We start from the raw sequence: 42,498 nt of genomic DNA on the forward strand, positions 1-42,498 counted from the left end.
CTGGGTCGGGCTCGCCCACGAGTACACGGGCGTCCAGGTGAGCAGCCCGGAGACCGAGCCCGCGTACAGGCTGGGCGCCGCCACGAAGACCGTGCTCGCGACGGCGGCCAGCGCTCCCCGCCGCGAGCCGGTCAGGCGCCGGCCGACCATCGCCAGGAGGACGACGAACGCGGCCAGCATGGGCAGCACGGCGAGCCGGAAGAGGAGGATGACCGGCTCGATGCCGGTGATCCACCCGGACGCCGCGAGATGCGCGTAGACGAACCAGTGGTATACGAGGGGCTCGCCGGCCACGAAGGGCACCGTGGGCGGCACGTGGTGCTTCAGCTCACCGACCAAGGCCAGATGGAAGGGCATGTCGACCGACGACGACAGCATCGCCGGCCAGGTGAGGGGCTGGATCCGGTAGAAGCCGGCGGCGACCAGCGCGATCAGGCAGATCACGGTCAGCGCGATGCCCCACGACCACCACACGGGCACCCGGCCGGCGCGGCCCGTGCCCTTCCAGAACACGCGCAACCGGGGGACGGCGATGAACAGCGCGTACGTGCCGAGCGGCCAGGCGACGACGAGCAGAGGCATGCCGAGCGCGCGGACCGGTAGGTAGGTCAGCACCTCCAGCGCGTAGCCGAGCGTCATGCCGAGCGCGAGCTGTTCGGGTAGCGCGTGCGCGCGCCGGTACAGGACCCGGATCCACAGCAGGCCGGGGAGCGCGAGGCCCAGCGCCACGTAGAGGCCGAACACGGTCAGGTCTCGGACCGAGACGCCATGGAACCTCAGCACGACCCCGGCGCAGGCGAGCACGGCCAGCGCCGGCAGCCAGCGGGAGGCGCGCGCCGCGAGCCGGGGCGGAGCGCCCGCCTGCCGGGGCGGCGCCTCCCCTGCGCCGGGCTCCGGCGCGGGCGCCAACGGGATCGGGGAACGCGGAAAGGGTGGGGCATCGGCCATGCGCGCAAGCTTGGCGACGCTTCCCCGGCCCGCGTGGCACGAATGCCCTAGCGGTGCGATGTCCTTACGACTGCTTTGCCGCGCTTTCAGCCTGCCCAGCGGGCTTTCCCGCAAAGGCGGGCACACTTGCGCAATTTCAATATTTCCCTCGACACGCCCATCCCATATCTAGCGATGCCATTGGCCGCGCTGCACGATCACCACCCGAATTCGTCCGTACTCTGCGTCCAAGGTGTAAACACATCGCCTTTGCTCCGTTATTACCCAGCAAACGTGCTCATGGGGGTTCCGCATGCCCGACGGCAAGGAGAAGATCGGCCCGAGACGGCGCTCGGTTCGCATGGCGCTGACCCTCGTCGGGGGAGTCGCCCTCCTGGCTGCCGTGCTCTGGACCGCTTGGGCCCTGACGCCCCTGCCCGGCGGCTCGCAGGCGATCGACCCCCTGATGTCTCCCGTCTCCGTGGAGTCGAGCACGACGGTGCGCAGCGCCGGCTCCGCCATTCAGCTCAATCAGGTGCCGGACCATGTCGTCAAGGCGGTCCTCGCCGCCGAGGGCGGTGCGCGCGCCTCGGAGCCTGGCGTGACCGTGGAAGGGCTGGCCCGGGGGCTGTGGTTCGCGCTCACCGGGCAGGCCAGCCGCGACTCCGCGATCACCCAGCGGATGGTGCGAAACCACCACCCGCAGGAGAGCTCCTTCTTCCACCGGCTCGGCGACCTCATGGTCGGCGTCAAGGTGGAGCTGTCGCGATCGCGTGAGTGGGTGCTGGAGAGATATCTCAACGTGCTCGACCTGGGCCGGGGGCCCGAGGGGATCCAGGCGGGGGCGCGGGCGTTCTTCGGCAAGGACGTCCAGGAGCTCACCGTGTCCGAGGGCGCCTACCTGGCCGCGGCGATCCGGCACCCGGACGAAGACGGTGGTCCCGCGCCCGAACGGGTCGCGGACCTGCCCGACCGCTGGCGTGAGGTGATCGACAGCCTGCACCGGGCGGGCACCCTCACGACGGCCCAGGCCGCGGTGCAGCGTTTCCCGGAGATCAGCGGCGAGCGGGCGCCCTCCGGCGACGGCGCGTCACGCCTGCCCTCTCGCCTCATGACCTCACCCGCGCGCTCCGGTCGCGAGACCCCGTCGGACGGCACCGGTCCCAGGGTCATCGCCGCCACCGGCGGCAGGACCGCGCGCGAGGCGGTCGCCTCGGCGCTGCCGGCGACGGCCCCGGGCCACGCGGGCGCCCGCCGGGCGCGGCAGGCGTGCCCGGCCGATTCGATCATCTGCCTGGAGAACGAGCTACCGGGGAGCCCGCCCAGCGAGTGGGACGTGGGCGGGTCCGGCAGCAGCACCATCCAGGGCTATCCCACCCAGATCAGCGTCAACCACGGGGAGACCATCGAGTTCAAGGTGAACACCCCGGCGACGGACTACCGCCTGGACATCTACCGCATCGGCTACTACGGCGGCATGGGGGCCAGGCACATCGCCACGGTCCAGCCGTCGGCCGCCCTGCCGCAGACGCAGCCGGCCTGTGTGAGCGACACCTCGACCGGGCTGGTCGACTGCGGCAACTGGGCGGTGTCCGCTTCCTGGGCGGTGCCCGCCACCGCCGTCACGGGCGTCTACATCGGCAAGCTGGTGCGCGAGGACGGCACCACCGGCGCCAGCCAGCTCATCTTCGTCGTCCGCGACGACGCCCGCTCGTCGAACCTGCTGTTCAAGACCTCCGACACGACGTGGCAGGCGTACAACCAGTACGGCGGAAACAGCCTGTACTTCGGCAGTCCCGCGAACCGCGCCTACAAGGTCAGCTACAACCGCCCGATCACCACCCGCGGCATCACCAACGGGTCGGCGAACTACTTCTTCAACGCCGAATACCCCATGATCCGCTGGCTGGAGGCCAACGCCTACGACGTGGGCTACATCTCCAGCATCGACGCCTCGGTCCGGCCCGCCGACCTGCTCGACCACGAGGTGCTGCTGTCCGTCGGCCACGACGAATACTGGTCCAACGAGATGCTGGACAACTTCACCACGGCCCGCGACGACGGCGTGGACATCGCCTTCTTCTCAGGCAACGAGGTCTTCTGGAAGATCCGCTGGGAGAACAGCATCGACGGGACGAGCACCCCCTTCCGCACGATGACCTGTTACAAGGAGACGCTCGCCAACGCCAAGATAGATCCCAGCCCGCAGTGGACGGGCACCTGGATGGACCCGCGTTTCTCGCCGCCGTCCGACGGCGGCAGACCCGAGAACCAACTGACCGGCACCCTGTTCATCATCAACGGCCTGGTCAACGACGCGATACAGGTGCCGGCCGAGTTCGCGGCCATGCGGCTGTGGCGCAACACCTCGATCGCGAACCTGCAGCCCGGCCAGGTCGCCACCCTCCCCGCCGGGACGCTCGGCTTCGAGTGGGACAACACGCCGGACAACGGCTTCGCTCCCCCGGGCCAGGCGCGCTTCTCGCGGACGACCTTGACCTACACCAACAAGTACCGGCTCGACTACGGCAGCACCTACGGCGCCGGCACCGCGACGCACAACCTCACCCTCTACCAGCAGGCCAGTGGCGGGATGGTGTTCGGCGCGGGAACCATTCAGTGGACGTGGGGGCTGGACGCCAACCATGACCGGGCCGGCAGCCCCGCCGACGTCCGCATGCAGCAGGCGACCGTCAATCTCTTCGCGGACATGGGTGCGCAGCCGGCGACGCTCCAGCCGGGCCTGGTCCCGGCGACTCAGTCCACCGACACGGCGCCACCCACCTCGGCGGTCACCACACCGGGGAACAACACCTCCGTACTGACCGACGCGCCCATCACCATCTCCGGCACGGCGTCCGACACCGGGGGCGGCGTCGTCGCGGGCGTCGAGGTCTCGGTCGACGGCGGCGCCACCTGGAACCAGGCCACCGGCCTCACCACCTGGCAGTACATCTGGCAGCCAGGAACCGTCGGCGAGACGACGATCCTGTCCCGGGCGGTGGACGACATCGGCAACCTCCAGACCGCCCTGACTCCGATCACCGTCACGGTCGTCGCGACCTGCCCGTGCACCCTGTGGCCCTCGACCACCGTGCCCTCGGTCGTCTCGCAGCCCGACAGCAGGTCCGTGGAGGTGGGCGTGAAGTTCCAGGCGTCCCAGGAAGGCGCCATCTCGGGCATCAGGTTCTACAAGGGCTCTCTCAACACGGGGACGCACATCGGCAACCTGTGGAGCAGCACGGGACAGCTCCTGGCACAGGCGACCTTCACCAACGAGACGGCGACCGGCTGGCAACAGGTGAAGTTCGCCACGCCCGTGCAGGTGACACCCGGCACGACGTACGTCGCCTCCTACTTCGCGCCCAACGGCGGATTCGCGTTCAACACCGACTACTTCACGTCGGCCTACGTGAAAGGCCCGCTCACCGCTCCCGCGAGCGGCGGCGCCTCGGCAGGCAACGGCGTCTACCGGTACGGCTCCAGCAGCGGATTCCCCACGAGCACGTACCGGTCCTCCAACTACTGGGTCGACGTGGTGTTCGCTCCGACGAGCATCTGGCCGAGCACCGCGGTGCCCGCGGTGGAGTCCGGCACGGACGCCAGGCCCGTCGTGCTCGGCGTGCGGTTCCGGTCGTATGTGCCGGGAACCATCACGGGCATCCGTTTCTACAAGGGCGCGCAGAACACGGGCACTCACGTCGGAAGCCTCTGGACGAACTCCGGGCAGTTGCTCAGGAGCGCGACCTTCACCAACGAGACGGCGTCCGGGTGGCAGCAGGTGCTGTTCAGCACACCGATCCACATCGACGCCAACACCACCTATATCGCCTCCTACCAGACGACAACCGGGCATTTCTCATATAACCAGAATTACTTCACGTCGGATTACGTCAACGCCCCGCTCGTGGCTCTGGCGAGCGGCGTGCAGGGCAACGGCGTGTATAGGTACAGCGTCGACAACAAATGGCCGACCCAGACCTATCGGAGCAGCAACTACTGGGTCGACGTGGTGTTCAACGCCGACTGAAGGGGTGACCGGCGCCGCCGGTCACCCCTTCGCGTGAATGCGCTCTCCCGGCCGGTGGTAATACCGCGCCAAGGAGAGCGCAATGGGCCGAGCCCGTCGAGGCGGCCATCCCCGGCCATGTGATGCGATGACCGGCAGGAGCCATGGTCAAAAGCCGTGGAAAGACTCGGAGGATCAATGTCGGAGTCAGTGTCGGTGGTCATCCCGTGTTACCGATCAGCGCGGACTCTTCCGATGCTGGTGCCCAGACTCGTCTCCGTCCTTCGTGATCTGTCCGTCCGGTACGAGGTGATCCTCGTCGTCGACGGAGGTCCGGAAGACACCTGGTCGGCCGCCGCCGACCTGGCCCGCCAGGTGGAGGGCGTCCGGGCGATCCATCTGTCCCGCAACTACGGCCAGCACAACGCGCTGGTCGCCGGCATCAGGGAAGCGCAGTTCCAGGTCGTCGTCACGATGGACGACGACCTGCAGCATCTCCCCGAGCAGATCCCCCACCTGCTGGCCACGCTGGAGCGCGATCACCTCGACCTGGTCTACGGCGTGCCGCACGTGGAGGAGCACGGATTCCTGAGAAGCCTCGCGTCCCGCTCCGTGAAAGCCGGCATGTCCGCCGCCCTGGACATCCGCTCCGCCCGCAAGATCAGCGCCTTCCGCGCCTTCCGGACCCACCTTCGTGACGGCTTCGAAGGACTGTCCGGTCCACACGCCTCCATCGACGTGGCCCTGTCCTGGGCCACCACGAAGGTCGGCTCGTCGCAGGTGCACATGAGCCACCGCGAGCACGGACGATCCAACTACTCGCTGCGGCTGCTGATCCGGCACACGGCGAACATGGTGCTGGGATACAGCTCGGCCCCCCTCCGTCTGGCCAGTTACCTGGGATTCCTCGTCGGCACGCTCGGCCTGCTGCTGGGTGGGGCCGTCCTGTGGCGCTTCGCCTCAGGAGGCACGACGGTGGCCGGGTTCACCATGATCGCCTCGATGGTCGCGCTGTTCTCCGCCGCGCAGTTGATTTCCATCGGAGTTCTCGGTGAATACATCGGCCGCATTCACGGCAGTGGAATGGGACGCCCGACGTACGTCGTGCGGGAGCGGGCCGGATCGTCCGTGCCCTTCGAGGTGCCCCGGCAGAGCAGCGGAGCGGGCGCTCCCGCGCACAACAATCCCTAGCACCGATCTTCAGCAGATCTTCACCAATGGGCCAATCTATCGCCCGCGAATCGGCCCGGACGCGCGCCACCGCCGCCTGCCACGACAACGGGGTCTAGAACGGAAAAGAGAAATACGAGATCGGCCACGCCGAATCTCGTCGGTTCGACAAAGAATTCGTCGAATGGAGTGAGTGTGCGTTTCCTGCCCGCTCGGGAAAACATCACGGCCGGAGTGATCGGCCTGGGATACGTCGGATCCTGTATAGCCGCGATTCTCGCCGACAACGGCATCCAGGTGATCGGAGTGGATACCGACGCCTCGCTCGTCGAGGAGCTGAGCCGCGGCCATTGCCGGTTCAGCGAAACGGGGTTGCCCGAACTCGTGTCCCGCCTCGCGGGCACACCGAGGCTGCGGACCACGACGGACTACGAGGCGGTGGCGTCCGCCGACGTCGTCATCGTCACGGTCGGCACGCCCATCCGCGACAAGGGCGTGCTGATGGACCTCCAGCTGCGAAGCGCCTGCGAGGACCTGAGCCGGCGCATCCGCCCCGGCCAGCTGCTGGTCTTCAAGAGCACGGTCCCAGCGGGGATGACCCGCGAGTTCGTCGTTCCCCTGCTCGAGAGCTCGGGACTGACGTGCGGCACCGACTTCGGCCTCGCGTTCTGCCCGGAGCGGCTGTCCGAGGGCAACGCGTTGAACGAGCTCCGCAGCTTCCCCATCGTCGTGGGCGGATGGTGCGACGACAGCACCGAGGCCGCGGCGGCGTTCTGGCAGCGGGGCCTCGGCGTCGAAGTGATCCGTTGCGCTTCGCTCGAAACGGCGGAGATGGTCAAGCTCGCCGACAACTGGTGGATCGATCACAACATCGCGATGGCCAACGAGCTCGCCAAGGTGTGCGGCGCGCTCGACGTCGACGTGCTCGACGTGATCTCGGCGGCGAACTCGATCAAGAAGGGCAGCGGGAGCGTCAACATCCTGCTGCCGAGCGTCGGCGTCGGCGGCTCCTGCCTGACGAAGGACCCGTGGATGGTGTGGCGCTCGGCCAGTGACCACGGCGTCGACCTCGTCACCATCCCGGCCGCCCGGGAGGTGAACGACGGCATGCCCCTCTACACCTTCCGCCTCATCGAGGACGAGCTGGCCAAGCTCGGCCGGACCCCGGCCGGGGCGAAGGTCGCGGTGCTGGGGCTGGCCTTCAAGAACAACACCGGAGACCTGCGGGCGACGCCCACCCAGCCCGTCGTCGCGGCACTCCGCGAAGCGGGAGCGCAGGTCACCCTCTTCGATCCGCTGGTGGACGACGACGAGGCCGAGAAGACCTTCGGGCTGCGGCCGGCCGCCTCGCTCGAAGAGGCGGTACGGGACGCCGACTGCCTGGCGGTTCTCGCCTGGCACAGGCAGTTCGAAGCCCTGGACTTCGCGGAGCTCCGCCAGTGGGCCGGCGCGTCGTGCGCGGTGATCGACGGGCGTGCCTACTACTCCCGCGAGACGATCGCGCGGCTGCGACAGCTGGGCTTCGCCTATCGCGGGATCGGACGGTAGACGCCATGGCTCGTGTCGTCGTCACAGGTGGTGGCGGGTTCGTGGGGAGCCATCTCGTCGAGCGGCTCGCGGCGGAGGGCAACGAGGTGACGGTCTTCGACCATGCCGAACCGCCCCCCGGTCAGCTCGCCGGCGCCGTCGCGCCCCGGTATGTCACAGGGGACATCCGGGACAGGTCCCAGCTCGCCGAGGCCATCACACCGGGCGTGGAGGTCGTGTACCACCTCGCCGCCGTCGTGGGTGTCGACCGGTACCTTGACCAGCCGCTGGATGTCATCGACATCAACCTGTCGGGGACGAGGAACGCGCTCGAGCTCGCGGAGCGGGCCGGGGCGAAGGTCGTCGTCGCCAGCACGAGCGAGGTCTTCGGCAAGAACCCCGCGGTTCCCTGGTCGGAGAACGACGATCGGGTGCTGGGCAGCACGGCCACCGACAGGTGGAGCTACTCCTCCAGCAAGGCGCTGGCCGAGCATCTCACGTTCGGCTTCATCCGGCAGCGCGGCCTGAAGGCGACGATCGTGCGCTACTTCAACGTTTACGGCCCGCGCCAACGGCCCGCGTTCGTCATCAGCCGGACGATCCACCGGGCGCTCCGCGGTCTCGCCCCTGTCGTCTATGACGACGGCGGCCAGACCCGGTGCTTCACGTTCGTCGACGACGCCATTACCGCCACCGTGATGGCCGGGTCGAGCGAGAAGGCCGATGGCGAATGCTTCAACATCGGCAGCTCGGACGAGACGACGGTCCGGGAGGCGGTGCGACTCGCCGGCGAACTCGCGGGAGGGGAACCGACGACCGTTCCCGTCGACATGCGCGAGCGCCTCGGCGAGCGTTACCAGGATCTCCATCGGCGGATTCCCGACGCCACGAAGGCCTACGAGGTGCTCGGCTGGCGCAGCTCGACCGGCCTCCGCGAAGGGCTCGCGCGGACGATCGCGTGGGCTCGGGCGAATCCCCGGTGGCTGGAGCAGGAGGACAGCGGGCAGGTCTAGTCGTGGCCGCTCGACGCTGACGCCGCCCACGCTCGATTCCCGAGCGTGGGCGGCGTGAACGGTCAGCGGCCGGTCAGCGGCCGTCGGGAGCAGGTGCGGGGACGAGCTCGACGAACATCTGCGAGGGCCGTCCGCCGAGCCGCACCCGGACGAGATCGAAGCCGGCGAAGGCGGCGGCGAGCAGCGGGAAGAGCGGGTGCTGGGTCATCGGACGCTCCGCGGAGACCTTCACCCATCCGCGGCGGGCCAGCTGCGCCAGGATGCTCGTGCTCCAGAACGGCGCGCCCTGTGTGTAGGCGAACCGGTGCACGGCGAATCCACACCGGGCCGCGAGACTCGTGAAGTTCCGCCGATCGAACAGGACCCAGTGCCGCGGGCAGTGGTATCCGCCCCAGTCGCGGTGCCGGAAGAGGCGGGCGTCCAGGCTGTCCATGTTGGGGGTCTTGATCAGGATCACGCCCTGCGGCGTGAGGTGGCGGCGGAGCGTCCTGAGCACCTCCCCCGGATCGCTGACGTGCTCGATCAGGTTGATGAGCAGGATGAGGTCGAAGCGTCGCTCGGTGGTGAAGTCCTCGACACGGCCGCAGAAGAAGTGATGCCCCCTCGCCACAGCCCGAGCCTGAGCGGCCGCGTCCAGATCGACCACCTGGGTGTACGTGACCCGCGGATCGATGCCCCGGATCACGTCGAGCTGCCAGCCGTCCCCGCCGCCCACATCGAGGACCCGCAGGTCGTCACCGGACAGCCTCGACAGGATCCGCCGAAGCCGCACGGCGTCGAGACGATCCTTGATCCGGTGAACGAACGACTGCTCGTCGGACGCGTAGGCGTAGTAGTTGGCCGGATAGATCTGCGCGAGCCGGTCGACCGGCATGGGGTCGAGGAACACGGCGCCGCACCGTGCGCACCGGTAGTAGTCGAACTCCTGGTCAGAGGTGTGATATTCGACGTCGCGGGCCCGCGCCCAGCGAACCGCTCCGGATGCCTGGCACCCCGGGCACCGCGTGGCCGTGCCGGCGCCCTCTTCGCCGGGCGCCCGTCGCTCGACGGTGTGCTCGTTCATATTCTCTCCAGTTGCCGCCAGGCACGGTAGTAGGAGGTCTGCCGCGCCCGCAGTATCGGCGCGATCTCGGTGTGCATGAGGAAACGCTCCACGTCTTTCAGCCGGGTGAACGACACGCTGGGATCCCAGTGGTGCAGCAGATGGCGGTTGAATCCCGCCGCTCCGAACAGGGCCGCGAAAACGCCGGCGCCGAACAGCCGGTTCACCGGCCCGTGTGGGACGCGGCTGTAGTCGGCGAGGTCGTCGGCGAACTCGCTGCGGTGCTCGAGCACCTGCCGGACGGTGTTGAGCAGCGGCAGGAAGACGAGTTGTCCCAGCGTCCAGGCGATGGCGAGCACAACGGCTCCGCACCAGAGCGAGCAGGCGACGATCGACGCGTTCACCGCGATGGAAAGGAGAAAGACCACGTCCAGAGAGCCGCCGCCCACGGCCTCGTCACTCGTGCGCGACTTACTTTTCACCAGCTCCCGATACCCCTTCAGGGCACGAATCAGGCGGATGCCCGTGACTCCTTCGACCAGGAAGCGCAGATTGAGCGGAAGGAAGTAGCTGCGCTCCGGGTCACGCGTCGTTCCCAGGTACCGATGGTGGTCGAAATGCACCTTTCGATACGCCTTTACATTCATGCCGACCAAGACGCCGACGCAGGCGTTCGTCACCGCATCACTCGCACGGCGGCTGGGCGCCAGATTGTAATGGGCCCCTTCGTGCAGGTAGGTCGTCAGATAGTGCAGGCAGAAGCCGATCATCGCTCCCCCGGCGACGGCGAGGGCGCTCAGGCCCGGCCATCCGGCGGTGATGACCTGCCCGAGAAAGGCGGTCAGCGCCGCCGAAAGGAAGAGGGCCGCATGCCCCCCGAACAGCGTTGTCCACACAACACCCCAGCGAGGCGTGAGAGAGCGCCGGAAATCGACGTATCGCCTTCCCGAGGGGTCGGCCAGCGTGGAATGACGTACCGTGCCGATATCCAGAGCCGCGGCATCCACCTGCACGGCAGTCCCCCTTACACCAAAGCCTTTTCCGGCACTCTAACCACAGGTGCGGGGATTTCGGGGGCTGCCGTGCGGGCGTTCGGGCTAATCGATGTCAAACAATACGTCAACCCAATAGTTCGTGGCTTGGTAGCTGCTTGTCGGGAACGTGTTCGTCGCGCTGTAGGTGTAGACCCCGTTGCCTCCTTCGTCGCCGTTTTCGAGCGCGGTGAGCGGGAAATTGACCTGCGGCCCGGCGAAGTCCTGCAGCGTGTACGAGAAACGCCCTGATGTCGTGTGATACGACGCGATATAGGTAGTGCCGGCGTTGATCGGGAAAGGCGACGAGAAGTAGGCCTGCTGCCACCCGGAGGCCGTCTCACCGGAGAAGGTCACACTGGCGAGCTGCGCCCCGCCACTGGTCCACAGGCTCCCGACGTGGGTCCCGGTGTTCTGGGCGGCCTTGTAGAACCGGATGCCCCTGACGACCCCGTCCCTGGAAGCCCTGAACTTGACCCCCACCACCAGCGGGCTGGCACCGCTGGGGGCCGTGGCGGCCGGCGTCGCCGTGTCCTCCCACACGGTGTCCGACGGTACGAACATCGGCGAGACCCAGTAGTTGGTGGCACGGAAGGTGGTCGTCGGGAACGTGTTCGTGGCGCTGTAGGTGTATACGCCGTTCCCTCCTTGCACGCCGTTCGCGAGAGCGCGGAGGGGCTGGTTGGCGTACTGGGTGTTGAAGTACTGCAGGTCGTACGAGAAATGCCCCGATACCGTGTGATACGAAGCGATATAGGTGGTGCCGGCATTGATCGAGACAGGCGTCGAGAAGTTCGCCTGCTGCCATCCGGAGGCCGTCTCACCGGAGAAGGTCACGGTCGCGAGCTGAGTGCCGCCGGTGGTCCACAGACTGCCGACATGGGTCCCGGTGTTCTGCGAGCCTTTGTAGAAACGGATGCCCGTGACGAACCCCGTCGTGTCGGCCCTGAACTTGACCCCCAGCACGACCGGGTCGGTGGCGGTGTGATTGACGACGGCCGGCGTGACCGAATTGGGCCACAGGCTGTTGGTCACCACCTGGACGATCGCGGGCGACGTGCTGGGAGCGAAATGGATGACCTCCTCACCGTTGAAGGTGTCTCCGCCCAGATAGACGGCCCTGATCTGGTGGTTTCCGCCGCCCAGGGTGGAGACGTCGAGCGTGGCGACGCCGTTCTGGTCCAGGAGGTCCTCGCCGAGGAGGGTCGTCCCGTCCTTGAAGGCGACATCACCCTGGGGCACGACCTCGCCGGAGACGGGGCTCACCGTGGCGGTCAGGGTGACCGTCTGCCCGCCCTGGGAAGGGTTGGGGGAGGTGGTCAGCGTCGTCTCCGTCGGCGGGTCGTCCGGCACGTTGATGCGGGTGTGCGGTCCGGTGGTGGTGCCCTGGAGGATCACGTTGTTGCTGAGCGCGATGAGGCGACCCTTGACGGCGGCGCCGGAATTGACCGTGACCGAGTTGTCCGCCAGCACGTTTCCCTGGAACGTGGCGCTCGTTCCGACCGTGGCCGAACCGCTGAGCTGCCAGAAGACGTTGTCCGCCTGAGCGCCCTCCGTCAGGGTGATGGTGCTGACGGTCGCGGTGGTGAGGGTTGACGCCTGGAAGACGAAGATCGCGTCCGGATCGCTCTGCGCGTCGAGCGTGAGCACGCCGTTGATCTGGAAGGCGGTGCCCGACGACGGCCGGTAGACGCCCGGCGTCAGGGTCGTCCCGCCGAGTTGCGGGGCCACGCCGGTGGCGGGTCCCCGTCCCTCGGCGTCGTCGTAGGCGGCGACCGCGTCGGCCTTGGCCGACGCCGCGGCGGCGTCGCCCGCGTGTATGGCGCCGCTCACCGTGCCCGGCGGGAAGCCGACGACCGAGTTACCCGGGCTGACGCCCAGTTGCCCGGTGACCGCGGTGTTGTTCGTATTGGTGACCGCGGAGCCCGCCAGAACCCCGAAGGGCGCGGCCTCCCCGAGCGTGATGGGGGGCACCGCGTCGGCTCTGCCGGGCGTCACCACGACCGCGCCCATCGCGAGCATGCTCGCGATGACCGTCACCAGTGCGGGACGGCGGGCGCTTCGCCGGCGGGAACGACCAGGACGCGGGAGGCGAAGGCGGATGACCGGCGTCGAGCGGAACCGCCCGGTCGGGACGAGCGCGTGACGCGACTGAGCCAAGGTCGCGGATTCAGGCTCCTGAGGGTGCTTCACACCACAGTCGTACTGCACAGATATGCTCTCCGTAACTGAGTGAACGCGTTACGTCATACTCACTGTCGGCATCGGTGGGCGATGTGCCCGCACGATGAGCGAGACGCCCCGCAGCGACTTCACCGGCAGATATCTCTCGGCCGTGATCACGGCCGAGAGTCCCGCGTTGACCAGGCGCGAGGTCTCCATCACGTCGGAACCCGACGTGTGCCTCCTGCGGAGGGCGACAACCGGCCTGAGCAGCACGTTCCAGCTCCAGAGCCGGTCGAGGACCAGGCCCTGTCCCGTCAGCAGGCCGCGCAGGGTCTCGCGGGTGTACCTGCGGACATGCCCCGACGCCACGTCGTGCGCCGACCAGAGCGCCATATCGCACGGCACCGTGATCAACGCCGTTCCCCCCGGCCGGAGCACCCGCACGATCTCGCCGGCGGCCCGGTCGTCCTCTTCGATGTGCTCCAGCACGTCGAAGGCGAGAACGAGATCGAACCACCCGTCGGGCAGCGGCAGGTCCCGCGCGTCGGCGTGGATGGCCCGCAGGCCGCGCCCCTGGGCGAGCTCCACCGCGGTCTCGGAGTAGTCCGCGACCAGCGCGTCCCATCCGTGCCGGACGAGCACCCGGGTGTTGCCGCCCCCCGCCGCGCCGATGTCGAGCGCCCTGCCGGGCGCGCCGCTGCGACGCAGCTCGCGTAGCTCGCGGGCGAGGATCGCGCGCCGCTCGCGGTACCACCAGTGACGGTCCTCCAACTCGACCGTGCGGCGAATCTCCGTGGCCTCCATGGTCCCCCTCCTTGGTCAGGCGACGTCACCTGTCGTGCCGTTCACGCCTTCACCTGAACCCTGCTGTGATCGCCGACCATGAGCTGATGGGTGTTGGGCACTCCATCGGCGCGGGTGACCTCGACGTTCCGGCCGATCAGGGAGTACGTGAGCCGGGAGACCCCCCTGATGGTGGAGTTCCGCAGCACGATGGCGTACTCCACCTCGGAGTCCTGCAGCACGCAGCTCTCGCCGATCGAGGTGTAGGGGCCGATGTAGGAGTCGCTGATCCTGGTGTCGGCCCCGATCACCGCGGGCCCTCGGATCACCGAGTTCGCCACCGAGGCGCCGGGGTCGATGACGACGTTTCCGGTGATCTCGGAGAGCCCGTCCACGATCCCCCGGATGCCCGGGGTGATGGTCTCCAGGACGATCCGGTTGCACTCCAGCATGTCCTGGAGCCGTCCGGTGTCCTTCCAGTAGCCGCTGACGAAGTGGGAGTGGACGCTGTAGCCGTGATCGATGAGCCACTTGATCGCGTCGGTGATCTCCAGCTCACCTCGCGCGGACGGCATGATCGCCCGCACCGCCTCGTGGATGGCCGGAGAGAAGGTGTAGACCCCGACGATGGCGAGGTCGCTGCGCGGATGCTCCGGCTTCTCCTCCAGCCGGAGGATCTCGCCGTCCGGTCCGAGCTCGGCGACCCCGTAGAACTGCGGCTCGGCGACCTTGGTGAGCAGGATCTGGGCGTCGTGGTCGGCCCGGCGGAAGGCGTCCACCAGGTCGGCGATGCCTCCGACCAGGAAGTTGTCGCCGAGGTACATCACGAAGGGGTCGCCGGCCAGGAAGTCGCGGGCGATCAGAACACAGTGCGCCAGGCCGAGCGGCGCCTCCTGCCGGATGTAGGTCACCTCGAGGCCGAACCGGGATCCGTCGCCGACGGCGTCACGGACCTCGGCCCCGGTGTCCCCGACGATGATGCCCACGCTGGTGATGCCCGCGTCGCGGAGGGCCTCCAGCCCGTAGTACAGGACCGGCTTGTTCGCGACGGGCACCAGTTGTTTCGCCGAGGTGTGGGTCAGCGGGCGAAGCCTCGTCCCCTTTCCACCCGCCAGAACGAGCGCCTTCATCGCTTTGTGAATCCTTTCGCGAAGCGCGCATGGCCGTGGCGACCACCCGTCCGCACGAAACTATGCGCGGCCGCCGGTCAACGGCTTTTCACCGCTCCGCCTCTTTGTTGAAGATTGTGCGGCGGGTTGCCGGGTCCAGACGATCCGCGACGACGAAACGTCCACATCCGGTGCGCCCCGTAGCTGACCGACAGTGTCATGACGATGATGAGCGCCTGGGCCAGGAGAATGGGAATCCCGGCGAGTTCCACGAGAATCGGCAGCCCGACGATGGAGGCCGTCAGGACGCTGAGTCCGACCACGTAGAAGCGCAGGTAGCCGACCAGCCAGGAGTCGCCGGCGCCGGGGAAGACGATCAGCCGGTACCACGGGTAGACGATCACCACGGTGATGAGATGGGCGGCCAGGACCACGCAGAGATAAGGCACCCGCTCGTCGAGAAAAAGGAGCCCCGAGGCCATGATGCAGTAGTAAATGACGGCCGTCATGCCGCCGCCCATCAGGTATTTCACGCGGTGCCTGAAGCGTGAATTCGCGACGCGGGTTTCCCGGCGTTCCAATCCGACCATGCCGAGAATTGTAATCGGCGGCCGGAAAAACAACGGGATATCAGGGCTCGTCCGCGCGCAGGAGTCGCGTCCTTACCAGATGAGCGGTGAGGAGCGCCTGTACCGGCACGAACCCGTGCCTCGCCCAGGCCCGCTGCACCCGCGTGTTGTGTCCCTGGGTCGAAATGACGACCTCCCGCGCCCCGCGGGCCACGACGTGCTCCTCGACCGCCTTGAGCAGGTGGGCGTACAGGCCGCGGCCCTGCGCATCGGAGACCATGCCGGCGAGCAGGATCTCCGTCCTCGGGCCGTCGTCCGCCAGCGTGGCGATCCCGAGGACCCGGGACTCGTCGCTCAGGGCCAGGCAGCTCCCCTCGGCGGCGGACCGCAGCGCCCAGTCCTGGTAGCCCTCCAGCGCCGCGGCGGCGTCGAAGAGCGGGTTGGCCAGGTAGTGGTTTCCGTATGCGGCGAAGATGTCGGCCACCAGCGCCTCGACCGCGGCCGGGCTGTTCAGCGGGGCCACGCGGAGCTCCGGCGACGGCCGCGGCGGGCGGCCCTCCCCCGCGCGCAGGCGCCAGTACATCAGGCAGTCGGCGAACAGGGCCGTCCTGCCGAGCCCGGTCAGCTCGGCGAACCATCCGACCTGTTCGGCGGGATACCGCAGCACGATGACATCCGCCGTGGAAGCCAGGACGGCCTCGCGCACCTCCCGCAACGGGGCGTCCGACCCGGCCGCGACGGTCAGACGCTCCACCGAGCACCCGAACCGGGCCGACTCGAGCGGAGACTCCTGGGCTCGTACGGCCCGCGCCTCGATCACGTCGTGCCAGGCCATCAGCTCACCTCGTAACTCAGGACCGCGTCGATGACATGCGCCACGTCGTCCTCGCCGAGGTCGGCGAAGAGCGGCAGCCGCACCAGCCGGTCGGCGACCTGCTCCGTGACCGGGCAGCCGCCGGGCGCCTGCCGCCCGTACCTCAGCCCGGCGGGCGCGGAGTGCAGCGGCTGGTAGTGGAAGACCGCCTGCACGCCGCGCGCCGCGAGGTGGCCGATGAACGCCTGGCGGTTCGCGAGATCGGGGAGCAGCAGGTGGTACAGGTGGGCCGGGTGGTCGCAGCCGTCCGGGATCACCGGCTGGGAGATCCGGTTGCCCGCGGCCCAGTCGGCCAGGCCCTCGTGGTACGCCTGCCACACCGCGCGGCGCCGGAGCTGGGTCGCGCCGAAGGACTCCAGCTGCGAGGTCAGCTGCGCGGCCAGAAGGTCGGACGGCAGGTAGCTGGAGCCGATGTCGACCCACCGATACTTGTCCACCTGGCCGCGGAAGTACCTGCCGCGGTCGGTGCCCTTCTCCCGGATGATCTCGGCTCGCTCCGCGAGCCCGGGGTCGTCGAGGTCGTTGAGGAGCAGCGCGCCGCCTTCCCCGCACTGGACGTTCTTGGTCTCGTGGAAGCTCTGCGCGGCCATGACCCCGAACGACCCGAGGGGCCGGCCCCGGTAGGCGCCCCCCAGGCCGTGCGCGTTGTCCTCGATGAGCGCGAGGCCGTACCTCTCGGCCAGCTCGCCGATGGCCTCCATCTCGCAGCCGACGCCGGCGTAGTGGACGACCACGACGGCTCGGGTGCGGTCGGTGATGGCGGCCTCGATGAGGCGCTCGTCGAGGTTCAGCGTGTCCGGCCGGCAGTCGACGAACACCGGGACGGCCCCGCGCAGGGCGTAGGCGTTGGCCGTCGACATGAACGTGAACGACGGCGTGATCACCTCGTCGCCCGGCCGCAGGTCGAGCAGGATCGCCGACATTTCCAGCGCGTGCGTGCAGGACGTCGTCAGCAGCACCTGGCGCGACCCGGTCAGCTCGCTCAGCAGCTCCGCCGCCCGGCGGGTGAACGGCCCGTCGCCGGAGGTTCGTCCGTGGCGGACGACCTCGGCGATGTAGTCCAGTTCGTTCTCCGAGACGTGCGGCCGGTTGAAGGGAACGGTTCTCAGTCCGGTTGTGCTCACCGCCGCAGTGAACACCGGCGGAGCCCGCCGGCCCGCGCTGCGCTCACCGCGCGTGGGCGAGCCGTTGCGCAAGCCTTACCCGCAACCGACCGCCGTCAGGCCGGCGGCGGGGGGATGAAGGCGAACGGGGCACAGTAGGCTACCCCCCAAGCCGGTCCCGCGGGTGGCACCTCGTCGGTCAGCTGGCAGGTGGTCTGTTTGAGGAGGCCGTCCGAGGTCGCCACGGTGACCAGCAGGGCGTCGAGCGGCACGGCCTCGGTCAGCGAGACCCCGATCACCCCGTGGGGATAGTACTTCACCTCCTCCAGGCTGTGCCATCCTCCCGCCGCGTGGGTGCGAGGGTCCCGGATCCACGTCGTGCCGCCGGCCGCGTACGCGGTGAAATTGGTGTCGCGTGGATCGAAGGTGAGCGAGACGAGCGTCGTGTCGACGCTCGGGGCGGCGCCGTTGCCGCCGGGAGGGCCGGGAGGACCGGGAGGACCGGGAGGTCCGGGCAGCCCCCAGGGCCCGGGCGGGCCGATCGGCCCGCGCGCCCCTTCCTCGCCGGTCTCGCCCTGCTCACCTTGCTTCCCCTGCTCGCCCTGCTCCCCCGGCGGGCCTTCGAACCCGCGCGGGCCCGCCGGGCCCTGCTCGCCCTGCTCGCCCTGCGGCCCTTCGGGCCCGCGCGGTCCCTGATGGCCGCGCGGCCCCTGGGGACCCCGCCTCCCCCGTCCGCACCCGGCGAATCGGCAGCCGCAGCGCTTCCTGTGGCAGTCCGTGTGCGCGTGCGTGGCGGCGGGACGGCTGTCTCTGATCATCTGCTCGCCGCCGGCCGTGCCTGCCGAGGCCGGATCCAGTCCGGACAGCCCCCAGGCGGCACTGGCCACGGACAGCGCGAGCGCCGGTGTCCTCATCCCACGAAACATCCCACGAAACACTGCGTTCCCCCTGTGTTGGTCGCGACCTATCGGCGGTTGAGCACCTGATGTTCCACTGCGGGGGATTCGCTGGGCTCGAAGTAGACCCATGCCTCGTTGACGGCGCTGCCCTCGTCCAGGAACACGGCGGTGATCGAGTGCACCCCTCGGGTGAGCTCGGCGGTCGTGAACCTGGCGACGGCCGAAGCATCCAGCAGGGCCGACCCGAGCACGGTGGAGCCGTCCTTGAACAGCACCTCACCACCGGGGCGAACCCCGTCGTAGCTGCCCTGCACGACGGCGGTGAAGGTGACCGGTTCGTGGAGGCGTGACGGGTTCGGCGACGAGGTGACGGTGGTGCTGGTGGGAGGACGGAACGGCACCGAGATGTGGGTGGTGGGCTCGGTCTCGGTGCCGGTGAGGCTGATGGAGGTGTTGAGCGACATCAAGCGCCCGTACATGGCCACGCCCTCGTCCACCGTGATCCCGTTCCAGGCCAGGATGTTGCCGCGGAAGGTCGAGAGCGCCCCCAGGCTCACGGTGTTGCCGACCACCCAGAAGATGTTGTCCTCCTGGGCTCCGTTCACGACGTCGATGTTGCTGACCTGCCCCGTGTTCAGGGCGGTGTCGGCCTGGAAGATGAAGACGGCGTCCGGGTCCCCCTCGCCGTCCAGGGTGAGCGTGCCGTCGATCTGGAAGAAGCCCCGCGGGCTCTCGTAGACGCCGGGCGGGACGGTCAGGCCGCCGAGCTGTGGGGAGATGGTCCCGTTGGCGGGCCGCCCGGTGGCGTCGTGGTAGGCGGCCACCGCGTGCTGCATGGCCTCCGCCGCGTCCGCGTTGCCCGTGTTGATCTCTCCCAGTACTTTACCCGGCGGAAAGCCGGTCACGATGGTGCCGGGGCTCACGTCGACGTCACCGGCGATCCTGGTCAGATCCGTGCTGTTGACCCCGAGCTTGGCCATGAGCGCGCAGTCCTCCGCCTGACCGAGCTCCACCCCCTCCTGCCTGGCGGTCGCGCTCCGTGTGGAGGCGGTGAGCGTGCCCATCGCCAGCACGCCGGTCAACGCGACGGACAGCCAGGAACGAGGCGAAAGATCGACCATGCCCGCAAGTGTGGCGACCGGATCACTCCCGACAGGCGGGGACATCCCGCGTCGGCCATGTCATTGCCAGTCCTTGCCTGGCGCGCGACCTTCACCGGTCATCCCCGGCGAGCGGCTCCCGGCGACACGCCGGACCCCCAATCGAATCGGCGATGTGAGAAGACATGACTTCTACAGTCAGGTGATATCTCATCTCGAAGTGACAGGGGTCCAGACATGGGAGAGAAACTGGTTGTCGTCGGCCAGGGTTATGTCGGCCTGCCGCTGGCGATGCGGGCCGTCGAGGCGGGGTTCGACGTCGTGGGGATCGACGTGGACCAGTGGCGCGTCAAGCGGCTGAACGCCTGCGAGTCGTACATCGAGGACATCACCGACGACCAGCTGGCCACCGCTCTGCGGAGCGGACGCTACCTGGCCGGCACCGACTACGCCGACGCCGCCGAATTCGACGTGTGCGTGATCACGGTGCCGACGCCGCTGTCGGAAGGTGTCCCCGACCTGCGTCATATCGCCTCGGCCGGCCGATCGATCGCGCCTCTGCTGCGGCCGGGCGCCACCGTGATCCTGGAGTCCACCACCTATCCGGGCACCACGGAGGAGTATCTGCTGCCGCTGCTGGAGGAAGGCTCCGGGCTGCGGGCGCCGGAGGACTTCCATCTGGGCTACAGCCCAGAGCGCATCGACCCGGGCAACTCCCAGTGGCGGCTAGTGAACACCCCGAAGGTCGTGTCCGGGATCGACGAGCCGTCCCTGGCCAAGGTCGGGGCGTTCTACGGGCGGATCGTGCGGCAGGTCGTCCCCGTCTCCTCGCTCCAGGTGGCCGAGCTGTGCAAGCTGCTCGAGAACACGTTCAGGCACGTCAACATCGCGCTGGTCAACGAGCTGTCCATCTTCGCGGAGCAGCTCGGCATCGACGTCTGGGAGGCCATCGACGCGGCCTCCACCAAGCCGTTCGGCTATATGCGCTTCACGCCGGGGCCCGGCGTCGGCGGCCACTGCCTGCCGATCGACCCGTCCTACCTGTCGTGGAAGGTGAAGCGGAGCCTCGGGCACAACTTCCGGTTCGTGGAGCTGGCCAACGACATCAACAACCACATGCCGGATCACGTCGTGCACCGGCTGGCCCTCGCGCTGAACCAGCGTCACAAGCCGGTCAAGGGCAGCCGGGTGGTCGTGCTCGGGCTGGCGTACAAGAAGAACGCGGGCGACTGCCGCGAGTCGCCCGCGATCGAGGTGGCCAGGGGGCTGCACAAGCTGGGCGCCGAGGTGCGGGCCGCCGACCCGCACGTGGAGCACTTCCTGCTCCCTCCCGGCGTCGAGATCATCGAGGTCTCGCACCGGGAGCTCGCGGAGGCGGACGCGGTGGTGATCCTCACCGATCACGACTGCTTCGACTACGAGCTGGTCGAACGGGTGAGCCCGTTCGTCTTCGACACCCGCAACCGCTGCAAGGGGCCCAACGTGGAGTTGCTCTGACTCTAGGGAATCGCTGAGACCGGCACACCTCGCATCTCGACCAGCGGGCTCGGAGACTCTCCGGGCACGGCGCCGGCGAGCCACGCGGCGGGTGTGCCGGCGGCGGTGACCATGCAGATCACCAGCGCGAGGGCGCGCAGCCGGCTCTGGCGGGCGGCGGGCAGCACCAGGACGGCCAGCAGGACCACGCCCAGCAGGGCCAGGTACGGCAGGTAGAGGAGCCCGGCGTCCTCGCCCCGCCCCAGCGGCACGGCGACGTCGCAGAGCACCCGGACGAGGTACGCGGCCAGCGCCCCGAACCCGGCCGCGAGCATCGCCGCCCTGATCGGCAGCCGCGCCCTCCGCACGACGACGGCGAGCCCGTAGACCGCGACCATCGCCAGGTAGGGGTACGGCGCCTGGAGGAAGTGCGGATCGCCGAGCGGGAACGCCAGCACGAGGCCGGTCGCGCTCATGCCGAGCATGAACACCACCGCCGGTCGCATCAGCAGCTGCGGCCGGCTCACCAGTCCGAGCGCGCCGCACCAGGTGATCGCCCCGCAGAGCACGATCAGCGACGCGACGCCGAGCAGGGCGGCCGTCGACGCCTGCGCCGCCACCCCGGGGCTGGTCAGCCGTCCCAGTGCCTCCCGTGCGATCGCCCACGGGTCGGTCACCGGCGAGATCGAGCCGGCCGGCGCGGCGGCCAGGCACACCGCTGTCAGCCCGAGGGCGGCGAGCGCCCGCCGGGGCGGGCTGAACCATCTGATCGTCTCGGCCACCACGACCGCCAGGAGCCCGCCGGCCAGCACGGGCAGGTAGGTGGCCTTCGCGCCCATGACGACCACGAGCATGACGGCAAGGAACACCCACCAGCCCCGGGTCTGCCGCCGTTCGCCGAGCAGGTCGAGGACCACGAGGACGATCGGGACGAAGAGCAGCGCCCCGAAGGTCCGGGCCGGGCTCGACCACGACTGCACGGGCTCCCAGGCGAGCACCCCGGTGGCGACGTTCCGGTACAGGCCGGGCGCCGCGACGAAGACGATAGCGGCCAGGGCGCCCAGCGCTCCCGCCCACGTGCCGGTGACGCGGCGGGCGGCCGTCCCGAGCAGGACGACGAGCGCGGCCAGCATGGGCAGCATGGCCAGGCGGGAGTGCAGGACCGACGGCTCGATTCCGGTGAGCGCGGCCGTCGCGAGGTGCGCCTGGACGGACCATTCACGGTCGTCGAGCACGCCGATCGGGGCCTGCGGGGAGCCGAAGAGGTCGGCGGCGGTCCACACGAACAGGCAGATCACCCCGAGCGCGAGGCCCCACGACCATCGGAGCGGCGCCCGGTTCGGGCGGGGCGCGCCCTTCCAGTGCCGGTGGAACCTCGGGACCGCCAGGAAGATCGCGTACGTGCCGAGCGGCCAGACGGCGACGAGCAGGGGCACCCCGGCCGCGCGGCCCAGCAGGTGGGTGAGCACTTCCAGCGCGTAGCCGAACGTCAGCCCGAGCGCGACCTCCTCCGGCAGCGAGCGGGGACGCCTGTACAGCACCCGGACCCACAGCAGGCCCGGCAGCGCGAGGCCCAGGGTGACGTACACGCTGAACAGGACGAGGTCCGTGACGGAGACGCCGTAGAACCCGAGCACCACTCCGGCGCAGGCGGCCACGGCCGTCGCGGGCAGCCACGTGGAGAACCGCTGCGATGCCGGCCGCCGGTCGGCGGGTGGTGATCCGTCCGCGCCGCTCGCCGGCGCGGATGCGGCGGAGGGCAGCGGCGAACGCGGAAAAGGAGGAGCTTCTGACATGAGCGCAAGCCTGACGAGGCAGGCGCTCCGGACCGGCGCGGACGCCCGGGCACGGCAATGTCCTTGCCGGTCCTTGGCAGGGTTTTCAGGCCGGGCGCGTCACGTCAGGGCGGCCGAAAGGGCGGCGAGGCCGTGGTCGAGATCGGCCTCGGTGATGTTGAGCGCCGGGCGCAGCCGGATGGAGCGGGGCCCGCAGGGGAGCACGAGCACGCCCCGCTCCTCGCGGAGGCGGGTGATGAAGGTGTCCCTGCTGCCGGTGCCGGGCAGGTCGAAGGCGCACATCAGGCCGCGGCCGCGCACGTTGGACATGCTGTCGGGGTGCTCGGCCTGCAACTTGGCGAGGCGTTCGACCAGCAGGGCGCCGAGCGTGGCCGCGCGCGGGATCAGGCGGTCGCGCTCGATGATCTCGAGCAGCCCGCGTGAGCGGACCATGTCGACCAGGTTGCCGCCCCAGGTGGAGTTGATCCGGCCGCTGACCTGGAAGACGTTGTCGGGCACCAGGTCCACCCGGCGGCCCGCCATGATCCCGCCGACCTGCACCTTCTTGGCGAACGCCACGATGTCGGGAGCCAGGCCGAGCTGCTGGTAGGCCCACGGGGTGCCGGTGGTGCCGCCACCGGTCTGCACCTCGTCCAGCACGAACAGGGCGTCGTACTCGTGGCACAGCTGCTGCATGGCCTGCAGGAACTGGGAACGCAGGTGGTTGTCGCCGCCCTCCCCCTGGATGGGCTCGGCGATGAAGCAGGCGATGTCGTGCGGGTGGCGCTCGAAGGCGGCGCGGGCCTGCTCCAGCGCGTGCGCCTCCGCCGCCTCCACGTCTCCCAGGTGTACGGCCGGCACGTCGATGCGCGGCCAGTCGAAGGCGGGGAAGCGGTCGGTCTTGCCCGGTTCGGTGTTGGTCAGGCTCAGGGTGTAGCCGCTGCGGCCGTGGAAGGCCCTGGTCAGGTGCATGACCCGGGTGCCGAGGTCGCGCGATCTGCCGGCGGCCTCGTTGCGGCGGCTCTTCCAGTCGAAGGCGGTCTTGAGGGCGTTCTCCACCGCCAGCGCGCCGCCCTCGACGAAGAACAGATGGGGCAGCTCGGGGTCGCCGAGCACGCGGGCGAACGTCTCGACGAAGTCGGCGAGGTGCTCGGTGTACATGTCGGGGTTGGCGGGTTTGTTGCGGGCGATCCGGCCGAGCAGTTCGGCGAACTCCGGGTCGAAGGGCGGGTTCACGCCGAGCGGGGCGGAGGCGAAGAACGTGTAGAAGTCGAGATATCGGCGGCCGTCACGGGCGTCGACGAGCCAGGAGCCCTGGCTGCGCTCGAGATCGAGCACGAGGTGGTAACCGTCGACGAGCAGGTGGCGGGCGAGGCGGTCGTGTACGTCCATGTCTCCTCCACGGTGAGCCAGACATGGCATACGTTCCCCAGTTCAACCGGCATTTATCCGAAAAATTTCCGGAATCTACGCCCGAGGGGCAAGTTTCTTCACTCGGAACGCCAGGATCGCCATCGCGATGCCGTACAGGATCGCGAACACGCCGACCAGCCAGACGAGCGCGAGCAGGCCCGCACCCGGCCAGATCAGCAGGATGATGCCGAAGATCACGGACAGGGCGCCGCCCACGATCAGCATCCACTCGTTGTCGATCGTCTCGCGCAGCTGGACGCCCGCCACGATCTCCGCCACGCCGGTGAAGATGGCCCAGAAGGCCACGACGTAGAGCAGGGCCAGCGAGGTGATCCCCGGCCAGACGAAGGCCACGATGCCGGCCAGGATCCCGAGGACGCCGGAAATGATCAACCAGGCCCGCGACTTCGCGTCGTGCCGGAACCCGGCGAACAACGAGAAGACGCCGTTCACGATCGCGTACGCGCCGAAGAAGATCACCAGGACCAGCAGCGTGATGCCGGGCCAGACGAGGGCGAGGATGCCGAAGATGAGGGCAGCTATGCCACGGATGAGGACCAGCCACCAGGTACGCGCGATTTGCTCCATGTTGGGTCTGTCTCCAATTAACTACCGAATGCAGACCACCATGGGTTCAAGCGTCGGTGATCCGCACACCAACCGTGCCCGTGCTGCCCCGGCGGAGCCTGCTCCCGAGCATCGTGATCCGGCCCAGCAGGCCGTATTTGCGCCTGAAAAGAGCGCGCACCCGCTCGGTTCGCTCGGCGTCGAGCACCTCGGCCCGGCCCGGCTCCGCCTCTCCCTTGAGTCTCCCCCTGTAGTCACAGGGCGCCACCGTCACGGCGGGATTGTTACGGATTCGCTTGACTTTGCCGGAGTCTGCGGCGGTCCAGATGACCAGGGCATCGCCATCCTGGGCCACCCAGACCGGCGTCGCGACGGGGGTGCCGTCCTTGCGGTAGGTCGTGACCGAAACGTACTGCTCCGAACCAAGATTCACATATGCGAGTAGACCACGATCGACACCGCGATGTACTGCACCAGGTAGGCCGCCACGGTGAACGCGTGGAACACCTCGTGGAAACCGAACCACCGAGGCGACGGATCGGGGCGGCGCAGGCCGTACACGATCGCGCCGGCGCTGTAGAAGACACCGCCGACGGCCACCAGCACGACGGCGGCCACGCCCGCCCCTTCCAGCAGCTGCGGCAGCACGAAGATCGCGGTCCAGCCGAGCGCGAGATAGAGGACCGTGTAGAGCCAGCGCGGCGCGCCCATCCAGCACACCCGGAACAACACCCCGGCCAGCGCGCCGCCCCAGGTGACGGCCAGCACGGCCACCCGGGCCGCGCCCGAGAGCGCGAGCAACGCGAACGGCGTGTAGGTGCCCGCGATGATCAGGTAGATGTTGGCGTGGTCGAAGCGGCGCAGCACCTCGGCCAGGCGCGGGCCCAGCGTGCCGCGATGGTAGGTGGCGGAGACGCCGAAGAGCAGGCCCGAGCTGATCGCGTAGACGGCGGCCGCGATGCGAGCCTGCAGGGTGGGGCCGAGCGCCACCAGCGCGAACCCGGCGACCAGCGTCACGGGCAGCGCTCCGGTGTGCAACCAGCCTCGCAATCGGGGCTTTGCGGTGATGGTCGTCATATAACCTACGGTACCGTAGGTTAGAGCCCGTTGAGGAAACGGGCGGTGATCGGCAGGGCGGCCGTCCTGCCGCTTCCGCCGTGCCGCACGAAGACGCAGAAGGCCAGGTCATCGCGGTAACCGATGAACCATCCATGGTCGGCGCCATCCTGGGTCTCGGCGGTGCCGGTCTTGCCGGAGACGCCCGGGGGCAGGCCCGCCCCGCTCGCCGTCCCGTGATCGACGACCGCGGCCATCATGTCGCGCAGCGCCGCGACGACCCCCTCGTCGAGCCAGACCGGCTTGTGCGCGGGCCCCTCGATGCGCTCGGCCTGCGCCGCCGGGAGCAGCCGGGGCGAGCGCCAGGTGCCGCTCTGGACGGCGGCGGCGATCGTCGCCATGCAGAGCGGGGTGGCGACCACCGTGCCCTGCCCGATCGCGTCGGCGCCGTGCCAGTCGTCGTCCGCCGGGTCCTCCATCGTGCCGCAGTCACCGCCCGCGCCCGTCGGCAGGTTGCGGCGAAACCCCCACCGCTCGGCCGTACTGCGCAGGTCCTCGGCGCCCAGCCGCGTCACGGCCTGCTGCACGAATGTGGTGTTGCAGGAGTGGGCGAAGGCGTCGGCGAAGGTGACGGCGCCGTGGTCCTGCAGGCCCGCGTTCTGGAAGGACCGGTGGAAGGGGATCGTGTACGTGCCCGGGCAGGCGAGCTCGGCGGCCGGGTCGAGGCCGCTCTCCAGCAGCGCCGCCGCGGTGATCACCTTGAACGTGGACCCGGGCGGGAAGAAGTCGTGGAAGGCGCTGAAGCCGTCCCGGAGGCGGTCGGCCACCGCGAGCACCTCACCCGAGCTGGGACGCAGCGCGATGATCGCGGCGTCCTCAACCCCGTCCAGCGCCCGCGCGGCCGCCGCCTGCACCGAGCGTGACAGCGTGGTGCGCTCGGCCTCCGCCTTCGGCTCGGCGGTCATCAGCCGCCGGGCGGGCTGCCCCGGCACCGTGGACACCAGTGCCCAGCCCTGGTTCACCTGCCCGAACTCGGGCCTGAGCCGGTCGAGGTAGGACTCGGCATAGCTGTCGTTGGGGATCTTGTCGCCCTCGCTGGTGACCAGCTCGACCGAGGGCCCGTCGAACTCCGTCAGGCCCAGCGTCCCGCCGTCCTTGAGCAGCGGGTGCAGCGTCTCGGGCGACCAGATCACCTTCCAGGCCCGGTCCCGGACGGCCAGCCGCAACGTCCCGGCGAACGGCCACGGCCCGAACTCGCGTAACTCACGGGTGCCGGTGAAGGGCACCTCGGCCGACTCCTCCCCCGTGCTCTTCACCGCGCCCGGCCGGAGCTCGACCTTCTCGACGTGCAGCTCCTCGGTGAACGACAGGTGGCGGCTGACGAAGTCGCCCGGCGGCTGGTCGACGAGACGGGCCATCGCCCGCACGTCGCCGTCTCCCCACGCCTGGAAGTAGGCCGCCGAGGTCTGCTGGGCGCTGCCCCGTACCCGGTTGGCCGCCGCCACCGCGAAGCCGTACGCGCCCAATACCGCCAGCACCGCGATAACGAGCACAATCAGCCTTCGGTGTCGCATACGGTTCTCCAAGGGAGGAGACAGCGTGGCACGAGGACAGCGCGAGCCGATGCCCGGCCTGTACCCGGTGACGTTCGGCGAGATCGAACTACTCCGGGACCTGGACCGGCAGGACGGCTGGGTGCTCTCCAAGGATGGCGTACCTCAGTCGTATGTTGACCTACAAGACCCCACATATCTGGAATTCGAGTACGTACGTCTCATGGCGGACGTCATCGACCTGCTTCCGGACGGCCCGCTCGCCTGTGTGCACGTGGGCGGCGGCGCCTGCACGATCCCCCGCTACGTGGCGGCCACCCGGCCCGGCTCCCGGCACATCGTCATCGAGCCCGACGGCCTCCTGGTCAACCTGGTCCGCGAGCAGCTCGACCTGCGCTCGGTGCCGCGCCTGAAGGTCATGGTCCAGGACGGCCGCGAAGGCGCCGCCCACGTCTGGGACTCCTCGGCCGACCTGGTGGTGCTCGACGCGTTCGCCGGGGCCACCATGCCGGTCGAGCTGGCCACGGCCGAGTACATGAGCGACCTGGCCCGCGTACTGCGCCCCTCCGGGCTGCTGCTGATCAACCTGGCCGACGGCAAGGGCCTGGCCTTCGCCAGGCGGCTCGCGGCCACCGTGCGGGGCGCCTACCGCCACGTCACACTGCTGGCCGAGCCGGGAGTCCTGCGCGGCCGCCGGTTCGGCAACCTCATCGTCGTGGCGTCGCGCGCCGAACTGCCGGTCGATCTCCTCACCCGCCGCGCGGCCGGCGGCCTCACCCAGGCCAGATGCCTGTACGGCGAGACGCTGACCCGCTTCGTGGCGGGCGCCTCCCCGATCAGGGACGGCGACCCGGTGCTCGCTCCGGTGCCTCCGCCCGCCGTGTTCGGCTGATCCCCGCTCGGAGATCGCTGTACAGGCGGGAGCCGTCCTGGAATAGTTGAAAACTAAACCGGGTTGAGTCGAGCAGATTCCGCAGGAAGGAGCCCGGCATGCCCGCCGTCACCGTAGACAACCCCCTCAACCTCCCCCGCCTCCCCGACCCCGTGGCCGGACCGCCGGAGCGCGAGGTGCTGGCCGTGGAGACCGCGCCCAGCGGGTTCGAGGGCGAAGGCTTCCCCGTACGCAGGGCGCTGGCCTCGATCAAGCCGTCCTACCTCGACCCCTTCGTGATGATGGACCAGATGGGCGAGATCGACTACGCGGCGGGCGAGCCCAAGGGCACCCCGTGGCATCCGCACCGCGGCTTCGAGACCGTCACCTACATGATCGACGGCGTGATCGAGCACCTCGACTCCAACGGCGGCGGCGGCACGATCACCAACGGCGACACGCAGTGGATGACCGCCGGGAGCGGGATCCTCCACCGCGAGGCGCCGCCGGAGTGGCTCGTCCAGCAGGGCGGGCTCTTCCACGGCATCCAGCTCTGGGTCAACCTGCCGGGCGCCAAGAAGATGATCGCGCCGAAGTACCAGGACATCGGCAGCTCCAGCGTCGTGCTCCTGAGCAGCCACGACGGCGGCGCGCTGGTGCGGCTCATCGCCGGCGACCTGGCGGGCCACGTCGGGCCCGGCAGCACCCAGACGCCCATCACGCTGCTGCACGCCACGATCAGCCCCGGCGCCCGCCTCACGATGCCGTGGCGCAAGGACTTCAACGCGCTCGCCTACGCGCTGTCCGGCCGCGGCACGGCCGGCGCCGAGCGGCGGCCGTTCGCGAGCGGGCAACTGGCCGTCTTCGACGGCTTCGGCGACCGCCCCGGCCTGACCACCTCGGGCGAGACCATCACGATCTCCGCCACGGACACGCTCGAGGTGATCGTCCTGGGCGGCGAGCCGATCGGCGAGCCGGTGGCCCACTACGGGCCGTTCGTCATGAACACCCGCGCCGAGTTGGTGCAGGCCTTCGAGGACTTCCAGGCCGGGCGCCTCGGCACCATCCCGGCCGGACACGCCTGACCACGTCAGGGACAAGCAGGACCCTCCTGGATCAGGCGGGTCAGGTCAGGTCAGGCAGGACCTTCCCAGGGCAGGCGGGCCAAGTCAGGACCTTCCCGGGGCAGGCGGGTCAGGTCAGGGTCAGGCAGGCGACACGGTCACCGGCGGTGCCGGCCTCGGCGCCGGTGGACGTGGTGGGCCGGGCGTGGATCACCAGGGAACCGGGATCACTGCCGTCGAGCGACCAGGGGTTGCGGGCCGTGGCGCGGCCCGCGCCCGACTCGTCGGTCTTGAAGTCGAGCCACACCTCGCTCGTGGCGTTGGCCTTGCCCTGCTCGTGCTGGAAGTGGGGGCCCGAGTCGTCGGGCTTGGGACCGCACTTCTTGGTGTGGAGGTGGGTGCCGTAGCGCCGGTTGGGGAGGAAGCCCTCGACCACGAGGGAGGTCAGCGTCTTGCCGCCGGCGGACTCGACGGTGACGCTGGCCTGGGCGCCGTCGGGGACGAGCGCCCGATCGTAGACGATGGCCCCGGTGTCGCTCGTGGAGAAGGTGCCGTTGGACGAGAGCATCGTCGTGCTGCTGGAGGTGCTGTCGGTGGTGTGGCCGGTCGTCTCCCCCGGGCGGTCGGGCGAGGCGCCGGGCGCGTGGCCGTACATGTCGGCGGACGAGGCGGCGGGCGTCGGGCTTTGGGCCGCCGCGTCAGCGGGGGCGTCGTGCGCCTGAGTGGTGGCGGTCTGGGCACAGCCCGCCACGAGCAGGACGAGCATGAGTGCGGGCAGGCGCATGGAAACCCCCAGAGCAGTGGCTGAGCACGAGCCTTTCCGGCCTGCTGGCTCGCGAGGCCCATCACTCTAGCGAGTAACCGAGCCGCTACGCACCGTGTTTCGCCGCGATGTCGTCGATCAGCGCGGCCAGGGTGAAGTCGGCGTCGGTGAGAGCGCCCTTGTCGTGGGTGGTGAGGGCGAGGTGCAGCTTGCGCCACCGGATGTCGATGTCGGGATGGTGGTTGAGCTCCTCGGCCCTGACCGCGATCTCGTCGACGATCCGGATGGCCGTGGGAAAGTCGGGCGCGGTGACGGTGCGGCGGATCTCGTCGCCTTCGCGCCGCCACGCGGGCAGTTCGCTGAGCTTCTTCTCGACGTCCATGGGCTCACGTTACTTCAGCGCACCGAAGCCACTTCACCGCACCGGAGCCAAGTCCGGACCGGAGCCGAGCCCCGACCGGAGCCGAGTCCGCACAAGAGCTGAGTCCGGACCACTTCCGACACCAGAAGAGATGACCTGGACGACGTGCGCCGGCGGGCCCGCCATGCCCATGGCCGCTCACACGCGTCAGGGGATCGCGATCGAGACGCGGCCTTTGCCGTGAGCCCTTGCCCAGAATCATGTTCTGGCGAGAAGGTGGTCACATGATCGAGGAGTACGCGGACCGCGTCTGGAGCGGCGAAGCAGACGACAGCATCGTGGACATGGGCCTGTTCGGCAAGGGCGTCCAGACGATCACCGACGGCCTGGGCTGGTGGGCCGGGTTCGGCAACGTGATCGCCTTCGACTCGGGTGGCGAGCTGGCCCTGTTCGACACGAGCGCTCCGTTCATGTCGGAGCGGCTGCACACCGACGTGCGCGCGTGGAGCCGGGCGCCGCTGACGGCCGCGTTCTACTCACACGGTCACATCGACCACGTCTTCGGCACGGCGCCCTTCGAGGAGTCGGGCCCGCGAGCCACCGTTTACGCACATGAGGCGGTGAACGCCCGATTCCAGCGATATTTGCTGACAAATGGCTATAACGCGGTGATCAACCGGCGGCAGTTCCAGAACGACGACCTCCAGTGGCCCACCGTCTACCGGCATCCCGACGTGACCTACCGCGACGCGCTGACCGTGCGGCACGGCGACGTCACCTTCGACCTCTTCCACGCCAAGGGCGAGACCGACGACGCCACGGTCGGCTACGTCCCCGAGCACCGGCTGCTGCTGCCCGGCGACCTGTTCATCTGGGTCACGCCCAACTGCGGCAACCCCCAGAAGGTGCAGCGCTACCCCCGCGAGTGGGTGCAGGCCCTGCAGCGGATGGCCGCCCTGGACGCCGAGATCATGCTGCCCAGCCACGGCGCGCCCGTCTTCGGCCGCGACCGCGTCCGCCAGGCCCTGCTGGAGACGGCCGAGTGGCTCGACTCGCTGATCTCCCAGACGCTCGACCTGCTCAACCAGGGCGCCCGCCTGGACGAGATCGTCCACACCGTGAAACCGGTGTCCCATCTCGCGGACCGCCCCTACCTCAGGGCCCGCTACGACGAGCCGGAGTTCATCGTGCGCAACCTGTGGCGGCTGTACGGCGGCTGGTACGACGGCAACCCCGCCAACCTCAAGCCCGCCCCCGACGCGACTCTGGCCACGGCCGTGGCGAAGCTGGCGGGCGGCCCCGTCAGGCTGGCGGACGCCGCGCTGAAGGCCCTGTCCGACGGCGACGAACGGCTGGCGGGCCACCTCGCGGAGATGGCCGCGCTCGCCGCCCCCGACGACCCGGGCGTCCACCGGGTCCGGGCGCAGGTCTTCGGGGCGCGGGCGGCGGCCGAGCTGTCCCTGATGGCCAAGGGCGTCTTCACCTGGGCCGCCAAGGAGTCCGCCGGCCGCGCGACCCCCTGACACCGGCGTCGGCGGCGGGCGCCTTCAGCCGAAGTGGGCTCGTGTCTCGGCGAACGCCTGGTCCGTGCCCTCCAGAGCGCGTGCGACGTCCTCCTCCGTGTGGGCGGCCGACATGAACCAGTTGTGCCACGGGTGGATGTAGACCCCGTGACGCAGGCAGGCGTCGCTCCAGTAGAGCGCCGTCGACAGGTCCGCGTCGCCGTCGAAGCTCAGCCAAGGAATCGTCACCGGCCCGGTCTGGCTCACCGTGAAGCCGTGCGCCTTGGCCTGCGTGTACAGCCCTTCGCGCAGCTGGGTCCCGGCCCGTTCCATGGTGGCGATGCCGCCGGTGTCGCGGAGCGTCTCGATCGTCGCCTTGGCCGCCGCCATGGCCACCGCCGAGAACCAGAACGACCCGGTCGAGTAGAGCGACCGCGCCGCGCCGCGCAACGCGTCGGTCCCGGTCACGGCGGCGATCGGGTAGCCGTTGGCCATGGCCTTGGACCAGGCCGTCAGGTCCGGCCGCACCCCATAGGGCTCCCACGAGCCCCGCAGGTCGATCCGGAACCCCGCCCGCACGTCGTCGATCACCAGCGCGGCCCCGATCCGGTCGGCCAGCGCCCGCGCGCCTCTCGCGAAGGCGGGCTCCACCAGCTCCTGGTCCTCGAACGAGTCGTGCTTGAACGGCGTCACGATGATCGCCGCCACGTCCCCCTCCACGGTCGCCGCCGCGGCCTCCAGCGACTCCAGCGAGTTGTAGGCGAACTCCACCAGGTCGGCCCGCTCGTTCGGCGTGGTGCCGGCGAGCGACGGCGTGCACCACGGGTCGGCCCCGTGGTAAGCCCCGTGCGCCATCAGCACCTTCGTCCGCCCGGTGGCGGCCCTGGCCACCATCAGCGCCTGGGTGGTGGCGTCGGTGCCGTTCTTGGAGAACATCGCCCAGTCCGCGCTGGGGACGGTGTCGACCAGCAGCTCGGCCAGCTCCACCATGACCGGGCCCGGCCCGTTGAGGCAGTCGCCGAGCGCGAGCTGGCGGGCGGCGGCCTCCTCGACGCGCGGATGCCGGTGCCCGAGCACGACCGGGCCCCAGCTGCACATGAAGTCGATGTACTCCCGGCCATCCACGTCCCACTGGCGGCAGCCCTCGCCTCGCTCGAAGAACTGGGGGTATCCGGGGGCGAAGATGGCGGCGTTGAGATGCCCGTACATCCCGCCGGGCACCACCTTCGCCGCCCTCCGCCGCAGCTCGGCGTCTGTCATCGCATCTCCTTAAAACTGGGGACCCCGCCCTTCAAGGCGGGGAGAATGCCATCACATCGAACACGTGCACGAACAGGAGACCTCGCCCGTGAACCCCCCTCGTCGACCAGGGGAAGGAGGTCAACGCGCAGCTCTCTCGTGTCGGTACGGCCCGGTCTCGCCGTACGGTCTCGCCGGAAACGGCGGCCCGCGCGGCCGGTGGAGGTCATGCCAGGAGGGCCAGGGTGGAGCCGAGGTCGGTGAGGCCCGCGTCGGAGCCGAGGCCGGTCGCCACCCGGGCGGCGGCGGCGGTGCCCCAGCGGGCCGCGCCGGCCACGTCCTGCCCGTGCAGCAGGCCCGTGACGAACCCGGCGCAGTAGGCGTCACCGCAGCCGGTCGTGTCGACGACCTCGGTCTTCAGGGCGGGCACCTGCTCGGTCCCGGCCTCGGTGACGACCAGGCTGCCCGCGCCGCCCAGGGTGACCAGCACTCCGCGCGGCCCTTCGGCCAGCAGCGCCCGCGCAGCGGCGACCACCTCCCGAGGCACGCCACCCACCCCAGCGTCAGCCGCCGCAGGGCCGGCCGCGCCACCCGCCGCGCGGTCGGCCGCCGCGGGGTCAGTCGCGCCACCCGCCGCGCGGTCGGCCGCGCCGCCTGCCCCAGAGCCGGCCGCGCCGTCTGCCGCGGAGTTCGCCACGGAACCCGTCGCGGCGCCGGCCATGAGCAGGGCCTGCGACTCGTTGGGGAGCACGTAGTCCACGTGGGGTAGGAAGGCGCGGGCCATGCCCAGCAGGTCGGGCATCTCCGACAGCAGGTCCATCGTCACGATGGTCCCGGCCGCCCGGATGGAGTCCAGCAGGTCGAAGAACGCCGGGTCGCCCAGCCCGAACGTCACGTCCATGCCGCCGAGATGCACCGCGCGAGCGCCGCGCAGGACCTCGGGGTCCAGGTCGGCGAGCGTCACGCCGAGGTTGGCGCCCGGCACGTGGAAGCTGGGACGGCCGCCGTCCGGCCTGATCGGCAGGATGGACGCCGCCGTCTGCTCGCCGGGGCGGCGCACCAGGCGGGAGACGTCGACGCCCCGCTTGGCCATCACCGCGAGCAGGAAGTCGCCGAGCTCGTCGTCGCCGATCGCGCCCATGGTGACGACGTCGTTGCCCAGCTTGACCAGGTCGACCGCCGTGCCGGCCGCCGAGCCGGCGGCGGTCAGGCGGATCTGGTCGACCAGCACGGTGTCCTGGCCCCGGGGGATCTGCTCGACGGGCCTGGCGAGGATGTCGACGATGTGGACGCCGACGGTGGCAACGGTCATGGACTAAATAGACAGACGTCCGAATAAAAAGTCAATATGCTGGGAGCGGCCGAGGAGAAGGGGGCACCACGATGCCGAAGATCGTTGACCACGACGAGCGCAGGCGCGAGGTGCTCTCGGCGGCCCGCCGGGTGATCGTCAGAGACGGCATCGACGCCGCCACCACCCGCGCGATCGCCAAGGAGGCGGGCTACTCCAACGGGGTGCTCGCCCACTACTTCGCCGACAAGGACGAGATCCTGCTGTCCGCGCTGCGCCAGTCTCACCAGCGCATCCGCGACCGGCTCACTCGCAAGGTCGAGGGCGCGAGCGGCCTGGCGGCGCTGCGCGAGCTGCTGCTCGACAACCTCCCCCTCGACGCCGAGCGCACCCAGGAGACCCGGCTCGAAGTGAGCTTCTGGAGCCGCAGCCTGGCCTCGGAGCGCCTCGCCGAGGTGCAGCGCGCCGAGGCCGCCGAGCTCCGCGCGGCCATCCGGGCGCTGCTCGCCGAGGCCCGCGCGGCCGGCGAGCTGGCCACGGGCGACAACCTCGACGACCTGACCGAGCACCTGCTCGCCCTGGTCGACGGTCTCAGCCTGCACCTGCTGCTCTATCCCGACCGGCTGACCCGGGTCGACATCGAGCGCCTGCTCCTCGCCGCCCTCGACCGCCTCGCCGCCTGAAAGACACCCCCAGGGCCCGAGCTTCGGCACCCGATCCCCCGACTGGTCGGAGGGTCGGCTCGAAGGCGCCCAGGGCCGCCAGGGCAAGGAGATTGCTGCATTTCGGACGGCCGACTACATTGCCGCTCATGAGCCTCCGCGAGCAGTTGTGCGAGTACGGCAGGCGCGCCGTCGAGCTGGGCCTGGTCATCGGCACGTCGGGCAACCTGAGCGTCCGCCAGGAGGATCTGGTCGCCGTGACCCCGTCGGGGGTGGCGCTCGACCGGCTGACCCCCGAGCTGTGCCCGATCGTCGACATGGCGGGCAACCTGGTCGAGGGCGAGCTCCAGCCGTCGTCGGAGACCCCGATGCACCTGGCCGTCTACGAGTCCGGCGACGCGCGGGCCGTCGTCCACACGCACTCGGTGTTCGGCACGGTCGTGGCCACCACGATGACCGAGCTGCCGCCGATCCACTACAACGCGCTGCTGCTGGGCGGCACGGTGCGGGTCGCCGACTACGCCACGTACGGCACGCCGGAGCTGGCGGCCAACGTCCGGGCGGCGCTGGAGGGCAGACAGGCGGTGCTGATGGCCAACCACGGCGGGATGACCATCGGCGCCACGCTGGAGCAGGCGTTCGAGGCCACCCGGCTGCTCGAGTGGCTGTGCGAGGTGTACGTGCGCGGGCTCGGCGTGGGCACGCCGAAGGTCCTGACGCCCGAGCAGCTGGACGCCGTGGTGGAGCGCGCGTTCAACCCGCCGGTGTTCCCCCGCCGGGCGCGCTGACGACCTGCTCGGCGAGGCCGAGCGGGAGCCCGCCCGCCCCGGCGATCCGATCGTGGAACGACTTCGGCGACCCTTGGTACGACTGCCTGATGCGGTCGATCTCGATGGCGCCCGTGAGATAGGACGGCGCCTGCGTGGGCCAGGCGCAGTAGCGGCTGACCTCGCCCCGGGCGGTGCCGGGCGTGAGCGACGCCTTGGTGGCCATGAACGTCTCGGCCTCCTCGATCGACATGTCCTCGCAGTGCAGCGCGGTGTCCACGACGATCCGGGCGGCGCGGAAGATGCGGCAGTCGAGGTGGGCCAGCTCGGTGGCGGGCGTGTCGAAGTAGCCCTGCTCGTGCAGCAGCTTCTCGACGTAGAGGGCCCAGCCCTCGGTGAAGTACGGCGTGCGGAAGACCTTGCGGACGGTCCGCGGGTTGGCGGCCAGGTGCGATAAGTGCCAGTGGTGCCCGGGGTAGGCCTCGTGCACCGCGATCGACGGCATCTGGGCCCGGGAGTTCGTCCGCAGGCGCTGCCGCACCTCCTCCTCGGTGAAGTCGTCGGGCGTGTAGGGCACGAAGAAGACGCCGGTGCGCGAGCTGGTCAGCGGCGGCGGCGCCAGGTAGTGGGCGACGGCCAGCACCGGCCGGGTGTATTCGGCCGACGGCAGCACCAGGCACTCCTCCCCCTCGGGGAAGGTGACCAGGTCACGGGAGCGGACGAACTCACGTGCCCGCAGCGTCTCGGCCTCGTACTCGGCGCGCATCGCCGCGAGGGTCGGGGGATGGTCGTCCATGAGCGACTCCATCGCGGCCCGCCAGTTCTCGGTGCCGTCGACCTTCCGGGCGACCCCGCGCATCTGCTCGTCCAGCGAGGCCCAGGCGGCTCTGCCCTTCTCGTGCAGCTCCGCCGCGCCGTAGCCGAGCAGCTCGCGCTCGCGCAGCAGGGTGGAGTAGAGCCGCTCCCCCATCCGCCAGGTGCCGCCGCACGTGAAACCGTCGAGGAAGGTGACGAGCCCGTCGAAGGCCTGGGCGGCGGGCTCGGCGGCCTCGGCCAGCTTGGTGCTCAGCGTGGTGTCGCGCACCATCGACGGGACGGTCCGGGTGAGGAAGCTCCGCCCGGTGCGCGCCTGCGCGAGGCCGCGTTGGACGAGCAGCGGCGCCGCGAGGTCGGGGTCCAGGTTGGCGCGGCAGGCGGCCAGCACCCCGGGCACCTCGGCCAGCCGCGAGACGGCGGCGGCGACCAGCTCGGGCTCGGGCTTGAGCCGCTGCTGGAACGGGGTGAACATCGAGGTGAAGATCGCCGAGAGGTAGACGGCCGGGTCGCGGCGCCAGTCCGGCCAGGAGGCGAGCGCCACCGAGCCCCTCAGCTGCGACAGGACGAGATCCCGGTCGATCGCGTCGTCCGGGGTGGCGGCCTCCGGGGTGGAGAGCCGTTCGAGCCAGCCGGCCTCCTCCCGCGCGCGGGAGGTGAAGGCGGCGGAGGAGAAGTCGCCGAGAGTGTGATCGTAGCCGTCGGCCCCCAGGTGGCTCGCGACGACAGGTCGCCCAGAAAAGTACCAGTTGAGAAACTCGTCCACGATCGCACAATATCCTGATCTCCATGCCCCTCCAGATCACCGGCACACTCAGCGACCCCGACCTGATCGGCCTGCCCTGGGACGTGCCGCTCGCGGACTGGCCCGAGCGCCATCTGGTCGACCTCCCGCGCGGCATCTCGCGGCACGTGGTGCGGTTCGCCAGGCTCTCCGGCAAGGTCTACGCGATCAAGGAGATCAGCGAGAGGTACGCCAGGCGGGAGTATCAGCTGCTGTGGGACCTGGCCAGGCTGGACGCGCCGTCGGTGCAGCCGGTCGCCTACGTCACCGGCCGCGAGGAGGGGCTCGACGCCGCGCTGATCACCCGGCACCTGCAGTTCTCGCTGCCCTACCGGGCCGTCATGTCCGGCACGCTGCGGCCCGACACGCTCACCCGGCTGCTCGACGCGCTGGCCCTGCTGCTCGTCCGGCTGCATCTGAACGGCTTCTACTGGGGCGACTGCTCGCTGTCCAACACGTTGTTCCGCAGGGACGCCGGGGCGTTCGCCGCCTACCTGGTCGACGCCGAGACCGGCGAGCTGCACCCGATGATCAGCGAGGGGCAGCGCCACCACGACATCGACATCGCCCACACCAACATCTTCGGCGAGATGCTCGACCTCGAGGCCGGCGGCCTGCTGCACCCGACGATCGACCCGATGGACACCGCCGAGGACATCGTCACGCGCTATCACCGGCTGTGGGACGAGATCACCCAGGACGAGATCATCGACGAGGTCGACTGGCATGTGGTCGAGCAGCGGCTCCGGCGGCTCAACCTGCTCGGGTTCGACGTGGCCGAGATGATGGTGCGCCGCAAGGTCGGCACCGGGCGGCTGATCGTCCGGCCCAAGGTGGTCGACGCCGGGCACCACCAGCGGCGGCTGCTCCGGCTGACCGGGCTGGACGTGGAGGAGAACCAGGCCCGGCGGCTGCTGAACGACCTCGACGGCTTCCGCGTGGCCCAGGGGCTGCGGCACGAGGACGAGGCGATCGTGGCCCACCGGTGGCTGGCCGAGGTGTTCCAGCCGACGGTGGCGGCCATTCCGGCCGAACTGCGCGGCAAGCTGGAGCCGGCGCAGATCTTCCACGAGGTCCTGGACCATCGGTGGTATCTGTCGGAGGCGGAGGGCTCCGATGTGGGCCTGAGCGCGGCCGTGAAGTCGTATGTCGGCAACGTGCTCGTCCACAAGCCCGACGAGAAGGCGCTGCTGCCGGACGAGCCCGTCCAGTAGACCGTTCGGCAGCCCTCTCGGCGAACCCGGTGGGCCCTCAGTAGGCCACGGTGATGCGGCGGCGGAGGTGCTCGAAGCGCTCCATCTCGTCGCCGACGGCGACCGCGAAGTCCTCGGCCGAGATGAAGCTGCGGCCCTCCGCGTCGGACAGCAGGTCGTCGCGGCCGATGCGGTAGGCGCCGGTGCGCACGCCGGGCGCGACCTCGGCGGCCGGTGAGACGTAGGTCCAGTCGAGGTCGCCGACCTCGCGGAAGAGCCGCAGGGCCGCCCGCTGCGCGAGCGCCTCCTTCCTGCGGGACTCGGGGAAGCCGGGCGCGTCGACCAGGTCGAGGCCGGGGGCCACCCGCAGGCTGCCCGCGCCGCCCACGAAGATGAGCCGCCGCACCCCGGCGGCGCGCACGCCGTCGATGAGCGCGCGGACGGCTTCCAGGAAGGGCTCCTCGGGCTCGGTGCCGTCGCGGGCCGGGGCTATCGCGGAGATGACCACGTCGTATCCCTTGGCGAGCGTGGCGGCGTCGCGCATGTCGCCCTGGATCGGGCCCGACCGGCTGACACCGGTCACGTCATGGCCGCGGCCGGTGAGCTCGGCGGCGATGCGGCTGCCGATCATGCCGGTGGCGCCAAAGAGAAGGATCTTCATATTTTCCACAGTACCCAGCGGGTACCCGCAACTTCATCGCGCCCTAATGTGAACCACATTCTTTATTCGCCCGAGCGATTCGGCTAAATCTAACCAAAAATCCGTCGCGGTGGGGTTTTTCTCTATCCCCGCCGTATAGCTGTTTAACTCCGCGTTTATCCCGGGCGCTTCTCCGCCTCCGCCCCTCCTACGCTGGCCCAATCCTTCTACAACGGCGAGGGGAGGACACGTGCTCGGGTTAGACGACTGTCTGATCGAGGTCATGGCCATACCAGGGGCCCTGGACGCGATGCTGCTGGACCAGACGAGCGGCATGGCGGTGGCCGTCAGCGGCTCGCCGCAGGGCGTCGACGCGGAACGTTCCGCCGCCGCCCTGACCGAGACGCTCCGCGCCACCGTGGACGGGCTGGCCCGCTCGTGCCCCGGCGACACGGTACGCATCGACGACATGCTCGTCACCACCGACCAGGGGCACCACCTGCTCAGGCTGATGGAGACGGCCTTCGAGGGCCCGCTGGTCATCTATGTGCGCCTCGACCTGGAACGGTCGAACCTGGCGCTCGCGCGCTACCGCCTGCGGGCCATCTCCAGCAGCCTGCTGACCTGACCCATGGCACCTCTCGACACGCTGCTGACGGGCCTCGCCCGCGAACGCTCCACCGGCGCCCTGCGCGTCGGCCGGGCCGGAACGGTCTTCCTCGACGAGGGGCGGGTGACGTACATGGAATGCGTCCAGACGCCGGGAGTCGAGCGGCTGCTCACCGCGCGCGGCCGGGCGACGGAGGCGACCCTGCGGAGGGTGCAGGCGGACGGCGGCTGCGAGCGGCTGCTCGACGAGGGCGTCCTCACGCTGGGCGAGCTGCAGTACTGCGTGCTGGGCGCCGTCCTGGACGCCGCGTTCTTCCTGCTGCCGGTCGGCGGGTCCCGGCCGAAGTTCCGCCCCGGGGAGCGCCACTGGCTGGGCGGGCGCTGGTACTTCGAGGTGTCGGGGCTGCTGCGGGAGTGCGCGCGCCGCCGCGCGCAGCTCGCCCAGATCTGGCCGTCCGCCGAGGTGGACACCGCTCCGGTACGTCCGGCGCCGTGGCTCGCGGGGCAGGGTGTGACCCTCGGCAAGGTCGAGTGGGAGGTCGTCGCCCGGGCCGACCACGAGGCGACGCCGCTCGACCTCGCCAGGCAGCTGGGCAGGTCGGGCTACTCGATCCTGCTGGCCGTGCGAAGGCTGGCGGCGGCCGGGCTGCTGGCCCCGCATGAGGAGCCCGAGCCCGCGGAGGAGCCCACGCTGCCCAGGCGGACCCGGCAGGCCGTCAAGGCGTCGGCCGCCGGCGGCACGGCGGGCCCGCTCTTCGGCCCCGCCGTGACGGCCGACCCGACAGACCTGGCCCTGCTGCTGCGCCTGAAGAAGGCCCTGGAGGAACTGGCATGAGGTTCCCCCCACTGACCGCCATGAGGTTGCCCGCGCTGAGAAGGAGGCCACCGGTGGAGCTGCGCGACGAGGTGCTCAAGGAGATGGTCCTCCTGCGCGAGCGCACCCCCGACATCAACGGCAGCGTCGCCTGCACGGTCGACGGGCTCGCCGTCGCCTGCGATCTCGAGGGCGACAACGGCGACCAGACGGCCGCGCTGACCGCGGCGATGGTCGCGATGAGCAGGCGCATGCTCGCCATGTCCGGCAAGGGCGAGCTGGAGGAGACGCTCGTCTCGGGGGCGGCCGGGTTCGCCGCGTTCTACACCGCGGGCCCCACGATCGTCCTCACAGTCCTGGCGCGCCCCGGCACGAACGTCGGGCTGCTCCGGCTGGAGGGGCGCAAGACGGCGGCCGCTGTCGGCCGCCACGCAGCACGGATCCGATGACCGATCGGATGACCGATCAACGAACGGAGGAAGACATGGCCAGCATGGACGTCTCTCTGAAGGAGATGATGACGATCGACGGCTCGCTCGGAGCCGCGATCGTCGACCACGGCAGCGGCATGGCGCTGGGCTCGCTCGGCGGCTCCAAGGAGCTGGACCTGCAAGTCGCCGCGGCCGGCAACACCGAGGTGGTCAAGGCCAAGCTGCGCACGATGGACTCGCTCGGGCTCAAGGACTCGATCGAGGACATCCTCATCACGCTCAGCGGGCAGTATCACATCATCCGTCCGATCAGCGGGCGCGGCGGCAAGGGGCTGTTCCTCTATCTCGCCCTGGACCGGGGACGGGCCAACCTGGCCATGGCCCGCCACCAGCTCCGTGCCATCGAGGAGAAGCTGGACGTCTAGCCCGCGGTCAGCTTGGTGATGGCGCCCACGATGTCCGGCCACAGGGGCCTCGGCAGGTCGTGGCCCATGCCCGGGTAGGTCAGCAGCGTGGCGCCGGGGATCGCCGCGGCGGTGGCCTGCCCGCCGGCCAGGGGGACGAGCTGGTCGTCCTCGCCGTGGATCACCAGGCTGGGCACGCCGACCCCGGCCAGCGACTCGGTGCGGTCGGGCGAGGCGAGGATCGCGGCCAGCTGCCGGGTCGTCCCGGCCGGGTCGTAGCACCGGTCGAAGGCCAGGCCGGTCAGCCTGACGATGCGCTCGCGGTCCAGCTCGTAGCCGGGCGAGCCGATCACGGCCCACGTCTCCAGCGCCCGCGCGAGCGCCGTCTCGCGGTCGGGAGCGGGCGGCGCGAACAGCACCGCACCGGCCGCGGGCGTGGGCTGGGCCACCGCCGGTCCGGGGGTGGACATGATGGAGGTGAGACTGGACACTCGCTCGGGGTGGCGGATCGCGAGCGCCTGGGCGATCATGCCGCCCATCGAGGCGCCCACCACATGGGCGCCGGGCCAGCCGAGCGCGTCCATGAGCCCGGCCGCGTCGTCGGCCATGTCGTCCAGCACATACGGCGAGGACGCCCCCAGCTCGGGGACGTCCTCGTCGTGGAAGTGCGTGGAGAGGCCGGCGTCGCGGTTGTCGAACCTGACGACGTGGTGGCCCTGCTCGGCCAGCAGCTCGCACAGGTCGTCGTCCCAGTGGATGAGCTGGGCGCCGAGCCCCATGATCAGGAGCAGCGGGCGCCCGGCCGGCGAACCGAAGCCCTCGTACGCGATCTCGATGCCGTTCACGGCCGCACGCATGGTCACGAACCTAGAATGGCATTCTAGTCGCTGCCGGTAAAGAGGGTCTTCACGGTGGAGCGGGGCTGTGTTCTCGCTTGATCGCTGAGCGTGATCTCCGTTTGGTTACGCTTCGTGCTGGGCGTCGGGTCGTACGGGTTGTGGCGTAGCGGGAGCGGCGACGCTGGTTGGCCGGATTGCGGAGGCCGAAGGCGATACGGGCGACGAGCTTGATGACCCGGTTGGTGCCCTCGCTGGCGGCGTTGGAGACCTTCAAGATGACGGCGGCAGC

At 70.0% G+C, this 42,498-nt stretch carries 40 protein-coding genes (1 of these 40 only partly in view); 15 read left to right on the top strand and 25 right to left on the bottom strand.

Annotated elements, in window-relative coordinates; translation table 11 throughout:
• Positions 1-948, bottom strand: partial view of a hypothetical protein gene (locus AB0C16_RS07130; RefSeq protein ID WP_357679816.1) — the 5' end (the start) only. It extends 1,413 nt beyond the left edge of the window; only the first 948 of its 2,361 coding nucleotides appear in the window; the start codon lies at positions 946-948; the stop codon falls past the left edge of the window.
• 292 nt (positions 949-1,240) lie between these two features.
• On the opposite strand from AB0C16_RS07130, the gene AB0C16_RS07135 reads away from it, so the two are divergent.
• The 4 genes from AB0C16_RS07135 to AB0C16_RS07150 all read left to right on the top strand — a co-directional run bounded on the left by AB0C16_RS07135 (position 1,241) and on the right by AB0C16_RS07150 (position 8,646).
• A complete protein-coding gene (locus AB0C16_RS07135) occupies positions 1,241-4,957 on the top strand; it encodes a DUF4082 domain-containing protein (RefSeq protein WP_357679818.1) in 3,717 nt (1,238 codons plus the stop codon).
• Positions 4,958-5,134: 177 nt separating this feature from the next.
• Positions 5,135-6,127 (top strand): glycosyltransferase family 2 protein, encoded by a 993-nt coding sequence (locus tag AB0C16_RS07140; RefSeq protein ID WP_357679820.1) that lies wholly within the window; start codon positions 5,135-5,137, stop codon positions 6,125-6,127.
• A 174-nt stretch (positions 6,128-6,301) separates the two neighbouring features.
• Complete coding sequence (locus AB0C16_RS07145; RefSeq protein ID WP_357679822.1) at positions 6,302-7,654, top strand: nucleotide sugar dehydrogenase; 1,353 nt, start codon at positions 6,302-6,304, stop codon at positions 7,652-7,654.
• A gap of 5 nt (positions 7,655-7,659) precedes the next feature.
• Positions 7,660-8,646, top strand: a complete 987-nt coding sequence (locus AB0C16_RS07150) for an NAD-dependent epimerase/dehydratase family protein (RefSeq protein ID WP_357679824.1) — start codon at positions 7,660-7,662, stop codon at positions 8,644-8,646.
• A 73-nt stretch (positions 8,647-8,719) separates the two neighbouring features.
• Here the strand turns inward: AB0C16_RS07150 and AB0C16_RS07155 are convergent, their stop codons facing one another.
• The 10 genes from AB0C16_RS07155 to AB0C16_RS07200 form a co-directional block, all read right to left on the bottom strand.
• Positions 8,720-9,709: a class I SAM-dependent methyltransferase gene (locus tag AB0C16_RS07155; RefSeq protein WP_357679826.1), complete on the bottom strand. Its 990-nt coding sequence runs from the start codon at positions 9,707-9,709 to the stop codon at positions 8,720-8,722.
• The gene (locus tag AB0C16_RS07160) at positions 9,706-10,701 is read right to left on the bottom strand and encodes a fatty acid desaturase (protein WP_357679828.1); all 996 of its coding nucleotides are present in this window, start codon (positions 10,699-10,701) and stop codon (positions 9,706-9,708) included. The genes AB0C16_RS07155 and AB0C16_RS07160 overlap by 4 nt, the downstream gene beginning before the upstream one ends.
• A gap of 84 nt (positions 10,702-10,785) precedes the next feature.
• Entirely contained in the window at positions 10,786-12,732 is a 1,947-nt protein-coding gene (locus tag AB0C16_RS07165) for a DUF4082 domain-containing protein (protein WP_357679830.1), read from the bottom strand.
• Positions 12,733-12,960: 228 nt separating this feature from the next.
• Positions 12,961-13,689 carry a class I SAM-dependent methyltransferase gene (locus AB0C16_RS07170; protein ID WP_357679832.1) on the bottom strand — a complete coding sequence of 243 codons (729 nt, stop codon included), beginning with the start codon at positions 13,687-13,689 and terminating at the stop codon, positions 12,961-12,963.
• A 41-nt stretch (positions 13,690-13,730) separates the two neighbouring features.
• Positions 13,731-14,798, bottom strand: a complete 1,068-nt coding sequence (locus AB0C16_RS07175) for a glucose-1-phosphate thymidylyltransferase (RefSeq protein ID WP_357679834.1) — start codon at positions 14,796-14,798, stop codon at positions 13,731-13,733.
• A 77-nt stretch (positions 14,799-14,875) separates the two neighbouring features.
• Positions 14,876-15,367 carry a GtrA family protein gene (locus AB0C16_RS07180; RefSeq protein WP_357679835.1) on the bottom strand — a complete coding sequence of 164 codons (492 nt, stop codon included), beginning with the start codon at positions 15,365-15,367 and terminating at the stop codon, positions 14,876-14,878.
• 40 nt (positions 15,368-15,407) lie between these two features.
• Positions 15,408-16,181 carry a GNAT family N-acetyltransferase gene (locus tag AB0C16_RS07185; protein WP_357679836.1) on the bottom strand — a complete coding sequence of 258 codons (774 nt, stop codon included), beginning with the start codon at positions 16,179-16,181 and terminating at the stop codon, positions 15,408-15,410.
• Positions 16,181-17,344, bottom strand: coding sequence for a dTDP-4-amino-4,6-dideoxygalactose transaminase (gene rffA, locus AB0C16_RS07190; RefSeq protein ID WP_357679838.1), 1,164 nt, complete (start codon positions 17,342-17,344; stop codon positions 16,181-16,183). Before rffA ends, AB0C16_RS07185 begins: the two co-directional genes overlap by 1 nt.
• A 95-nt stretch (positions 17,345-17,439) precedes the next feature.
• Positions 17,440-18,237, bottom strand: coding sequence for a hypothetical protein (locus tag AB0C16_RS07195; protein WP_357679840.1), 798 nt, complete (start codon positions 18,235-18,237; stop codon positions 17,440-17,442).
• A 50-nt stretch (positions 18,238-18,287) separates the two neighbouring features.
• Positions 18,288-19,343 (bottom strand): ice-binding family protein, encoded by a 1,056-nt coding sequence (locus tag AB0C16_RS07200; RefSeq protein WP_357679842.1) that lies wholly within the window; start codon positions 19,341-19,343, stop codon positions 18,288-18,290.
• 216 nt (positions 19,344-19,559) lie between these two features.
• Between AB0C16_RS07200 and AB0C16_RS07205 the strand changes: the two genes are divergently transcribed.
• Positions 19,560-20,819, top strand: a complete 1,260-nt coding sequence (locus AB0C16_RS07205; protein WP_357679844.1) for a nucleotide sugar dehydrogenase — start codon at positions 19,560-19,562, stop codon at positions 20,817-20,819.
• Positions 20,820-20,821: 2 nt separating this feature from the next.
• On the opposite strand, the gene AB0C16_RS07210 is transcribed toward AB0C16_RS07205, so the two are convergent.
• The 6 genes from AB0C16_RS07210 to AB0C16_RS07235 all read right to left on the bottom strand — a co-directional run bounded on the left by AB0C16_RS07210 (position 20,822) and on the right by AB0C16_RS07235 (position 27,162).
• Positions 20,822-22,594 (bottom strand): hypothetical protein, encoded by a 1,773-nt coding sequence (locus AB0C16_RS07210; protein WP_357679846.1) that lies wholly within the window; start codon positions 22,592-22,594, stop codon positions 20,822-20,824.
• Between the two features lie 99 nt (positions 22,595-22,693).
• Positions 22,694-23,965, bottom strand: coding sequence for an L-lysine 6-transaminase (gene lat, locus AB0C16_RS07215; RefSeq protein ID WP_357679848.1), 1,272 nt, complete (start codon positions 23,963-23,965; stop codon positions 22,694-22,696).
• Positions 23,966-24,040: 75 nt separating this feature from the next.
• Complete coding sequence (locus AB0C16_RS07220) at positions 24,041-24,574, bottom strand: HdeD family acid-resistance protein (protein WP_357679850.1); 534 nt, start codon at positions 24,572-24,574, stop codon at positions 24,041-24,043.
• Positions 24,575-24,620: 46 nt separating this feature from the next.
• Positions 24,621-24,986, bottom strand: a complete 366-nt coding sequence (locus tag AB0C16_RS07225; RefSeq protein ID WP_357679852.1) for a PPOX class F420-dependent oxidoreductase — start codon at positions 24,984-24,986, stop codon at positions 24,621-24,623.
• Positions 24,983-25,630, bottom strand: a complete 648-nt coding sequence (locus tag AB0C16_RS07230; protein ID WP_357679854.1) for a hemolysin III family protein — start codon at positions 25,628-25,630, stop codon at positions 24,983-24,985. The genes AB0C16_RS07225 and AB0C16_RS07230 overlap by 4 nt, the downstream gene beginning before the upstream one ends.
• 20 nt (positions 25,631-25,650) lie before the next feature.
• On the bottom strand, positions 25,651-27,162 hold the full coding sequence (locus AB0C16_RS07235) for a penicillin-binding transpeptidase domain-containing protein (protein WP_357679856.1): 1,512 nt from the start codon (positions 27,160-27,162) through the stop codon (positions 25,651-25,653).
• A 46-nt stretch (positions 27,163-27,208) separates the two neighbouring features.
• Here AB0C16_RS07235 and AB0C16_RS07240 point away from each other — a divergent pair, with 46 nt between their 5' ends.
• Both AB0C16_RS07240 and AB0C16_RS07245 read left to right on the top strand, forming a co-directional pair.
• The gene (locus tag AB0C16_RS07240; RefSeq protein ID WP_357679858.1) at positions 27,209-28,054 is read left to right on the top strand and encodes a fused MFS/spermidine synthase; all 846 of its coding nucleotides are present in this window, start codon (positions 27,209-27,211) and stop codon (positions 28,052-28,054) included.
• Positions 28,055-28,152: 98 nt separating this feature from the next.
• The gene (locus AB0C16_RS07245) at positions 28,153-29,118 is read left to right on the top strand and encodes a pirin family protein (protein WP_357679860.1); all 966 of its coding nucleotides are present in this window, start codon (positions 28,153-28,155) and stop codon (positions 29,116-29,118) included.
• A gap of 109 nt (positions 29,119-29,227) precedes the next feature.
• Here the strand turns inward: AB0C16_RS07245 and AB0C16_RS07250 are convergent, their stop codons facing one another.
• Together AB0C16_RS07250 and AB0C16_RS07255 are read right to left on the bottom strand one after the other, a co-directional pair.
• Positions 29,228-29,881, bottom strand: coding sequence for a superoxide dismutase family protein (locus AB0C16_RS07250; RefSeq protein WP_357679862.1), 654 nt, complete (start codon positions 29,879-29,881; stop codon positions 29,228-29,230).
• A gap of 85 nt (positions 29,882-29,966) precedes the next feature.
• Positions 29,967-30,242 (bottom strand): 4a-hydroxytetrahydrobiopterin dehydratase, encoded by a 276-nt coding sequence (locus AB0C16_RS07255; protein WP_357679864.1) that lies wholly within the window; start codon positions 30,240-30,242, stop codon positions 29,967-29,969.
• Between the two features lie 263 nt (positions 30,243-30,505).
• Between AB0C16_RS07255 and AB0C16_RS07260 the strand changes: the two genes are divergently transcribed.
• Positions 30,506-31,744 carry an alkyl sulfatase dimerization domain-containing protein gene (locus tag AB0C16_RS07260; protein WP_357679866.1) on the top strand — a complete coding sequence of 413 codons (1,239 nt, stop codon included), beginning with the start codon at positions 30,506-30,508 and terminating at the stop codon, positions 31,742-31,744.
• Positions 31,745-31,768: 24 nt separating this feature from the next.
• Here AB0C16_RS07260 and AB0C16_RS07265 read toward each other — a convergent pair whose 3' ends face one another.
• Both AB0C16_RS07265 and AB0C16_RS07270 read right to left on the bottom strand, forming a co-directional pair.
• The gene (locus tag AB0C16_RS07265; RefSeq protein ID WP_357679868.1) at positions 31,769-32,983 is read right to left on the bottom strand and encodes an aminotransferase class III-fold pyridoxal phosphate-dependent enzyme; all 1,215 of its coding nucleotides are present in this window, start codon (positions 32,981-32,983) and stop codon (positions 31,769-31,771) included.
• A 205-nt stretch (positions 32,984-33,188) separates the two neighbouring features.
• The gene (locus tag AB0C16_RS07270; protein ID WP_357679870.1) at positions 33,189-34,274 is read right to left on the bottom strand and encodes a carbohydrate kinase family protein; all 1,086 of its coding nucleotides are present in this window, start codon (positions 34,272-34,274) and stop codon (positions 33,189-33,191) included.
• Between the two features lie 71 nt (positions 34,275-34,345).
• Between AB0C16_RS07270 and AB0C16_RS07275 the strand changes: the two genes are divergently transcribed.
• Both AB0C16_RS07275 and AB0C16_RS07280 read left to right on the top strand, forming a co-directional pair.
• A complete protein-coding gene (locus tag AB0C16_RS07275) occupies positions 34,346-34,936 on the top strand; it encodes a TetR/AcrR family transcriptional regulator (RefSeq protein WP_357679872.1) in 591 nt (196 codons plus the stop codon).
• A 128-nt stretch (positions 34,937-35,064) separates the two neighbouring features.
• The gene (locus AB0C16_RS07280) at positions 35,065-35,703 is read left to right on the top strand and encodes a class II aldolase/adducin family protein (RefSeq protein ID WP_357679874.1); all 639 of its coding nucleotides are present in this window, start codon (positions 35,065-35,067) and stop codon (positions 35,701-35,703) included.
• On the opposite strand, the gene AB0C16_RS07285 is transcribed toward AB0C16_RS07280, so the two are convergent.
• Complete coding sequence (locus AB0C16_RS07285; protein ID WP_357679876.1) at positions 35,669-37,261, bottom strand: DUF885 domain-containing protein; 1,593 nt, start codon at positions 37,259-37,261, stop codon at positions 35,669-35,671. The two genes, AB0C16_RS07280 and AB0C16_RS07285, sit on opposite strands and share 35 nt — an antisense overlap.
• Before the next feature lie 23 nt (positions 37,262-37,284).
• Here AB0C16_RS07285 and AB0C16_RS07290 point away from each other — a divergent pair, with 23 nt between their 5' ends.
• Positions 37,285-38,493, top strand: coding sequence for a DUF4032 domain-containing protein (locus AB0C16_RS07290; protein WP_357679878.1), 1,209 nt, complete (start codon positions 37,285-37,287; stop codon positions 38,491-38,493).
• Between the two features lie 37 nt (positions 38,494-38,530).
• On the opposite strand, the gene AB0C16_RS07295 is transcribed toward AB0C16_RS07290, so the two are convergent.
• Positions 38,531-39,133, bottom strand: a complete 603-nt coding sequence (locus tag AB0C16_RS07295; RefSeq protein WP_357679880.1) for an NAD(P)H-binding protein — start codon at positions 39,131-39,133, stop codon at positions 38,531-38,533.
• Between the two features lie 229 nt (positions 39,134-39,362).
• Here AB0C16_RS07295 and AB0C16_RS07300 point away from each other — a divergent pair, with 229 nt between their 5' ends.
• From AB0C16_RS07300 to AB0C16_RS07315, 4 genes are read left to right on the top strand one after another with little or no spacing between them, the layout of a single operon-like run.
• Complete coding sequence (locus tag AB0C16_RS07300; RefSeq protein WP_357679882.1) at positions 39,363-39,740, top strand: roadblock/LC7 domain-containing protein; 378 nt, start codon at positions 39,363-39,365, stop codon at positions 39,738-39,740.
• A gap of 3 nt (positions 39,741-39,743) precedes the next feature.
• A complete protein-coding gene (locus AB0C16_RS07305) occupies positions 39,744-40,556 on the top strand; it encodes a hypothetical protein (RefSeq protein WP_357679884.1) in 813 nt (270 codons plus the stop codon).
• Complete coding sequence (locus AB0C16_RS07310; RefSeq protein ID WP_357679886.1) at positions 40,553-40,984, top strand: roadblock/LC7 domain-containing protein; 432 nt, start codon at positions 40,553-40,555, stop codon at positions 40,982-40,984. Before AB0C16_RS07305 ends, AB0C16_RS07310 begins: the two co-directional genes overlap by 4 nt.
• 35 nt (positions 40,985-41,019) lie before the next feature.
• Positions 41,020-41,391 (top strand): hypothetical protein, encoded by a 372-nt coding sequence (locus AB0C16_RS07315; RefSeq protein ID WP_357679888.1) that lies wholly within the window; start codon positions 41,020-41,022, stop codon positions 41,389-41,391.
• Here the strand turns inward: AB0C16_RS07315 and AB0C16_RS07320 are convergent.
• Together AB0C16_RS07320 and AB0C16_RS07325 are read right to left on the bottom strand one after the other, a co-directional pair.
• On the bottom strand, positions 41,388-42,227 hold the full coding sequence (locus AB0C16_RS07320; protein ID WP_357679890.1) for an alpha/beta hydrolase: 840 nt from the start codon (positions 42,225-42,227) through the stop codon (positions 41,388-41,390). The two genes, AB0C16_RS07315 and AB0C16_RS07320, sit on opposite strands and share 4 nt — an antisense overlap.
• 49 nt (positions 42,228-42,276) lie before the next feature.
• Positions 42,277-42,498 (bottom strand): transposase (locus tag AB0C16_RS07325; RefSeq protein WP_357679892.1); only part of this gene is annotated, 222 nt, incomplete at its 5' end.

It is taken from the genome of Nonomuraea sp. NPDC048916, assembly GCF_040649575.1.
In the GTDB taxonomy this organism is placed as follows: domain Bacteria; phylum Actinomycetota; class Actinomycetes; order Streptosporangiales; family Streptosporangiaceae; genus Nonomuraea.

What these genes read in the sequence shown, in the direction of transcription:
- AB0C16_RS07135 (WP_357679818.1), top strand. Translation starts at nt 1,241, where the DNA reads ATGCCCGACGGCAAGGAGAAGATCGGCCCGAGACGGCGCTCGGTTCGC.
- AB0C16_RS07280 (WP_357679874.1), top strand. Translation starts at nt 35,065, where the DNA reads ATGAGCCTCCGCGAGCAGTTGTGCGAGTACGGCAGGCGCGCCGTCGAG.
- AB0C16_RS07170 (WP_357679832.1), bottom strand. Translation starts at nt 13,689, where the DNA reads ATGGAGGCCACGGAGATTCGCCGCACGGTCGAGTTGGAGGACCGTCAC.
- AB0C16_RS07210 (WP_357679846.1), bottom strand. Translation starts at nt 22,594, where the DNA reads ATGTCAGAAGCTCCTCCTTTTCCGCGTTCGCCGCTGCCCTCCGCCGCA.
- AB0C16_RS07185 (WP_357679836.1), bottom strand. Translation starts at nt 16,181, where the DNA reads ATGGCCTGGCACGACGTGATCGAGGCGCGGGCCGTACGAGCCCAGGAG.
- lat (WP_357679848.1), bottom strand. Translation starts at nt 23,965, where the DNA reads ATGGACGTACACGACCGCCTCGCCCGCCACCTGCTCGTCGACGGTTAC.
- AB0C16_RS07250 (WP_357679862.1), bottom strand. Translation starts at nt 29,881, where the DNA reads ATGCGCCTGCCCGCACTCATGCTCGTCCTGCTCGTGGCGGGCTGTGCC.
- AB0C16_RS07265 (WP_357679868.1), bottom strand. Translation starts at nt 32,983, where the DNA reads ATGACAGACGCCGAGCTGCGGCGGAGGGCGGCGAAGGTGGTGCCCGGC.
- AB0C16_RS07320 (WP_357679890.1), bottom strand. Translation starts at nt 42,227, where the DNA reads ATGCGTGCGGCCGTGAACGGCATCGAGATCGCGTACGAGGGCTTCGGT.
- AB0C16_RS07310 (WP_357679886.1), top strand. Translation starts at nt 40,553, where the DNA reads ATGAGGTTCCCCCCACTGACCGCCATGAGGTTGCCCGCGCTGAGAAGG.
- AB0C16_RS07295 (WP_357679880.1), bottom strand. Translation starts at nt 39,133, where the DNA reads ATGAAGATCCTTCTCTTTGGCGCCACCGGCATGATCGGCAGCCGCATC.
- AB0C16_RS07205 (WP_357679844.1), top strand. Translation starts at nt 19,560, where the DNA reads ATGGGAGAGAAACTGGTTGTCGTCGGCCAGGGTTATGTCGGCCTGCCG.
- AB0C16_RS07245 (WP_357679860.1), top strand. Translation starts at nt 28,153, where the DNA reads ATGCCCGCCGTCACCGTAGACAACCCCCTCAACCTCCCCCGCCTCCCC.
- AB0C16_RS07195 (WP_357679840.1), bottom strand. Translation starts at nt 18,237, where the DNA reads ATGAGGACACCGGCGCTCGCGCTGTCCGTGGCCAGTGCCGCCTGGGGG.
- AB0C16_RS07270 (WP_357679870.1), bottom strand. Translation starts at nt 34,274, where the DNA reads ATGACCGTTGCCACCGTCGGCGTCCACATCGTCGACATCCTCGCCAGG.
- AB0C16_RS07260 (WP_357679866.1), top strand. Translation starts at nt 30,506, where the DNA reads ATGATCGAGGAGTACGCGGACCGCGTCTGGAGCGGCGAAGCAGACGAC.
- AB0C16_RS07255 (WP_357679864.1), bottom strand. Translation starts at nt 30,242, where the DNA reads ATGGACGTCGAGAAGAAGCTCAGCGAACTGCCCGCGTGGCGGCGCGAA.
- AB0C16_RS07140 (WP_357679820.1), top strand. Translation starts at nt 5,135, where the DNA reads ATGTCGGAGTCAGTGTCGGTGGTCATCCCGTGTTACCGATCAGCGCGG.
- AB0C16_RS07305 (WP_357679884.1), top strand. Translation starts at nt 39,744, where the DNA reads ATGGCACCTCTCGACACGCTGCTGACGGGCCTCGCCCGCGAACGCTCC.
- AB0C16_RS07220 (WP_357679850.1), bottom strand. Translation starts at nt 24,574, where the DNA reads ATGGAGCAAATCGCGCGTACCTGGTGGCTGGTCCTCATCCGTGGCATA.
- AB0C16_RS07150 (WP_357679824.1), top strand. Translation starts at nt 7,660, where the DNA reads ATGGCTCGTGTCGTCGTCACAGGTGGTGGCGGGTTCGTGGGGAGCCAT.
- AB0C16_RS07155 (WP_357679826.1), bottom strand. Translation starts at nt 9,709, where the DNA reads ATGAACGAGCACACCGTCGAGCGACGGGCGCCCGGCGAAGAGGGCGCC.
- AB0C16_RS07180 (WP_357679835.1), bottom strand. Translation starts at nt 15,367, where the DNA reads ATGGTCGGATTGGAACGCCGGGAAACCCGCGTCGCGAATTCACGCTTC.
- AB0C16_RS07230 (WP_357679854.1), bottom strand. Translation starts at nt 25,630, where the DNA reads ATGACGACCATCACCGCAAAGCCCCGATTGCGAGGCTGGTTGCACACC.
- AB0C16_RS07290 (WP_357679878.1), top strand. Translation starts at nt 37,285, where the DNA reads ATGCCCCTCCAGATCACCGGCACACTCAGCGACCCCGACCTGATCGGC.
- AB0C16_RS07315 (WP_357679888.1), top strand. Translation starts at nt 41,020, where the DNA reads ATGGCCAGCATGGACGTCTCTCTGAAGGAGATGATGACGATCGACGGC.
- AB0C16_RS07200 (WP_357679842.1), bottom strand. Translation starts at nt 19,343, where the DNA reads ATGGTCGATCTTTCGCCTCGTTCCTGGCTGTCCGTCGCGTTGACCGGC.
- AB0C16_RS07165 (WP_357679830.1), bottom strand. Translation starts at nt 12,732, where the DNA reads ATGGGCGCGGTCGTGGTGACGCCCGGCAGAGCCGACGCGGTGCCCCCC.
- AB0C16_RS07175 (WP_357679834.1), bottom strand. Translation starts at nt 14,798, where the DNA reads ATGAAGGCGCTCGTTCTGGCGGGTGGAAAGGGGACGAGGCTTCGCCCG.
- AB0C16_RS07275 (WP_357679872.1), top strand. Translation starts at nt 34,346, where the DNA reads ATGCCGAAGATCGTTGACCACGACGAGCGCAGGCGCGAGGTGCTCTCG.